Genomic DNA, 57,671 nt, shown 5'->3' on the forward strand with positions numbered 1-57,671 from the left:
CGGGCGGTCGGGGTCTCGCCGGCGCGGGGGGCCCCCCCCCCCCCCCCCCGCCCCCCCCCCCCCCCCGCCCCCCCCCCCCCCCGCTCCCACATTGCTCGATTCTGTTCACAAATCATCTGCCAGCTCGCAGCTTGTGGCTTGCACCAGCCCCGCCCGCTATACTTCCCGGCTTTTCCTGAATAAATGCCAATAGGGTCCCGCCGCGCATGGATAAGACCTACCAGCCGCACGCCATTGAAACTTCCTGGTACAACACCTGGGAGTCCGAGAATTATTTCGCCCCGCAAGGCGCGGGCGATTCCTACACCATCATGATCCCGCCGCCGAACGTCACCGGCAGCCTGCACATGGGCCACGGCTTCAACAATGCGATCATGGACGCCCTGATCCGTTTCCGCCGCATGCAGGGTCGCAACACCTTGTGGCAGCCGGGCACCGACCACGCCGGTATCGCCACGCAGATGCTGGTGGAGCGCCGCCTTGAAGCCCAGGGCCAGAATCGCCATGACCTGGGTCGCGAGAAGTTCCTCGAGAAAGTCTGGGAATGGAAAGACGAATCCGGTGGCAACATCAGCCGCCAGATCCGTCGCCTCGGTTCGTCCGTGGACTGGAGCCGCGAGCGCTTCACCATGGATGACGGCCTCTCGGAAGCGGTGAAGGAAGCCTTCGTGCGCCTGCACGAGGACGGGCTGATCTATCGCGGCAAGCGCCTGGTCAACTGGGACACCAAGTTGCACACGGCCATTTCCGACCTCGAAGTGGAGAACCACGACGAGAAAGGTTTCCTGTGGAACCTGAAGTACCCGCTGGCCGACGGCGCCAAGACCGCTGACGGCAAGGATTACCTGATCGTCGCCACCACGCGTCCGGAAACCATGCTGGGCGACTCCGCCGTGGCGGTGAACCCGAACGACGAGCGCTACCAGGCCCTGATCGGCAAGTTTGTCGAGCTGCCGTTGGTTGGCCGTCGGATCCCGATCATCGGCGACGATTATTGCGACCCCGAATTCGGCACCGGCTGCGTGAAAATCACCCCGGCCCACGATTTCAACGACTACGAAGTCGGCAAGCGCCACAACCTGCCGCTGCTGAATATCTTCGACAAGAACGCCCATGTGTTGCCGGCCGCCCAGGCCTTCAACCTCGACGGCACCCTGAACGAAAACGTCGACGGCCAGATCCCGGCCGAATACGCCGGCCTGGACCGCTTCGAGGCGCGCAAGCAGATCGTCGCGGCGTTCGAGGCCGCCGGCCTGCTGGTCAGCGTCGACGATCACGCCCTGAAAGTCCCGAAAGGCGACCGCTCCGGCACCATCATCGAGCCGTGGCTGACCGACCAGTGGTACGTGTCCACCAAGCCGTTGGCTGAGCCTGCGATTGCCGCCGTGGAAGATGGCCGCATCCAGTTCGTGCCCAAGCAATACGAGAACATGTACTTCTCGTGGATGCGCGACATCCAGGATTGGTGCATCAGCCGTCAGCTGTGGTGGGGCCACCGCATTCCGGCCTGGTACGACGAATCGGGCAAGGTCTATGTCGGCCGCGATGAAGGCGAAGTCCGCGCCAAGCACAACCTCGGTCCGGACATTGCCCTGGCGCAGGACAATGACGTCCTCGACACCTGGTTCAGCTCGGGCCTGTGGACCTTCTCGACACTGGGCTGGCCGCAGCAGACCGAATTCCTGAAGAAATTCCACTCCACCGACGTGCTGGTCACCGGCTTCGACATCATTTTCTTCTGGGTCGCCCGGATGATCATGATGACCATGCACTTGATGAAAAACGAAGACGGTACCCCGCAAGTACCGTTCAAGACCGTCTACGTCCACGGCCTGGTGCGCGACGGCCAGGGCCAGAAGATGTCCAAGTCCAAGGGCAACGTCCTGGACCCGCTGGACATCATCGACGGTATCGACCTGGAAACCCTGGTCCAGAAACGCACCTCCGGCCTGATGCAGCCAAAACTGGCGAAGAAGATCGAGAAAGCCACCCGCGAAGAATTCGCCGAAGGCATCGCCAGCTACGGCACCGACGCCCTGCGCTTCACCTTCTGTTCGTTGGCGTCCACCGGTCGCGACATCAAGTTCGACATGGGCCGCGTCGAAGGCTATCGCAACTTCTGCAACAAAATCTGGAACGCGGCGCGCTACGTGCTGGACAAGGGCGAAGACTGCGGTCAGAACGGCGAAGCCTATGAGCTGAGCCTGGCCGATCGCTGGATCATTTCCCAGTTGCAACGCACCGAAGCCGAAGTGACCCGCCAACTGGACCAGTTCCGTTTCGACCTGGCCGCACAAGCCCTGTATGAGTTCATCTGGAACCAGTATTGCGACTGGTACCTGGAACTGTCCAAGCCGGTGCTGTGGGACGAAAACGCACCGGTCGAACGCCAGCGCGGCACCCGCCGCACCCTGGTGCGCGTATTGGAAGTGGCCTTGCGCCTGGCGCATCCGTTCATGCCATTCATCACCGAGGAAATCTGGCAGCGCATCGCACCGCTGGCGGGCATCCAAGGCAAGACGATCATGCTGCAACCGTGGCCGGTGGCCAACGAGAGCCGCATCGATCCGGCGGCCGAGGACGACATCGAGTGGCTGAAGACCTTCATGCTCGGCCTGCGTAACATCCGCGCCGAAATGAACATCGGCCCGGGCAAGCCGCTGACCCTGTTCCTTAAGAACGCCAGCGCCGAAGACCTGCGCCGCCTCAATGAGAACGAAGCATTGCTCAAGAAACTGGCGAAGCTTGAATCGGTGACCGTGCTGGCGGCTGGCGAGGAAGCGCCTCTATCGGCCACCGCATTGGTCGGCGAAATGGAAGTGTTGGTGCCGATGGCCGGGCTGATCGACAAGGCCGCCGAACTGGCGCGCCTGGACAAGGAAATCCTGCGCCTCAAAGGCGAAGTGCAGCGGGTCGGCGGCAAGCTGTCCAACGCTGGCTTCGTCGACAAGGCGCCAGCCGAGGTCATCGAGAAGGAACGGGCCAAGCTGGCCGAGGCCGAACAGGCCCTGGGCAAGCTGGCTGAGCAGCACGGACGGATCTCCAGCCTGTAACGGTGGTTCGCAATGAAAAAGGAGGTCCAGCTGGACCTCCTTTTTTATGCCCGCCCCTTTCTACCAGACAATGAAAAACCCTTGTGGGAGCGAGCTTGCTCGCGATGACGGCAGTACATTCAACATGAGGGCAAGCTGACCCACCGCTATCGCGAGCAAGCTCGCTCCCACATAAGCTCGCTCCCACATTTGAATAGTGGGACAATGTCCGCCAATTTCTGAACCCTCCCCGAATCGACCCGCCCATGACTGTCCCTCGCGCTCCAAAACCTGCCCGTCAGAAGACCAAGCCCGCCACCGAGGCCAAACCCGTGGCGCCGCGTGAGAAGGCCAGCCTGCACCCGCGCAACCGCCATCAGGGTCGTTACGACTTCCCGGCGCTGATCAAGAGCACACCCGAACTGGCCAAGTTTGTGATCACCAACCCGTACGGCAAGGAAAGCATCGACTTCGCCAGCCCCGACGCGGTGCGGGTGTTCAACCGGGCGCTGCTCAAGGCGTTCTATGGCATCCAGCATTGGGACATCCCGGCGGATTACCTCTGCCCTCCGGTTCCAGGCCGCGCCGATTACGTGCACTTCCTCGCTGACCTGCTGGCGAGCATGAACGACGGCAAGGTGCCGCGTGGCGCAATCGTCAATGTGCTGGATATCGGTATGGGCGCCAATTGCGTTTATCCGCTGATCGGCAACAGCGAATACCGCTGGCACTTCCTCGGCTCGGAGATCGACCCGACAGCCGTGGCGGCCGCCCGGGCCATCGTTCAGTCCAACGATCTGAACAAGGTCATCCAGCTGCGCCAGCAGCAAAACCGCAAGCACATCCTCATCGGCTTGCTGGAACCGGGCGAGCGTTTCGACCTGACCATGTGCAACCCGCCGTTCCACGCCTCGATGGAAGAAGCGACCAAGGGCAGCGAGCGCAAGTGGCGGGCCCTGGGCAAGGCTGATCCGAAGCGCAAGCTGCCGGTGCTGAACTTCGGCGGGCAATCGGCGGAGTTATGGTGTGAAGGCGGTGAAGCGCGCTTTGTGACGCAGTTGATCGCCGAAAGTGCGAACTTCCAACACAAGGTTTTGTGGTTCAGTACGTTAGTGTCGAAAGCCTCGAACCTGCCGGCGATCGAAACCGCGTTGAAGAAGGCTGGCGCACTGGAGAGCCAGGTGGTGGAGATGTCGCAGGGGCAGAAGCAGAGTCGCTTTGTGGCGTGGACTTTCCAGACCAAGTCCGAGCAGCAGATCTGGCGGCGTGAGCGCTGGGTTCGCTAATACGACGCTGATCCAAGGTGGGAGCGAGCGCCTACCATGATGACGGTGTCCGCCGCCGACACAAAAAACACAGACACAAAAAAACCGTGCCCGGATCGCTCCGAGGCACGGTTTTTTTTACAGCGGTCTTACTTGTTGACCGCGTCGGTCAGGCCTTTGGCCACAACCAGCTTGATCACTTTCTTGGCAGCGATTTCGATGGCAGCGCCAGTCGAAGGGTTACGGCCGGTACGGGCAGGACGCTCGGTGACTTTCAGCTTGCCAACGCCTGGCAGAGTGATTTCGCCGCCATTTTCCAGCTGATCGGCAACGACTTGGCCCAGTTGGTCCAGCAGAGCACGCACGGTAGCTTTTGGTGCGTCTACAGATTCAGCCAAATCAGCGATCAGTTGGTCTTTAGTAAGAGCCATGTAGTGTTCCTTCCCTATCAAATTCATATGGATTGCAGAGTGCAGTGTCAGCCATCGAGCCCGATCTCTGTGGATCAGGCACCCTCGGCAATCACCACGACGGATCGGGGTAATAGATGCCGAAAACCGGGTTTGGTTCGACCTGACAGATGCTGAATGCACGCTTAACGCAGTGACATCGCGTAAGACCGGGCAAAACTAGCACAATGCCTCTGAAATATCCGCCTCTAGCTACCCATTTGGTCAGCTTTCTTGCGCTAAAACGTTAAAAAATTGCATATAGGCTGTCGGACGGCTCTGAAAGGGCCTTTGCCGGGTTCCAAAACCAGTGATTGCGGTACACTGGGCCCTTTTTCGGGGAGCGTGCCCTCCTCTCTTTCATCAGCCGAGAAATCCATGCCGATCCGTCATTGCATCGTCCACCTGATCGACAAAAAACCCGACGGCACCCCTGCTGTGCTCCATGCCCGCGACTCCGAACTGGCAGAGTCCACGGCCATCGAGAACATGCTCGCCGACCTCAACGAAAGCTATAACGCCAAGCAAGGCAAGGCCTGGGGCTTTTTCCACGCCGAGTCCGGGGCGCATCCGTTCAGCGGCTGGTTGAAGGAATACCTGGAGGGCGGCAAGGATTTCACCGCGTTCAGTCGCGTGGCGGTGGAACACCTGCAAAAACTGATGGAAGAGTCCAACCTGTCGGTGGGTGGCCACGTGTTGTTCGCGCATTACCAGCAGGGCATGACGGATTACCTGGCCATCGCCCTGCTACACCACAGCGAAGGCGTGGCGGTGACCGATGAGCTGGACGTGACCCCGTCCCGTCACTTGGACCTGGGCCAGTTGCACCTGGCGGCGCGGATCAATGTGTCGGAATGGCAGAACAACAAGCAATCCAAACAGTACATCTCGTTCATCAAGGGCAAGAACGGCAAGAAGGTTTCGGAGTACTTCCGTGACTTCATCGGCTGCCAGGAAGGCGTCGACGGCCCCGGCGAGACCCGCACCCTGCTCAAGGCCTTCAGCGACTTCGTCGAAAGCGAAGACCTGCCGGAAGACGATGCCCGGGAAAAGACCAAGACCCTGGTGGACTACGCCAGCAGCCAGGCCAAGCTCGGCGAGCCGATGGGCCTGGAAGAGCTCTCTGAGCTGATCGACGAAGAGCGCCCGAAAGCCTTCTACGATCACATCCGCAACAAGGACTACGGCCTATCGCCGGAAATTCCCGCCGACAAACGCACCCTCAACCAGTTCCGCCGCTTCACTGGCCGCGCCGAAGGCTTGTCCATCAGCTTCGAAGCGCACCTGCTGGGTTCCAAGATCGAATATGACGAAGAGGCTGGGACGTTGATCATCAAGGGGTTGCCGACTTCGTTGACCGATCAGCTCAAGCGCCGCAACTGATGCAGGCAGGGTGCTGAAGAAGTGCCCGCGATATAGGCTTGAGAGCCTCATCGCGAGCAAGCTCGCCCCTACACAGTGAGTAGCGGCAAACGCAGATCCTGTGAACAACACATCCCCTGTGGGAGCGAGCTTGCTCGCGATAGCGGACTGACATTCAGCATCAATATTGACTGCTCTGGCGCCATCGCGAGCAAGCTCGCTCCCACAAGATCATTCGTTGTTCATCGGGCCTCGACCCGAAACCCAAACCGCGGAAAGTGCACATGCACCACCCCGCCACGCTCATCTTCCCGGCGCAAGATCAATTCCTCGCTACCGGCAAACAGCAACTCCCCAGCCACCGGATCGACACCATAGTCCGTCGCGGCGATGCTCACCTGCTGCCCTGCCGTGAACCCGTTAGGCTCTTCGAACGACTCATCTGGCAGCGCAGCCGGTGTTGCGTTTCGGGCAACTTCCAAGGCTTCTTCGGAACTCATCTGGCTCGACGCGCCATGGCCGAAACCCAGCACCCGCGCGAGCCACGCCGATACCGCCGGGTATTCGTCCACCAACGGCGAAGTGACGGGCGTGCCCTTGAGGAACCACAGCGGATGAGCCATGGCGAAGTCGGCAATCGACGGATCGCCCAGCAGGAAATCGCCCTCTTCGCGCTGCAACTGTTGTTCGAGGCGCGCCATGATCGTCGGCCACTGGTGCTTGGCCTGGTCGGCGGGCAAGCGCGTGGTCGTGCCACCGCTGAACAACCCGGAGCGGTCGCTGATGAATGCCTTGATGGCTTCAGGCGATAGCTTGGCGAACCGCACCGCCACCGATTCAGGCTGGAACACCAGGCTCACGGCATGCTGGAACACCACCGAATCGGCCCATGCCGCGAAGGACGCCGCGATCATCTCGCGGCCCTCAGGGAACAGCGCCGGCGAGGCTTTCTCCTGCTCCAGTCGACGAGCAATCAGCGACGTATCGCAATAGATATCCGCGCCGACCTGCAACACCGGCGTCTTGCGATAGCCACCCGTCAGCGCCGTCAGGTCAGGCTTGGGCATCATTGGCGGGATGCTCACCGAACGCCAGGACAAGCCCTTGAAACCCAGCAACAGCCGGGCTTTTTCCGCGAAAGGAGACGTCGGGTAATGATGAAGAATCAACTCTGACATGAGATTCGCCACTGCAGGAATGAAGTCTTTCAGCTTAGCGCGCCTGACCGGGCCAGCCTACCGGCCTGATAAAGACCTATCAGCCAGGCTGATGAAGGGGCAGCGCACTGGCCACCAGACATTCCTTGGCACTTTTCCTGAGCTTTTTGATCAGCCGCTCCTGGCGCAAGGCCTCGCCCTTGTCGCGGCAGGCCTCGGTGTACACCAGGGCCACTGCCGGGCTGGACAGGAAGAAACGCGCGCCCTTGCCACTTTGATGCTTGGCGAAGCGCCGCACCGGGTCATCACTGATGCCGCAGTACAGCGAGCCGTTGGCGGCCCGCACCAGGTAGACGAACCAGGGTTTGTCCGGTTCGGCGGCGCCTTGTGCAGGCAGATCGGAGGATAAGTCGACGGTCGTCACAAAATGTTCAACAGGTGAGTCAGGACAAACCGCGATCTTATCAGCGACTGGCCTGGAACGCCCGCAGCCCCTTGAGCGCCTGGGCCCTGACGGCGTTGCGCACCAGCGGCGTCCAGCCCAGCAACAGGCCCTTGGTGCCCAGCGCCTGGCGAGACCAGCGCCACAGATCGAAGCTGTCGTGGTGCTCGCAGATCTTGTCATCGCGAAACACGAAGCGTGCCTGGATGTCGTTGATCACGATGTTGCCGGTCTGGCTGAACAGGTACGTCGCCACCCAGTGCGCACCGCCGGTACGTTCGTCGCTGCGCACGTTATCGAAGGTCAGGGAGAAGTCCTTGGCGCGGGTCGTCAACATGCGCCACATGTCACCGGCATCACGCCCACGCAGTTCGCCGAATGCTGGATCGCTGAACACCACATCATCGGTGTAGCAGGCGCTCATGGCGTCGGCGTCCAGGCGCTGGAAGGCCTGGTAAAAACGGGTGATCAAGGCGTTGTGGGCATCACTCATGGACAGGCTCCGGAAAACGGTTCAGTAGGCCTGCACGATAATCTGCCGCCGTGGGGAAGACCATCGTCATTCGCCATGAAAATGATATCAACGAAGGTCAGTGACCCTTTCGCTGCTGACGCCGACGTACAATGCCCGGCCTGCGCCGATGCCCGCAATGATCGCCCCCAGGCCAATCAGGCCGAAGATCCAGCCCAGGGCATTCCAGCCGCCGGTCAAGTCGTGGACCACGCCCACCGCGAAGGGCCCCAGCGACGCCAGCGTATAACCAAAGCCCTGGGCCATGCCGGACAGGTTGGCGGCCACGTGGGCGTCCCGCGAACGCAACACGATCAACGTGAGCGCCAGGCTGAACGTCGCGCCCTGCCCCAAGCCCAGCAGGATCGCCCAGCCCCACAAGCCATCGATGGGTGCGTAAAGGCAACCGAACAACCCGCCCAGGGTCATCACCATGACGACCACGATGGCCAGGCGCTGGTCCTTGCCGCGCGTGGCCAGCCAAGGCGCCGCCAGCGAACTGATCAGTTGCACGATGACCGAACCGGACAGCACGAGCCCGGCCTGGGTCGGGGTCAGGCCACGCCCAATCAGGATCGAGGGCAGCCAACCAAAGACGATGTAGGCCAGGGACGACTGCAGCCCCATGTACAAGGTCACTTGCCAGGCCAGGGGATCGCGCAGCAAGCCGCGAACCCGGTACGCCACCTGATGGGCACCGTGTTTCTCGCCCACTTGCGGCAACCAGAACACCGCAGCCAGCAGCGCCGGGACCACCCAGAACCCCAGGCCCAAGGCCCAGTCGTGGCCAAGGTGCTCGCTCAACGGCACCGTCGCACCGGCCGCCATCGCCGCGCCCAGGCACAGCGCCATGGTGTAGACGCCGGTCATGGTGCCGGCCTGCTTGGCGAAGTCGCGCTTGACGATGCCGGGCAGCAGCACCCCGATGACGCCGATGCTGGCGCCCGCCAGGATGCTGCCAGCGAACAAGCCGAACTGGCCGAACGAACTGCGCAAGACGATGCCGCAGGCTAAGGCCAGCAAAATGCCCAGCACGACGCGCTCAGCGCCAAAGCGTCGCGCCAGCACAGGCGCCAGCGGTGCGAACAACCCCAGGCAAAGCACGGGCAGGGTCGTCAGCAAACCTGCTTGCGCAGCCGACAGGCCAAGGCTCTTGGAAACCTCGCTGAGCAACGGCGCCATGCTCGACAGCGCCGGACGCAAGTTCAGCGCCACCAGAATCAACCCAAGCAGCAACAGCCAGGGACGTCGTACCAACGGGTGGCTCTGCTGGGCCTGCTCATCGTCGGCTTCGGCGTCGATCAACAGTTCTTCGAGTTCGGCGGCGCGTTTTTGCGGCGTCAAAGGGGTGCGGTCAAGCGGATCGCGGGACATGGAAAGCTCTGGTTCAGGGTTCATTGATCAACTGCCGGCACAGGGCCTTGGCCCGCTCCGGCTCCTGGCGTTCGACGGCTTCGAGAATCTCGATATGCAAATCGAACACATGCTGATGACGGGGAATGATGTTGAGGCTCTGGCGCAATTGCGCGCCGATCACGTTGGAGAAGTAGCGATACAACTCGCTGAGGGCCGGGTTATGCGCGGCGTCCACCAGCAGGCGATGGAACACCAGGTCGCACTTGATGTAGTGCTCCAGGTCACCGTGGTAATGCTCGCCGCTGGTTTTCAGCGCCTGGCGCAAGGCAAGCAAATCCTCATCGGTACGCCGCAGCGCCGCCAGGCCAATGGCCTCTACTTCCAGGATGTGCCGGGTTTCCCGGGCCTGTTCCAGCGAACAGCGCGACAACACCTTGAGGGTATCCAGCGGATCGACCGCCGCCCGCACGTAGCTGCCGTCGCCCTGGCGGATCTCGATCAAACCGGAAAACGCCAGCACGCGCATGGCTTCGCGCACCGTGTTGCGGCTGATACCCAGCTCCGCCACCAACTCCGGCTCGGTGGGCAAGCGCTGGCCGACAGCCCAAACGCCCTCGCTGATTCGTCGACGCAATTGTTCCAGGGCCTGATCGACCAGGGAGCGTTTCATTAATGGAGAAATATCTGACATAGAGTCCGCCCTTTCATCCAATCATGGGATGAATTTTCTGACATGTTAGTCAGCTTCGTGTAGGACGGCAACTGCCTAGGGTCAATGGGACGGAAAAGGAGCGAAATTTTCGATTAGTCAAAATTACCCTTTAAGGGTAATTTTAAGGACGAGGAACACCGTTCCATGGAGAAGAACACACCCCATTACGCCTTGGTGGCGATACAGGCGGATGTCAGGCGGCTTAAAGGGAAAGCTTTCACCAGCACTGCGAAGAACACTGCTCGGACGCTCGGTTTAAACGTCTCGGATATGCAGCAGGTCATCCATGGGCTTGAACGAAAACAGTTCTATAAATCGATGACCACCTATGACGATCATCGAGTCTGGCATGACGTCTACCACGCCAATTCACACGGTCTGCAGATTTACCTGAAAGTGACGTACCGCCCCAGCGGAGGCCCACCGGTAATTTCCTTCAAGGAGAACAACTCATGAAACACCAGCAATGCTTCAGCTGCGGTGCCCCGGAGGGCATGTTGCATTTCGAAGGTCGCGGCGAAACCATCAGCGTCAAGGGACTGGAACGCCGGGTCGATGACTTGTCTGGCTGGGAATGTCAGATGTGCGGCGAAGTCGAGCTCGACTCAAGCTGCTCGGATCGCTATGACCACGCCGGTGATGAGCTGGTCAATGCGGCCAGGCGAATGATTGGCGAAGAGATCAAACGTGTCCGGCGCAAACTGAATCTCTCTCAAAAAGAAGCGGTAGCGCTGTTGTCAGGTGGCGGGCACAACGCGTTTTCCCGCTATGAGCGCGGTGAGGTATTGCCACCAAAAGCGTTGATGCTGCTGATGCGCCTGCTTGATCGCTACCCGCATTTGCTCGTAGATGCACGAACCCTGGCTGAAGGTGCAGACTTGAGAGGATTCAAGACTACGGCGCATAAAGAGCACGAAACCCTCACGACTCATTGAGCCTGCAAAAAAATAAACCCGGACAAATCCGGGTTTATTTTCATTACCTAAGGCTAGATCAATGCAGGATCTGGCTCAGGAACAGCTTGGTGCGGTCGTTCTGCGGGTTGTCGAAGAAGTCGTTCGGCGCAGCCTGTTCGACGATTTCACCCTTGTCCATGAAGATCACGCGGTTGGCCACGGTGCGGGCGAAGCCCATCTCGTGGGTCACACAGAGCATGGTCATGCCGTCTTCGGCCAGGCCGATCATGGTGTCCAGCACCTCTTTCACCATCTCTGGGTCGAGTGCCGAGGTCGGTTCGTCGAACAGCATGATTTTCGGCTTCATGCACAGGGCACGGGCAATGGCCACACGCTGTTGCTGACCGCCCGAGAGCTGGCCCGGATACTTGTGCGCCTGCTCTGGAATGCGTACGCGCTCCAGGTAATGCATGGCGATTTCCTCGGCCTTGCGCTTGGGCATTTTGCGCACCCACATCGGCGCCAGGGTGCAGTTCTGCAGGATGGTCAGGTGCGGGAACAGGTTGAAATGCTGGAACACCATGCCGACTTCACGGCGGATCGCTTCGATCTGCTTGAGGTCGTTGGTCAGTTCCACGCCATCGACCACGATGCGACCCTGCTGGTGCTCTTCCAGGCGGTTGAGGCAGCGGATAGTCGTGGACTTGCCGGAACCCGACGGGCCGCACAGCACGATACGCTCGCCCTGCTTGACGTTCAGGTTGATGTCTTTCAACACGTGGAACTGGCCGTACCACTTGTTCACGCCCTGCATCTGAATAATGCCTTCAGGGCTCACAGGCTGTTTGATCGCTTCACTCATGAGTCAACTCCTAACGCTTGTGGCCAGTGTCCAGCTTGCGTTCCAAATGCATGGAATAGCGGGACATACCAAAACAGAAAATCCAGAACACCAGGGCGGCAAACACATAGCCTTCAGTGGCCATGCCCAGCCATTTCGGGTCGGCGGCAGCTTGTTTCACGCTGTTGAGCAGGTCGAACAGGCCGATGATGATCACCAGGCTCGTGTCCTTGAACAGTGCAATGAAGGTGTTGACGATCCCCGGGATCACCATCTTCAGTGCCTGTGGAAGGATCACCAGGCCCATGCTGCGCCAGTAACCCAGGCCCATCGCCGCGGCCGCTTCGTATTGCCCCTTCGGAATGGCTTGCAGGCCGCCGCGCACCACTTCGGCCACATAGGCCGACTGGAACAGGATCACCCCGATCAATGCCCGCAGCAGCTTGTCGAAGTTCATGCCTTCGGGCAGGAACAGCGGCAGCATCACCGACGACATGAACAGCACCGTGATCAACGGCACACCGCGCCAGAACTCGATGAAGGTCACGCAGACCACGCGGATCGCCGGCATGTTCGAGCGCCGGCCCAGGGCCAGGACGATGCCCAGCGGCAGAGCACCGACGATACCGACGGTGGCGATCACCAACGTCAGCATCAGGCCGCCCCACTGGCTGGTCGCCACGGTATCCAGACCGAAAACGCCACCGTGCAGCAGGCACCAGGCAATGATCGGATACAGCACCAGGAAGCTGAGGCCGTAGATCGCCTTGCGCGGGAAGCGCGAGATGAACAGCGGCGCCACACCCAGCACTGCCGCCCACACGGTCAGGTCTACGCGCCAGCGCAGGCCCGTCGGGTAATAGCCGTACATGAACTGGCCGAAACGCTGTTGGATGAACACCCAGCAGGCGCCCTCCTTGGTGCAATCGGCCTGGGTGGTGCCGACCCAGTTGGCATCGAGGATAGCCCAACCGAGGATCGGTGGAACTATCAGGTAGATCAGGTAGAACGCGAACAACGTCAGCAGCGTGTTGAGCCAGCTGGAGAACATGTTCGCGCGCATCCATGCCACCGGCCCGAACACTTTGCTCGGTGGCGGCATATCAGGTTTGAAAGTATGGGATGTCATGCGCTTTTCCTCACCGCTCGATCAGCGCAATGCGCTTGTTGTACCAGTTCATCAGCAAGGAAATGCTGATACTGATCGCCAGGTACACACTCATGGTGATCGCGATCACCTCGATGGCCTGACCGGTCTGGTTCAACACCGTGCCAGCAAACAGCGAAACCATTTCCGGGTAACCGATACCGGCAGCCAGGGAAGAGTTTTTCGCCAGGTTCAGGTATTGGCTGGTCAGCGGCGGGATGATCACGCGCAGGGCTTGCGGGATGATCACCTTGCGCAGGGTCGGACCGTTGCGCAGGCCCAGCGAGTGGGCCGCCTCGGTCTGGCCATGGCTCACGGACTTGATGCCCGAGCGCACGATCTCGGCGATGAACGCCGCGGTGTACACGGTCAAGGCCAGGGTCAAGGCCAGCAGCTCAGGGATCAATACCCAGCCACCGACGAAGTTGAAGCCCTTGAGTTCCGGCATTTCCCAATGCACGGGCGCACCGAAGATCACGGCGCACAGTGCCGGGATCACCAGGAACAGCGCCAGGCCCACCCAGAATTTATGGAACGGTTCGCCGGTCGCTTCGAAACGCTTGTTGGCCCAGCGGGTCATCAGCACGATGGCGACGATCGCCAGCACGACACTGGCCACGAACGGCCAGAACCCTTCCGCCATCAGCGCCGCCGGCATGTTGAGGCCGCGGCTGCTGACGAAGAAGGTGTCACCGAAATTGTGGGCAGCCCGTGGTCCCGGCATCGTCAGGAATACGGCGAAGTACCAGAACAGGATTTGCAACAGCGGTGGAATGTTACGGAAAACCTCCACATAGACGGTCGCCAGCTTGGAGATGATCCAGTTCTTCGACAAGCGTGCGACGCCGATGATGAACCCCAGGATGGTCGCCAGAATCACGCCAATGAAGGTCACCAGGAGGGTGTTGAGCAAACCGATGACAAAGACGCGGGCATAGCTGTCCGCTTCGGTGTAGTCGATCAGGTGTTGGGCGATGCCGAACCCGGCACTGCGCTCCAGAAAGCCGAAACCGGACGTGATGCCCCGGTGTTCCAGGTTGGTCTGCGTGTTATCGAACAGAAACCAGCCCAGCGAAATGACCGCCACGATGGTGACGATCTGAAATACCCACGCACGCACTCGTGGATCGCTGAGGCTGAGCCTCTGCTTAGGTGCGCCGATTGAATTTTGCATGAAGTGCCCCGCAAAGAATGGAACAGAACATCACCCGGTGGTTGGCCCACCGGGTGATAGAACCATCAGCGCACTGGTGGTGCGTATTGGATGCCGCCTGCGTTCCACAGAGCGTTCAGACCGCGATCGATCTGCAGCGGGGTGTCCTTGCCGAGGTTGCGCTCGAACATTTCACCGTAGTTGCCGACTTGCTTGACGATCTGCACGACCCAGTCCTTCGGCAGCTTCAGGTCTTTACCGTATTCACCGTCAGCGCCCAGCATACGAGCGACGTCCGGGTTCTTGGTGGACTTGGCTTCAGCTTCGACGTTCTTCGAAGTCACGCCTGCTTCTTCGGCATTGAGCATGGCGAAGCCAGTCCAACGCACGATGGCCAGCCACTCGTCGTCGCCGTTACGCACGACCGGGCCCAGTGGCTCCTTGGAGATGGTTTCCGGCAGGACCACGTAGTCCTTCGGCGAAGCCAGCTTGCTGCGCTGGGCGAACAGTTGGGACTTGTCGGAGGTCAGCACGTCGCAACGACCGGATTCCAGCGACTTGGCGCTTTCATCGGAGGTGTCGAAAGTGATCGGGGTGTACTTCAGGCCGTTGGCGCGGAAGTAGTCGGACACGTTCAGCTCGGTGGTGGTACCGGCCTGGATGCAGATGGTCGCACCGTCCAGTTCCTTGGCGCTCTTGACGCCCAGTTTGCTGTTGGCCAGGAAACCGATGCCGTCATAGTAGGTAATGAAGCCAGGAAACTTCAGGCCCATGCCCGCATCACGGGAGCTGGTCATGGTGGAGTTGCGCGACAGCATGTCGATTTCCCCGGATTGCAGCGCGGTGAAGCGCTCCTTGGCGTTCAACTGGCTGAACTTGACCTTGGTCGCGTCGCCAAACACCGCAGCGGCCACGGCACGGCAGAAGTCAGCGTCGATACCAACGATCTTGCCGGTGGAATCAGGTACCGAGAAACCCGGCAAGCCGTCACTTACACCACATTGCACAAAACCTTTCTTCTGCACGGCATCCAGGGTTGCACCCGCCTGAGCGAACCCGCTGACGCCGAGGACTGCTGCTGCAGTCACGACTGCCAGGGTGGATTTCAGTAACTTCATTCAAACCTCCAGTTTTGCTCTTGTTGTGTCGGAGCTCGAGCCCTGTCGCACCCTTTTGGGGCATTGCCGACCCTTGTTGGCTTTTTTTAGGGTCAACCGACGTCTGGACTTTCGCTATGGGTCTACTAATGAGGATGTCCGTAAACAGTGGTCATGCCCATCTCTCACCAATCGGCCGAACGGGCTGTAGCCCTTCACGTTCGCGAAGCCCGTAGCGGCTATTGGCGAACATTCATCACCGGATTTCTGATATCCCATGCGGCGCGTCTAACTGATAGTGTTACCGCGCAGCGTAAGAATCATCACTCAGCTACCCCATAGCAAAGCCCGTACCAGACCGCTGCGCTTAGGCCATGCAAAACACGTCAAGACAAAAACTTTCAACTTTGCGACATCTAATTAACTGAGACACCGGAAGCGCACTGTAATCACGCACTGATTGAGCGCACCCGCACAGATTTGGAGCACAACCATGACCGACCCCTTGATTCTCGAGCCCAGCGGCACTGTTGACGCGTGCGTTATCTGGCTCCACGGCCTGGGCGCCGATCGTTTTGATTTCCTGCCGGTCGCCGAAATGTTGCAGCAAAGCCTGCTCACCACACGTTTCGTTCTACCCCAGGCCCCGACCCAAGCAGTAACGATCAACGGCGGCTATGCCATGCCCAGTTGGTACGACATCCGTGCCTTGAGCCCGGCGCGGGCCATCGACGAACAGCAACTCGAAGCCTCGGCGCAACGGGTCATTGACCTGATCGAAACCCAGCGAGCCAGCGGAATAGACGCCTCGCGGATTTTCCTCGCCGGCTTTTCCCAAGGTGGCGCGGTGGTCTATCACACCGCCTTCGTGAAATGGCAGGGCCCGCTGGGCGGCGTGGTCGCGCTGTCTACTTATGCACCGACCTTCAGCGAAGAACTGCAATTATCGGCCAGCCAGCAGCGCATTCCGGTCCTGGCGCTGCATGGTCAGTACGACGAAGTGGTACTCAACCCCATGGGACGGACCGCTAAAGAGTATTTAAAGCAGCATGGTGTCACCGTGACATGGCAGGAATACCCAATGGGCCACGAAGTGTTACCCGAGGAGATTCGCGACATCGGCACCTGGCTGGCCGAGCGGTTGCGCTAAGCGGCCAATCGCCACGCCGGTCCTTTGACGATCCCACTACGCCGCGCCCGTTTCTTGCATTACACTGGCCGGCGTACATTCCTTAACCAATCGATGAGATGACCGTGCTCAAAGCACTCAAGAAGATGTTCGGTAAAAGCGAGGCCGAGCAACTCGCGCCTGGCCCCACAGCGCCGACCCACGGCCCGAGCCATACCGATGCGCAACAACCGCGCCGGGCGGCACCTGTTGCACAGGCAACAAAAGAACCCGTCGTCCAGCCTGTCACGGCCCCCGAGCCCGAGAAACCTCGCAACGAAGCCCCCAGGCCGCGCCGCGAACGCGCACCGAAACCACCGGTCGTCGCCTGGAAACTCGAGGACTTCGCCGTAGAACCCCAGGAAGGCAAGACCCGCTTCCACGACTTCAAGCTCGCCCCTGAATTGATGCATGCCATCCAGGACCTGGGTTTCCCCTATTGCACGCCGATCCAGGCGCAAGTGCTCGGTTACACCCTCGCCGGCAAAGACGCGATCGGTCGCGCCCAGACCGGCACCGGCAAGACCGCCGCGTTCCTGATCTCCATCATCACCCAATTGCTCCAGACCCCGCCGCCCAAGGAACGCTACATGGGCGAACCGCGGGCACTGATCATCGCGCCGACCCGTGAGCTGGTGGTGCAGATCGCCAAGGACGCCGCCGACCTGACCAAGTACACCGGCCTGAACGTGATGACGTTCGTGGGCGGCATGGATTTCGACAAGCAACTCAAGCACCTCGAAGCCCGCCACTGCGACATCCTGGTGGCCACCCCGGGCCGCCTGCTGGACTTCAACCAGCGCGGCGACGTGCACCTGGACATGGTCGAAGTGATGGTGCTGGACGAAGCCGACCGCATGCTCGACATGGGTTTCATCCCACAAGTGCGCCAGATCATTCGCCAGACCCCACCGAAAAGCGAACGCCAGACCCTGCTGTTCTCCGCCACCTTCACCGAAGACGTGATGAACCTGGCCAAGCAGTGGACGACCGACCCGGCCATCGTCGAGATCGAAGCCGAGAACGTCGCCAGCGAAAACGTCGAGCAACATATCTACGCCGTCGCCGGTGCCGACAAATACAAGCTGCTCTACAACCTGGTCAACGACAACGGTTGGGAACGGGTGATGGTGTTCGCCAACCGCAAGGACGAAGTGCGGCGTATCGAAGAACGCCTGGTGCGTGATGGCGTCAACGCCGCCCAACTCTCCGGCGACGTGCCCCAGCACAAGCGTATCAAGACCCTCGAAGGCTTCCGCGAAGGCAAGATCCGCGTACTGGTTGCCACCGACGTGGCCGGTCGTGGTATCCACATCGACGGTATCAGTCATGTGATCAATTTCACCCTGCCGGAAGTACCGGACGATTACGTGCACCGTATCGGCCGCACCGGTCGTGCCGGGGCCGCTGGGGTTTCGATCAGCTTCGCCGGTGAAGATGATTCTTACCAATTGCCGTCGATCGAGGCGTTGCTGGGGCGCAAGATCAGTTGTGAGATGCCACCGACGCATTTGTTGCGGCCGGTTGAGCGCAAGCGTCCTTAACCGTCCTACAGAACAAAAAGCGCAGCCACGACAGGCTGCGCTTTTTTTTGCCCGGGATATTGCTCGAATAAACTAAAAGTCCATAATGGACAAATTAGTTTCCAAGCCCATCCCGGAGTCCCTATGTCCAGCACGCCTTATGTCATGACCCAAGCGACAGCCCGAGAACTGCTCGGACAGGTCGATGTGCCACACATCTTGCGCAAGCTGTTTCGTGATCTCGCGGCCGGGCAAGCGGTGCAGCCCCCCCAGCAATTGGTGGTGTTTCCCCAGGGTGCCGGGGACTTCATCAATTACCTGGGCGTGCTGGCTGAAGAGCAGGTCTACGGGATCAAGACCTCGCCCTACATCGTGCGCGAGCAAGGCCCGTTGGTTACCGCCTGGACCTTGCTGATGTCGATGCAGACCGGCCAACCGCTGCTGCTGTGCGACGCCGCCGAACTGACCACCGCCCGCACCGCCGCGACCACTGCCGTCGCCGTCGATGCCCTCGCCCCGCATACCGCCCGGCGCTTGGTGGTCATTGGCAGCGGCGCGGTGGCGCGGGCGCATGTGCACTACGTCAAGGACCTGCGGGACTGGCAAGGCATCAGCCTGTTTTCGCCCGGCCTGAAAACCAAGTCGGCGCAGGAACTTGCCTCGCTCACCGGCCTGGACCCGCGCCTGCAAATCGCCGACACCCTCGAAGCGGCGCTGCACGATGCCGATGTGGTGATGCTCTGCACCTCCTCCGCCAACGCCGTGTTCGACCCACGGACCTTGGGCAGACCAGCGCTGATTACCTCCATCAGCACCAATGCCCCACGCGCCCACGAAGTACCGCCCCACTGCCTCAATGACATGGATGTGTACTGCGACTACCGTCAGACCACCCCGGGCTCGGCCGGCGAAATGCTGATCGCAGGCGAACAGCACGGCTGGCAAGCGTCGAGCATCATCGGCGACTTGCCTGAATTGCTCAGCGAACACGTGGCGCGTCCCGACTACCACCGCCACGTATTCTTCCGCTCCATCGGCCTGGGGCTGGAGGATGTTGCGCTGGCGAATGCGCTGTACCGGCTTCACAACTGACACGCCCATTTTCCCTTGTGGGAGCGAGCTTGCTCGCGATGGCGGCCTGACAGTCGACATCCAGATTGAATGTACTGGCCTCATCGCGAGCAAGTTCGCTCCCACAGGATTTTCTCCAGACTCCCGGCACCGCGTTCGACAGGAGCGTTTCATGATACAAGCAGACTTCATCATCATCGGCGGCGGCATTGCCGGTGCTTCCACCGGTTACTGGCTGGCACCCCACGGCCGGGTCGTTGTACTCGAACGCGAATCGCACCCGGCCTACCATTCCACCGGACGCTCCGCGGCGCTGTATACCGCGGCCTACGGCACCCCTCAGGTGCGGGCGCTGACCCAGGCCAGCCGGGATTTTTTCGACGTGCCACCGGCCGGTTTCTGTGAGCACCCGTTGCTGAGCCCACGGGGCGAAATGACCGTGGACTTCACTGGCGACCCCGCCGAGCTGAACAACCAATACCTGAGCGCCAAGGCCACGGTGCCGCAGATGCAACTGCTCAGCGCCGACGAAGCTTGCGTGAGGCTGCCGATCCTGCGGCGGGAAAAGGTCCACGGGGCGATCTATGACCCCACGGCCTGCGACATCGATACGGATGCCCTGCACCAAGGCTACCTGCGTGGCATCCGTCGCAGCGGCGGCAGTGTGCACACCGACAGCGAAGTGTTGGGCCTGGGCCGCGATGACCAAGGGCTTTGGCAGGTGAAAACCGCCAGCCAGACCTTCACCGCCCCCATCGTGATCAATGCCGCCGGCGCCTGGGCCGATCAACTGGCCGAAATGGCCGGCGCCCGCAAACTGGGCCTGCAGCCCAAGCGCCGTGCGGCGTTCATCTTCGCCGGCCCCGAGGGCGTGGACATCCACGACTGGCCGATGCTGGTGAGCCTCGACGAATCCTTCTATATGAAGCCCGACGCCGGCATGTTCCTCGGCTCGCCGGCCAACGCCGACCCGGTGGAACCCCACGACGTGCAGCCGGAAGAGCTGGACATCGCCATGGGCATCTACCAGATCGAAGAGGCCACCACCCTGACCATTCGCCGTCCAACCCGCACCTGGGCCGGGTTGCGCAGTTTCGTCCACGACGGTGATCTGCTGTCCGGTTTCGATCCGCAGGTGCCCGGGCTGTTCTGGGTCGCGGCACAGGGCGGCTACGGCATCCAGACCTCCCCGGCCATGGGCCAGGCCAGTGCGGCGCTGGTGCGTGGCGAACCGCTGCCCGAAGCCCTGGCGCGTTTCGGCCTGAGCAGCGCCATGTTCTCTCCCGAGCGCTTGGGATGAACCCACTCAGGTGACGCATCGCCACGATTGCGGCACACTCCCCCCGCGCCCCTGTTCCACGGGGCGCTGACGCTGCCTGGAGCCCTGTCATGACCGCTTCGCCCTCCGATACGGCGCTGGAAAACTTCCGCACCATCGCCGACGCCATCGCCACGCTGTTCTACCCCCACGCCGAAGTGGTGCTGCACGACCTGCGCACCCAGAAAGTCGACTACATCGCCAATAACCTGTCCAAGCGCGAAATCGGCGATGACTCGTCCCTGGAAGACATGCTCAGCGAGGACGTCAGCGAACGTAACATCGGGCCGTACGAAAAACTGAACTGGGACGGACAGAAGATTCGCAGCCTCAGCAGCGTCCTGCGCGATGCCCAGGGTCGTCCGTTGGCGGTGTTGTGCATCAACCTGAATATTTCGCTGTTCGAGAATGCCAAGGCCGCGTTGGATCTGTTCCTGTCGCCGGGCAAGCTGATCCCCCAGCCAGATTCATTGTTTCGCGATGACTGGCAGGAGCGGATCAACACTTTCCTGCACGCCTGGATGCGCGAGCGTCAACTGAGCCTGAACCTGTTGACCCGCGACCACAAACGCGAGCTGGTATTGGCGCTGCATGCCGAAGGCGCGTTCAAAGGCAAGAGCGCGTCCAACTATGTGGCCAATGTGCTGAACATGGGGCGGGCGACGGTGTACAAGCATTTGAAGGAGTTGAAGGGCTAAGGTTTGTGTTGCCTGGCCTGACGCCATCGCGAGCAAGCTCGCTCCCACATTGGATCTCTGTACCCAGGTCCCTGTGGGAGCGAACTTGCTCGCGATGACGGTCAATCAGTCACCATAGATATCCGACTTGAAATACTTGGCCTGGATCTTCTGATACTCCCCATTCGCCCGAATCCCATCAATGGCCTTGTTCAAGTCCGCCACCAACTGGGTATTGCCTTTGCGCACCGCAATACCAGCGCCCTCACCCACGTATTTCGGGTCCTTGAGCTCCGGCCCGACGAACGCGTAGCCCTTGCCACGAGGCATCGACAGGAAGTCTTCCAGGGGGATGGTGTCGGCGAAAATCGCGTCCAGGCGACCGGACGCCAGGTCCATGTAGATTTCTTCGTTGTTGCTGTAGCGCTTGACGACCACGCCCTTGGGTTCGAGTACTTCAGTGGCGTAGCGATCCGTGGTGGTCGCCCGTTGCACGCCCACGGTCTTGCCCTTTAGGCTGGCGTACTGGTCATCGACCACCGCCCCTTCCTTCATGACCAGGCGAGATGAGGTGAAGTAGTACTTGTGGGTGAAATCCACCGACTTCTTGCGTTCTTCGGTGATGGTCATGGACGACAGCGCCAGGTCGATTTTTTTCACCTTGAGCGACGGGATCAGCCCGTCGAACTCACCCTCGATCCACTCGCATTTGACCTGCATCTGGGTGCACAAGGCGTTGCCAATGTCGTAGTCGAACCCCTCGATTTTCCCTTCCGAAGTCTTGGAAGCAAACGGCGGATAAGCTGCCTCGATGCCGATGCGCAGGGTTTTCTCAGCGGCGAACAGGCCGCTGGAGGCCATCAGGCTCAAGGCCAGGCCGGTGATAAGGGGGAGTTTGCTCATGATGTTCTCTCGCGGTTGTTGTTGGTTTGGCAGAGAAAGGTGGGCGCGACTGTTTTGTACTTATAAATCCATAGTGGACTTTAATGTACATATCGTCAATTGGGGGAAACAGGGAATGTGATGGGAGGCTGATGGCCCCTTCGCGTGCAAGCTCGCTCCCACAGGGATCTGTGTAGGACACAAACATCATGTACAACGAAGATCCACTGTGGGAGCGAGCTTGCTCGCGATGACGGACTAACAATCAATGAGAGCCTGTAGGGGAGTTACTGCTTCCAGCGATCCGCCGCCGCATGATCACTGTCCCGCCCTTCCACCCAGCGCGGCCCGTCGACGGTGTTTTCCTTCTTCCAGAACGGCGCGCGGGTCTTGAGGTAGTCCATGACAAAGGCGCAGGCGTCGAACGCCGCCTGGCGATGGGCACTGGCGGCCCCGACGAAGACAATCGGCTCGCCCGGCTCCAGCGCCCCGATACGGTGCAACACCTCCAGCTTGAGCAACGGCCAGCGCTGTTCGGCCTCGGCGGCGATCTTGCCCAGGGCTTTTTCGGTCATGCCCGGGTAATGCTCCAGGAACATCCCCGACACATCGAGGCCGTCATTGAAGTCGCGCACGTAGCCGACAAAGCTCACCACCGCCCCCACGCCGACATTGGCCGCATGCATCGCGTTGACTTCGACACCCGGGTCGAACGGTTCGACCTGCACACGAATCGCCATGGCTCAGCCTCCGGTCACGGTGGGGAAGAACGCGACTTCGTCACCGTCCGCCAGCGGCTCGTCGAGCTGGCACAGCTCTTCATTGCGCGCGCACATCAGGTTTTGCTCTCTCAGCACCTCGGCACCGTCACGCTGGGCAAGCAATGCGCGCACGTCGTCGACCGTGGCGAAATCGCCTTCCACCTTTACCGAGTCCACGCCTAGCGCTTCGCGGTAGCGAGCAAAGAACTTCACGGTGATGTTCATGATGCATCTGCCTGGAAATGGCCGCTCTTGCCGCCGAGCTTTTCCAGCACCCGCACGCCTTCGATGGTCATGCCCCGGTCGACGGCCTTGCACATGTCATAGATCGTCAGCGCAGCGACGCTGGCGGCGGTGAGCGCTTCCATTTCCACGCCGGTCTGTCCCGACAGTTTGCAGCGGGCGACGATGCGCACCCGGTCCTCGCCTTCGGCATTGAGCTCGACCTTGACGCTGGTGAGCATCAACGGGTGGCAGAGCGGAATCAGGTCACTGGTTTTCTTGGCGGCCTGGATGCCGGCAATGCGCGCAACGGCGAATACATCGCCCTTGGGATGACCGCCGCTGACGATCATCTGCAGCGTGTCGGGCAGCATGCGCACAAAAGCTTCGGCCGTGGCCTCACGGAAGGTCACGGCCTTGTCGGTCACATCAACCATATTGGCGCGACCTTGGGAATCGAGATGAGTCAGCACAGGGTTACTCCTGATCAGGAACATCGATTGTAAACCCGTGGGTCAGATTCCGGCAGGGCTGATTGTCGCACCTGCTTTTATCCTGAATTCGGAAGTCACTGCAAAACCCTTGTGGGAGCGAGCTTGCTCGCGATGACAGGGGGTCAGGTACCTATTTTTATCTGATCCACCGCTATCGCGAGCAAGCTCGCTCCCACAGGAGGTTTCGTATCGCCATAAAAAAACCGGGCGACCTGGTGGTCGCCCGGCTTGGCTGGGGTTACAGATGGGATTCGGCGTATTCGGCCAGGATCGAGCGCGGTACGCCCTGCAGGGTGATGTGGACCCCGTTGGGGAAATCCTTGAAGCGTTCGGTCAGGTAGGTCAGCCCGGAGCTGGTCGCGGACAGGTAAGGGGTGTCGATCTGCGCCAGGTTACCCAGGCACACCACTTTGGAACCGGCACCGGCACGGGTGATGATGGTTTTCATCTGGTGCGGCGTCAGGTTCTGGCATTCGTCGATCAGGATCAGGCTCTGCTGGAAGCTGCGCCCGCGAATGTAGTTGAGGGATTTGAACTGCAACGGCACTTTGCTGAGGATGTAGTCGACGCTGCCATGGGTGCTTTCGTCATCCATGTGCAAGGCTTCGAGGTTATCGGTGATCGCCCCCAGCCACGGCTCCATTTTCTCCGCTTCGGTACCGGGCAGGAAACCGATCTCCTGGTCCAGGCCCTGCACGCTGCGGGTGGCGATGATGCGCCGGTAGCGTTTGCTGACCATGGTCTGCTCGATAGCGGCGGCCAGGGCCAGGATGGTCTTGCCGGAACCGGCGGCGCCGGACAGGTTGACCAGGTGGATATCCGGATCGAGCAAGGCGAACAGCGCCAGGCTCTGGTAGATGTCACGAGGCTTGAGGCCCCACGCCTCTTGATGCAACAGCGGTTCCTGGTGCAAATCGAGGATCAGCAATTTGTCGACCTGGATTTCCTTGATCCAGCCGACGAAGCCTTGTTCATCGATAATGAATTCGTTGATGTGCACCGCCGGCAGGTTGTCGATCAGTTGCACCTGGTGCCAGGTGCGGCCATGGTCCTGGCGGGTCTCGACCTTGCTCACACGGTCCCAGAAGGAACCGGTCATGGTGTGGTAGCCATTGGGCAAGAGCGAAACGTCGTCGACCAGTTGGTCGGTGCTGTAGTCCTCCGCCGCGATCCCGCAGGCGCGGGCCTTGAGGCGCATGTTGATGTCTTTGGTCACCAACACCACGGCCTGGTCCTTGTTGCGCGCGTGCAGGTCGATCAACTGGTTGATGATGATGTTGTCGTTCAGGTGTTCAGGCAGCACCAGGTTGGGTTCGGTGCGCTTGCTCATCAGGATCGAGAGCAGGCCCTTGGGGCCACTTTTGCCGCGCTGGATCGGCACGCCGAGTTCCACATCTTCCGGGGAGGCATCGCCCAGGGTCTTGTCGATCAGGCGGATCGCCTGCCGGCATTCGGCCGCAACGCTGTGGTGCCCGCTCTTGAGCTTGTCCAGCTCTTCAAGCACGGTCATCGGGAGGGCAACGTGGTGTTCTTCGAAGTTCAGGAGCGCGTTTGGATCGTGGATCAATACGTTGGTATCGAGTACATAGAGGATTGGCTGGTTGGAGGAAGGGCTACGTCCGTGGTCATCCATACTCGGTCACCTATGTGGGGGCCATTCGACGCAATACCGTGACAGTGCTGCGCCTCGAGGTAGCCACCGAATTCACCCGCGAGGATTCAGGTGAACTGCACACAATTGGGTCTTGGAAGACGCCACCTGTGTTGCAGGTTTCGGCGGTCTGACTTCTTGATACTCCAAAAACCATGACAGGAAAAAGCACTTTGACGTTTTTTTGAAGTTTATTTTTCAGAGTGACGAATAACCCTTGGCGTACCGCCGTCGCGCCGTTAAAGTCGGAAGTCCGGTTGTCACGAATGTGTCCCGGGTTTTCCTCCCTCCCCAATGTTTCCGGGCTTTTTCCGGTTTCAGCGAAACGCTTCCTGGCAGTCCGCCCAACCGATCCCGCTCTGCGCCGTCTGCGCCATGAGCCAGGGCATTGCCGTTTTCACCCCATCCTGCTTGGCGTTGAAATTGATCACCCCGTGACGCCACAGCAGCATCAGGGTCAGCACACGCTGGGCGCTTTGCTCAGGCTTGAGCCGATTGCCGCTGTCCTGGGGATCGATGTCCCACAGCGCCACTTGCAGGCCCTGCTGCCGGAAAAACCCTTCGGCATCGCCTCGACGCTGGCCTTGGGGCGGGCGAAACAGCGGTACGTAATTCTCGGGCAACTTGCCTTTGACCAGCTCGACACTGCGCCGGACCGAGTCTTGCCAGTCCTGCCAATGGCTGTGGGAACGAAACTCCCAGCCCTGCACACCCACGCACTGCCCCGCATACAACATTTGGAGGCTGTTGGCCGAGCGTTCCTCCAGCCGCGCCTGGATGTCCTTGCCCAGCACGAAGAAAGTGCCGTTCATGTTCGCCTTGCGCAGGTAATCGGTCAGCCACGGGGTGTTGTCCGGCACCACGTTGGCGGCGCTGTCGAAGGTCAGCAGGAACAGCCGATCGTTCATGTTCTCGCCATTGCGTTCGTAATCGCCGAAACGCGCGACTTCACTGCTGGTTTGCGGAAAAAGCGCGGCTTTACGCAGCAGTTCATCGCGATATTGGGTATGGAAAATCTGGCTCGGCGCCGCCCATTTGATGTAGTAGGAGTTGTCATCCAGATGGAACCTGCGAGCCTCTTCGCGCAGGGTGGCCATGTCCTCGACCAAATAACAGAAAGAAGCATCCTGATCGCAACTGCGCTGGGCAAAGTTGTAATTGGCCAGCAGCCGCTGCCACAGCCGTGCGCGAAGCGCGTCGACCGCGGCCATGTTGACCGTGCGCAACCCCAAGTACTGTTTGAGCGCGATTTCATCCATGGCATCGATATCCAGCAGGCCCCGGGCGAACATCAGGATCTCGGCCCGCGAGGCCACGTCGAACAGCGTCGGGCTGGTCAGTTGTTCCGGCCAGGTGCTGCGGTCCAGGGTGGCGACGTCGTTGGGCGCGGCACTGGCACCCAGGCTCAACAACCAGGCCGATAACAGAAGGGCGATGCGCAAAAGGGATGTCTCCATAACGAAACCCGCGCGGCATGATAGCTGATCCTGACGCGTCCCCCTTGCGCAAACTTGGCGGACAAGCCCTTGTGGCGAGGGAGCTTGCTCCCGCTGGGCTGCGAAGCGGCCCCAGAATTTTTGCGGTCGCTGCGCAACCGAGCGGGAGCAAGCTCCCTCGCCACAAAAGCGCCTGCCCAGGAGAGCAACCATCCAAACACGCCCATCCATCACCTATCACCCCAATAGCTGGAGTCCACCCGGACAACCCCCTAGAATCGCCGCACCTTCAAGGAGACGAACGCATGCTGATGGTGATTTCCCCCGCCAAGACCCTCGATTACGAAACACCGCCGGCCACCGCGCGTTTCACTCAGCCGCAGTACCTGGATCACTCCCAGGAACTGATCCAACAGCTGCGCGAATTCTCGCCGGCACAGATCAGCGAGCTGATGCACGTCTCCGACAAGATCGGCGGCCTCAATGCCGCGCGATTCGGCAGCTGGACACCGGCGTTCACCCCGGCCAACGCCAAGCAGGCGCTGCTGGCTTTCAAGGGGGACGTGTACACCGGCCTCGATGCGCAAAGCCTTGGCGAAGCCGATTTCGACTATGCCCAGCAACACTTGCGCATGCTCTCAGGCCTCTATGGCCTGTTGCGACCACTGGACCTGATGCAGCCCTATCGCCTGGAAATGGGCACGAAGCTGGCCAACTCCCGGGGCAAGGACCTGTATGCCTTCTGGGGCACGCGCATCAGCGAATGGCTGAACGAAGCCCTGGCCGACCAGGGCGACGACATACTGCTGAACCTGGCGTCCAACGAATATTTCTCAGCGGTCAAGCGCAGCGCACTGAAAGCGCGCGTCATCGATACCGAATTCCGCGACCTGAAAAACGGCCAGTACAAAATCATCAGCTTCTACGCCAAGAAAGCCCGGGGCCTGATGAGTCGTTTCGTGATCGAGGAACGGATCAACGACCCTGCGGCACTCAGCCAATTCGACGTGCAAGGCTATCGTTTCAACTCCGAGCAATCGAGCCAGAACAAATTGGTGTTCCTGCGCGATCACGCCCCCGAATAAGGCATCACCTTATATCGCTCTCTGATCGGGGGCTTCGATCAAGCCCCGATCTGTCATCCTAGTTCCCCACCTGTTTCGCCAGTTTCATGACGTCAATAAATCGCCCCACTCCCCCGCTAACTTTTCTTTCACTCGACACTCGTCAGTTTTTTGCGTAGTGGCACCGATTTTTTTCATCGGTAGTGGCACAAAAATATCTCAGCTCATTAACTCCCCATTTATAAAGGCCAAAATGGCGAGTGCCATCATCTTGAGAGCAGTGCCATCTTCGATAATATTTCGAAAAATTTCGAAAATCGCGATGAGCGGATCGGAACTATGTGAAATTGCACGGCTCATACCACCCGTAACGATTCTTCGCAGATCTGTAGGAGATAACTTACACAGGACGTCGAACGGATTAACCAAGTTGTCACGACAACTTAGCGAAACGGTCGTCTAATTGGATCCACCCTTAAAGGATGGGAGATAACGCACCATTACTATCCCCTACAAGGCCAAGGCTGCGCCCCTATAACGTGCTCACCCGAGCACACAAGCTTCTGATTTTGTGGGCTTTTCGCCAGGGATTGGAAGTGAAGGACCTTTGCACGAGCGTTCCCGACAACGAGGACTGGCTGCATAACAGGGCAGGTCATAACAACTAGGCCGCTTTGCGCACAACTTGAGTGCAATTATTTAGACACTCGGAACTTAGTATGCCTGCACACGGCACTGTGGCGCCTGCATTCCACACTTCCGAGTGCACGATGACCGCTGAACACTATTAACTCCGGCCATTTAATGGCGTGAAAAACAGAGGTAAATGCGATGCGCATTAGCATATTTGGTTTGGGTTACGTCGGTGCAGTATGTGCCGGTTGCCTGTCTGCACGGGGCCATGATGTAGTTGGCGTAGATGTCGCCAAAGACAAAATCGACATGATCAACGCGGGCAAATCGCCGATCGTTGAACCTGGTCTTGGCGAGCTATTGGCGCAAGGCATTCAAACAGGCCGACTGCGCGGTACAACCAACTTCGCCGAAGCCATTCGTGATACTGACTTGTCGATGATTTGCGTCGGTACACCCAGCAAAAAGAACGGTGACCTGGAACTGAACTACATCGAGGCCGTGTGCCGCGAGATCGGTTTTGTCCTGCGTGACAAGACCACCCGCCACACCATCGTAGTGCGCAGCACCGTATTGCCGGGCACCGTGGCAAACGTTGTCATCCCGATCCTGGAAGACTGCTCCGGCAAGAAAGCCGGCGTCGATTTCGGTGTCGCGGTCAACCCAGAGTTCCTGCGCGAAAGCACCGCGATCAAGGACTACGACCAGCCGCCAATGACCGTGATCGGTGAGTTCGACACCGCTTCCGGTGACGTTCTGCAGTCGCTGTACGAAGAACTCGACGCGCCGATCATCCGCAAGGACATCGCCGTTGCCGAGATGATCAAGTACACCTGCAACGTGTGGCACGCCACCAAGGTGACCTTCGCCAACGAGATCGGCAACATCGCCAAGGCCGTCGGCGTCGATGGTCGTGAAGTGATGGACGTGGTCTGCCAGGACAAGACCCTGAACCTGTCCCAGTACTACATGCGCCCAGGCTTCGCCTTCGGCGGCTCCTGCCTGCCCAAGGACGTTCGTGCCCTGACCTACCGCGCCGGCGCCCTGGACGTGGAAGCACCGCTGCTCAACTCGTTGATGCGCAGTAACGAATCCCAAGTGCAGAACGCCTTCGACATCGTCTCCAGCCACGACAAGCGCAAAGTCGCGCTGCTGGGCCTGAGCTTCAAGGCCGGCACCGACGACCTGCGTGAAAGCCCGTTGGTAGAACTGGCGGAAATGCTGATCGGCAAGGGCTTCGACCTGAAGATCTACGACAGCAACGTCGAATACGCCCGCGTCCACGGTGCGAACAAGGATTACATCGAGTCGAAGATTCCTCACGTCTCGTCCTTGCTCAACGCCGACTTCGACTCGGTGATCGACAGCTCCGACATCATCATCCTGGGCAACCGCGACGAGAAGTTCCGCGCGCTGACCGAAAACGTACCGGAAGGCAAGCAGGTCATCGACCTGGTCGGCTTCATGTCCAAGGCCACCAACCCGAGTGGCCGGACCGAAGGCATCTGCTGGTAAGTCTGTTTGCCGGCCGGGGCATGCCCTGGCCGGCCTTTCGCCTGCCTTAACCCATCGGGCCGCCCACAAGGCCCGCCCGAGATAGAGACGGATGCAGATTATGCACAGGCTAAAGCACGGCCTGCTTCAGGCCGCCGGTTGGCTGTTTTACATGAGTTTATTGATGGGCATCGCCATGGCGCTGCCCACGTCCACGTTCGACTCCGAATCCAAGGATTTCATCTTCCTGATCGGCGCCGTGGGCATCTGGCGTTACTCCATGGGAGCGACGCATTTCGTGCGCGGCATGATCTTCCTGTACATCGTCTACCCGCACCTGCGCCGCAAGGTCCGCAAGCTGGGCAAGGCGGCGGATCCGTCCCATGTGTACCTGATGGTCACCAGTTTCCGGATCGACGCGCTGACCACGGCCCAGGTCTATAGCTCGGTCATCCGCGAGGCCATCGACTGCGGGCTGCCCACCACCGTGGTCTGCTCCATCGTGGAAATGTCCGACGAACTGCTGGTCAAGAGCCTCTGGGCCCGCATGAACCCGCCAGCGCGGGTCAAGCTGGACTTCGTGCGCATTCCCGGCACCGGCAAGCGCGACGGCCTGGCCTTCGGCTTCCGCGCCATCTCCCGTCACTTGCCGGACGACCGCGCCGTGGTGGCGGTGATCGACGGCGACACCGTGCTCGCCGAAGGCGTCGTGCGCAAGACCGTGCCGTGGTTCCAGCTGTTCGGCAATGTCGGCGGCTTGACCACCAACGAGTTCTGCGAAGTGCGCGGCGGCTACATCATGAGCGAGTGGCACAAGCTGCGCTTCGCCCAGCGACACATCAACATGTGCTCCATGGCGTTGTCCAAGCGCGTGCTGACCATGACCGGGCGTATGTCGGTATTCCGCGCCACCGTGGTCACCAACCCGGACTTCATCGCCGATGTGGAAAGCGACTCGCTGCAACACTGGCGCCTGGGCCGCTTCAAGTTCCTGACCGGCGATGACAAGTCGAGCTGGTTCAGCCTGATGCGCCTGGGCTACGACACCTTCTACGTGCCCGATGCGGCGATCAACACCGTCGAGCATCCGCCGGAGAAGAGCTTCATCAAGGCCAGCCGCAAGCTGATGTTTCGCTGGTACGGCAACAACCTGCGGCAGAACTCCCGGGCTTTGGGCCTGGGCATGCGGCGTCTGGGCCTGTTCACCTCGGTGGTGCTTTTCGACCAACGGGTGTCGATGTGGACCTCGCTGCTTGGCCTGACCGTGGCCTTGATCGCCAGCTTCAAGTACGGCACCGCGTTCATCCTGGTGTACCTGCTGTGGATCGGCATCACCCGGTTCCTGCTGACCCTGCTGCTGTCGTGCTCCGGCCACAAGATCGGCCCTGCCTACCCGGCGATTCTCTATTACAACCAGATCGTCGGTGCCCTGGTGAAGATCTACGTGTTCTTCCGCCTCGACCAGCAGTCCTGGACTCGCCAGCCCACCCACCTGACCCGTGATCTCGCCAGCTTTCAACGTTGGTTCAACACTTGGTCGTCTCGGACCATGACCTTCTCCGCCGGCAGCATTTTTGTCGCCGTGCTGCTGACGATGGTCTGACCGGACTTGAATGAATTAACTAGGAAATCGCCCCTATGAACACCGCCGTGAATGTCAACGTAGTGCATGAATCCGAAGCCCAGCGCCAACACGCCCGGGTCAAAATCCCGGCCAAGCTGCGCTTCTTCGGTCCCGACCGCACGCCCATGGAAGTCAAGGTCCTGGACCTGTCCGCCGGTGGGCTGTGCTTCAACGCCGGCCAGCTGCCGCTCAAGGTTGGCGAGACCTACAAGGCCCGCCTGCAATTCGTCATCGACAACCTCGGCCTGGCCATGGACGTGGAATTGCAGATCCGCTCCTACGACCGCGAGACCGGCCGTACCGGTTGCCAGTTCCAGAACCTGGAGCCGCGGGACATCTCGACACTGCGTCACATCATCACCTCGCACCTGGCCGGCGACATCGTCGGCGTCGGCGACGTGCTGGCGACCCTGCAGCGCGACAACTTCACCAAGGCTCGCAAGCAGAAAGACGACAACGGCGGCATGAGCGCCTTCGGTCGCCTGCGCGCCGTGACCTTCAGCCTCGGGATCTTCATCGTTGGCCTGGCGGCGTTCGGGTTCATCTTCAAGTCGGTGTATGGCATGTACTTCGTCAGCCACGCCCAGGCAGGCCTGGTGAATGTACCGGGCATGGCGATCACCATGCCGCGCGACGGCACCGTGCAGAGCCTGGTCAAGGCCGACGGCGCAGCCGCCAAGGGCGCCCCACTGGCAACCTTCAGCACCAGCATGCTCGATGTGCTCAAGGGTCACCTGGACGACAACCAGTTGCAGCCGTCCAAAGTCGAAGAGCTGTTTGGCAAGCAGATGACCGGCACCCTGACGTCGCCGTGCGATTGCATCGTGGCCCAACAACTGGTCGCCAACGGTCAGTACGCCAGCAAGGGCGACGTGATCTTCCAACTGGTCCCACGGGGCACTGAAGCCAACGTCGAAGCGCGTTTCTCCTATCGCCAGTTCGGCGACGTGCGCCCAGGCACGCCGGTCAGCTTCCAGGTCGCCGGCGAAGACACCACCCGTACCGGCAAGATCGTCAGCAGCACCAGCCTGAAAAGTGCCGACCTGTCCTCCGATATCCGTGTGCTGATCCAGCCTGACGAACCCCTGGACAGCGCCCTGGCCGGCCGTCCGGTAGAAGTCACCAGCGACCGTGGCCCGAACCTGAACTGGCTGATCGACAAAGCCATGGCCGTCGGTATTTAAGTCGAGGATATGCCCGTGATCACTCCACAAAACAACAATGCACCGCGTTCCCTGTGGGAGCGAGCTTGCTCGCGATGGGATCGACGCGGACTGTCTGGTACTCCGAGCGGCCTGCATCGCGAGCAAGCTCGCTCCCACACAGGCTATGCGTTGTGTGCCTTGGCACTGGCCGTCAGCCTGGCCGGTTGCGCCGGCCTGCCCGATCAACGCCTGGCCAACGAAGCCCTCAAGCGCGGCGACACGGCGTTGGCGCAGCAGAACTACCAGCAACTGGCCGACCTGGGCTACAGCGAAGCCCAAGTAGGCCTGGCCGATATCCAGGTGGACAGCCGCGATCCCGAGCAGATGAAAAAAGCCGAGGCGACTTACCGCGCCGCGGCCGACATCTCGCCGCGGGCCCAGGCGCGCCTGGGTCGCCTGCTGGTGGCCAAGCCCGGTTCCACCGAAGCGGAAAAACACGAAGCCGAAGGCCTGTTGAAGAAAGCCTTCGCCAACGGCGAAGGCAACACCCTGATACCGCTGGCGATGCTGTACTTGCAATATCCCCACAGTTTCCCGAACGTCAACGCCCAGCAGCAGATCAGCCAATGGCGCAGCGCCGGTTATCCGGAAGCGGGCCTGGCGCAGATCCTGCTCTACCGCACCCAAGGCACCTACGACCAACACTTGGATGAAGTCGAGAAGGTCTGCAAGGCCGCGCTGGCGACCACGGACATCTGCTACGTCGAACTGGCCACGGTCTATCAGAAACGCGGCCAGCCGGAACAGCAGGCCGCGCTGCTCAAGCAGATGCAGGATGGCCACGCCCGTGGCGTCGTTTCCGCCCAGCGCGTGGACAGCGTCGCCCGCGTCCTGGCCGATGCCAGCCTGGGCAAGACCGATGAAAAGACCGCCCAATCGCTGCTCGAAGGCATCGCCCCTGGCTACCCCGCTGCCTGGGTCAGCCTGGCGCAACTGCTTTACGACTTCCCGGAACTGGGTGACGTCGACAAGATGATGCAGTACCTGGAAAACGGCCGCGCCGCCGACCAGTCCCGTGCCGAGCTGTTGCTGGGCAAGCTGTACTACGAAGGCAAGTGGGTCCCGGCCGATGCCAAGGTCGCCGAGGCGCATTTCCAGAAAGCCGTGGGCCGTGAAGTGGCCGCCGACTATTACCTCGGCCAGATTTATCGCCGTGGTTACCTGGGCCAGGTGTACTCGCAAAAAGCCTTGGACCACCTGCTCAAGGCCGCCCGCAACGGCCAGAACAGCGCCGACTACGCCATTGCCCAGCTGTTCTCCCAGGGCAAGGGCACCAAGCCCAACCCGGTCAACGCGTATGTGTTCAGCCAGTTGGCCAAGGCGCAGAACACCCCGCAAGCCACCGAGCTTGCCCAAACCCTCGAAGCACAATTACCGCCGGAACAACTTGCACAAGCGCAACGCCTGCTACAACAAGAGCAGGCCATTCGCGGCGCAATGAGCCCCGATACGCTTGAACTGCAAGCCCTAAAAGAAGATGACGGCGAGGAACCTCTATGAAGCTTTTGAAGCTCAATCCTTTTGTACAGGCTGGTATTGGCCTGTCGTTTGCCCTGTTGTGGTCCAGCCCGACCCTGGCGGCCCTGACTGACACCAAGAACTTCGGCCTGGAAGTGAAGATCACCGGCCAGTCCGAAGACGACCGTGACCTCGGCACCCAGAGCGGTGGCGACGTCAACGGTGTCGGCCTGGACTTGCGTCCGTGGGTCTACGGCGAAAGCGAAAGCGGCGCCTGGAGCGCCTACGCCATGGCCCAGGCCGTGACGTCCAGCGACATCATCGAGACCGACACCCTGCAGCAGTCCGATGGCAGCACCCAGCAAACCGACAGCGGTGATCGCGAAGCCAAGAAAAGCTACCTGGCCATGCGCGAGTTCTGGATCGGCTACCGTGGCCTGACCCCTTACCCGGGCGAGCAGTTGAAGTTCGGTCGCCAGCGCCTGCGCAACGACGACGGCCAATGGCGCGACACCAACATCGAAGCCCTGAACTGGACCTTCGACACCACCTTGCTGCGAGCTAACCTCGGCGTGGCCGAACGGTTCAGCGAATACCGCACCGACCTCAAGGAACTGTCCCCCAAGGACAAGGACCGCATGCACGTCTATGGCGACGTGGGCTACCAGTGGATGCCAGGCCAGTGGGCCGGGATCCGTGCCCACCACTCCCATGACAGCGGCAGCCTCGATTACCCGACCCCGGGCGAAGCCACCGACACCCTGGACAAGACCGAGAACGGTGACTTGACCTGGCTGGGCCTGGAAGCCAACAGCGACGCCTACAACTGGCGCAACACCAACACCGTCAACTACTGGGCGAGCCTCACCGGCATGACCGGCGACCGCGACACCGTCAACCCGCTCAATGCCGACGGCACACGCCCAACAGAAGCCAAGCACAGCGATGACGTCGACGGCTGGGCCACCGACCTGGGTATCCGTCTGCGTCTGGACCCGCAATGGCAAGTCGGTGCGGCCTATGCCCGCGCCAGCGAGGACTACGAGCAGAACGGCCTGCAAAGCAACCGCTCGAACTTCACCGGCACCCGCTCGCGCGTGCACCGTTTCGGCGAAGCGTTCCGCGGCGAAATGGCCAACACCCAGAGCGCCAGCCTGTTCGGTTCCTGGCAACTGCGTGACGAATACGACGCAAGCCTGGTGTACCACAAGTTCTGGCGCGTGGACGGCAACAAGCCGGTGGGCAGCAACGGCATCAACGCCGTGGAAAACAACACCGACGACGTGACCGGCGCGATCCTGTCCACCTCGACCCTGCCGCTGCGTGATGGCGACAAGGACCTGGGCCAGGAAGTCGACCTCGTCGTCACCAAGTACTTCAAGCAAGGCCTGCTGCCGGCCGCGCTGAGTCAGTCCATCGATGAGCCGTCGGCGCTGGTGCGCTTTCGTGGCGGCGTGTTCAAGCCAGGCGACGCCTACGGCAAAGAGGTCGATTCGTACATGCATCGCGCCTTTGTCGACGTGATCTGGCGCTTCTGATGCGAATGGCCATGGGAGTGCCCGATATGAACCGCTACCTCAGGAACAGCCAGGCGATGAAAGGTTCGATCAGCCTGTTGGTCGCAGCGATGCTGCTGGCCGGCTCGCCGGCGTTCGCCAACGTTGAACCGGTGGTCAAGCCGGGCAACGTGGCCAAGGAACTGCAACAAGCCAAGACCTACACCGTCAGCAGCGCGCCGACCGCACCGCTGGAGCTGGCCGCGCCGACCCTGCCCGACCTCAAAGGCTATACGCCCGAAGCGGTCGCGGCCAAGATCGTGCGCAGCAAGCCCGGCAAGATCAGCGTGCGCCGGATGATGCAGGAAAACGCCTTGAAGGACTTCATCGGCGGCGACAACAAGATGGCCGAGTGGGTGGTGCGCCAGCGCGGCATCCCACAGGCCATCTTCATCGACGATGGCTACATGAACCTCAAGGACCTGGTCAAGAAGGTGCCCAAGCAGTACCTCAGCGAAACCTCGCCAGGCGTGTTCCTGGCCAGGATTCCGATTGTGGTCGGCCAGAAAGGCATCCTTGAGATCGACAAGCAGACCCAGGAGTTGCGCCTGTCCCAGGAGGGCGGCGCGTTCCTGGTCAACGATGGCCGGATGTTCATCCGCGACACCAAGGTCACCGGCTGGCGCGAAAAGGAAAACGGCCCTGCCACGTTCCGCTCGCCCAATGAATTCCGTCCGTTCCTGCTGTCCTGGGGCGGCACCGAGACCTACATCGTCAACAGCAAGATGGCCAGTTTCGGCTACGCCAACAGTAAGTCGTACGGGGTGAGTATTTCCCAGTACACGCCGAACATGGCCAAGGTCCTCAAGCGCCCGGAACCGACCGGCTGGATCATCGGTTCCGAGTTCTCGGACATGTGGTACGGCTTCTACTGCTACGAAACCAACGACTTCGTGGTCAAGAGCAATACCTACAAGGACAACATCGTCTACGGCATCGACCCCCACGACCGTTCCCATCGGCTGATCATTGCCGACAACACCGTCTACGGGACCAAGAAGAAGCACGGGATCATCATTTCCCGTGAGGTCAACGACAGCTTCATTTTCAACAACCGCAGCTACGACAACAAACTCTCGGGCCTGGTGATCGACCGTAACAGCGTGAACAACCTGATCGCCTACAACGAGATCTACAAGAACCACACCGACGGCATCACGCTGTACGAGAGTGGTGACAACCTGCTGTGGGGCAACAAAGTGATCAGCAACCGCCGCCACGGCATCCGGATTCGTAACAGCGTGAACATCCGCCTCTACGAAAACGTGTCCATGGCCAACGGCCTGACCGGTCTCTACGGCCACATCAAAGACCTGTCGGACACCGACCGGGACATCAAGCTCGACCCGTTCGACGCCCAGGTCTCGCTGATCGTGGTGGGTGGCGAATTGGCCGCCAACGGCAGCGGCCCGTTGTCCATCGACTCGCCCCTGAGCGTCGAGCTGTACCGCGTGTCCATGCTCGCGCCGACCAAATCCAGCGGCATCAGCTTCTCGGGAATCCTCGGCGAACGCCAGGACGAAATTCTTGACCTGCTGGTGCGCCAGCAGAAAGCCGTGCTGATCGACCCTGTCGAACGCCAGACCGAAATGCGGGACTGAGGATGACCTTTATGAACCCACAGATGATCAAACTTTTGGGCCTGTCCGCCCTGACTGCCGGCATTCTCGCCGCCGCAAGTGGCGCGCGCGCCGATGAAGTCAAGGCACCGAGCTTCACCGCCGAACCGTGCTGCAACCTGTGCCCGGCGGCCCATGACGCGAAGAACTACACCACGCGCTACCAGCAGAACTTCACCACGCTGGTACAAGCCCAGGGCGATTGGCTGTTCCGGACCCAGGAAGACCTGCGGACCGAATTCAACACCACCCCGGCCGGCTACAAGCGCCTGCAGCAGTTGCACGATGCGTTCAAGGCCAAAGGCGTCGAGCTGGTGCTCGTCTACCAGCCGACCCGGGGCCTGGTGAACCGCAACAAGCTCAACCCGCAGGAAAAAGCCGCTTTCGACTACGAGAAAGCCCTGGCCAACTACAAATCGATGCTCGGCCGTTTCGCCCAGATGGGTTATGTGGTGCCGGACCTGTCGCCGCTGACCAACGAAAACCTGCCCGAAACCCTGCCGGCCCACGATTTCTATTTCCGTGGCGACCAGCACTGGACCCCATACGGCGCCCAGCGCACCGCCAAGGTCGTGGCCGAGAAGGTCAAGCAGATCCCGGCCTTCGCCGACATCCCCAAGCGTGAGTTCGAGACCAAGAAGTCCGGCCGCATGGGCAAGACCGGCACCCTGCACAACATGGCCGGGCAGCTGTGCGGCACCAGCTACGCGATCCAATACATGGACCAGTTCACCACCGAACCCAAGGGCGAGGCCGGCGACGGCGACCTGTTCGGCGATTCCGGCAACCCGCAGATCACCCTCGTGGGCACCAGTCACAGCGGCAAGAACTACAACTTTGCCGGTTTCCTGGAAGAAGCCATCGGCGCCGACATCCTCAACGTCGCCTTCCCCGGCGGTGGTTTCGAGGGCGCGATGATCCAGTACCTGGGCAGCGAAGAGTTCCAGAAGAACCCGCCGAAGATTCTCATCTGGGAATTCTCGCCGCTGTATCGCCTGGACCAGGAAACCATCTACCGCCAGATGATGGCGCTGCTGGACAACAACGGTTGCGAAGGCAAGCCGGCCCTGATGAGCAGCAAGGCCAAGCTCAAGCCGGGCAAGAACGAATTGATGGTCAACAGCCAGAACATGGATCTGCGTAACGGCAGCCACCAGGTCGACATCCGCTTCGCCGACACCTCGGTGAAAACTTTGCAAGCCACCCTCTGGTACATGAATGGGCGCCACGAGGACATCAAGATCGAAAAACCGAATACCTCCGACACCGACGGACGTTTCGCCTTCCAATTGCGTACCGACGAGGACTGGGCCTCCCAGAACCTCTTGGCTCTAGAGGTCCAGGGGCCTGAAGCCGGCAAGGAGCCACTGCAAGTGGAAGCGAAAGTCTGCAAACGCAACGCATCTCCGCAAGCCGGGCAACAAACGGCTCAAATCGGACAATGAGGTCTCGTCTCATGACCAGTACCACGCGCACCCGAACGTTGAAAACGCTGCTGGCGCCCTCCCTGCTGACCCTGGCGATGTTCGCCGGGGCCACGCAGGCGGCGGCCCCGCTGCGCCCGCCACAGGGTTACTTCGCACCGATCGAGAAGGTCAAGGCCGGCGAAGCGGCCAAAGGTTGCGACGCCACGCCGACGCCCTACACCGGTTCCCTGCAATTTCGCAGCAAGTACGAGGGCTCCGACAAGGCCCGCGCGACGCTGAACGTGCAATCGGAAAAAGCCTTCCGCGATAGCACCGCCGACATCACCAAGATCGAGCGTGGCGTCAGCAAGCAAGTGATGCAGTTCATGCGTGACGGCCGCCCCGAGCAACTGGAATGCACGCTGAACTGGCTGACCGCCTGGGCCCAGGCCGATGCGTTGATGTCCAAGGACTTCAACCACACTGGCAAGTCCATGCGCAAATGGGCGTTGGGCAGCATGGCTTCGGCCTATGTGCGCCTGAAGTTCTCCGAGTCCCGTCCGCTGGCCAATCACCCGGAGCAGGCGCAACTGATCGAAGGCTGGTTCAGCCGGATGGCCGACCAGGTGGTCAGCGACTGGGACAACCTGCCGCTGGACAAGATCAACAACCATTCCTACTGGGCTGCCTGGTCGGTGATGGCCACCTCCGTGGCAACCAACCGCCGCGACCTGTTCGATTGGGCCGTCAAGGAATACAAGGTCGGCGTCAATCAAGTCGACGCCGAGGGCTATTTGCCCAACGAACTCAAGCGCAAGCAACGAGCCCTGTCCTACCACAACTATGCCCTGCCGCCATTGGCGATGATCGCCAGTTTCGCCCAGGTCAACGGTGTCGACCTGCGCCAGGAAAACAACGGTGCGCTCAAGCGCCTGGGTGACCGGGTGCTGGCCGGGGTGAAAGACCCGGACATCTTCGAAGAGAAGAACGGCGAAGAGCAGGACATGAAGGACCTGAAGGTCGATTCGAAATTCGCCTGGCTCGAACCGTTCTGCAGTCTCTACACCTGCTCGGAGGACGTGCTGGAACGCAAGCACGAAATGCAACCGTTCAAGACCTTCCGCCTCGGCGGGGACTTGACCCGGGTGTATGACCCTTCGCGGGAGAAAGGCGAAAAAGGTAGTTAACGCCCAACACATCCTGTGGCGAGGGAGCGTGCTCCCGCTGGGGCGCGCAGCTCCCCCAAGCCTGACGATGCGGCTGCTTCGCAGCCGAGCGGGAGCAAGCTCCCTCGCCACAGGTAGGCAGGTGTTCGAAATGCAATAACCCCCCGGTTTTGATGGGGGGGTTTGGGGGGGCTCTGGCCCTTGACTGTTGATTCAACATGGAGAGATCGGGATGGTATTTTCATCCAACGTGTTCCTGTTCCTGTTCCTGCCGATCTTTCTCGGCTTGTACTACTTGAGCGGGCAACGCTATCGCAACCTGCTGCTGCTGATCGCCAGCTACGTGTTCTATGCCTGGTGGCGCGTGGACTTCCTCGCGCTGTTCGCCGGCGTGACCCTGTGGAACTACTGGATCGGCCTGAAAGTCGGCGCCGCCGGCGTGCGCACCAAACCGGCCCAGCGCTGGCTGTTGCTCGGCGTGGGCGTGGACTTGGCCATCCTGGGCTATTTCAAATACGCCAACTTCGGCGTGGACAGCCTCAATGCGATCATCACCGGCTTTGGTCTGAACCCGTTCATCCTGACCCACGTGCTGTTGCCGATCGGGATCTCGTTCTACATCTTCGAGTCCATCAGCTACATCATCGACGTCTATCGCGGTGACACACCGGCGACTCGCAACCTGATCGACTTCGCGGCATTCGTGGCGATCTTCCCGCACCTGATCGCCGGCCCCGTGTTGCGCTTCCGCGACCTGGCCGACCAGTTCAACAACCGCACCCACACACTGGACAAGTTCTCCGAAGGCTGCACCCGCTTCATGCAGGGCTTCATCAAGAAAGTGTTCATCGCCGACACCCTGGCGGTGGTGGCCGACCATTGCTTCGCCTTGCAGAACCCGACCACGGGCGATGCCTGGCTCGGCGCCCTGGCCTACACCGCGCAGCTGTACTTCGACTTCTCCGGCTACAGCGACATGGCCATCGGCCTGGGCCTGATGATGGGTTTCCGTTTCATGGAAAACTTCAAGCAGCCCTACATCAGCCAGTCGATCACCGAGTTCTGGCGCCGCTGGCACATCAGCCTGTCGACCTGGTTGCGCGACTACCTCTACATCACCCTGGGCGGTAACCGCAAAGGCACGCTGATGACCTATCGCAACCTGTTCCTGACCATGCTGCTCGGTGGCCTGTGGCATGGCGCGAACATCACCTACGTGATCTGGGGTGCCTGGCACGGCATGTGGCTGGCCATCGAAAAAGCGGTGGGCATCGACACCAACCCACGCAGCATCAACCCGATTCGTTGGGCGCTGACCTTCCTGCTGGTGGTGATGGGCTGGGTGATCTTCCGTGCCGAAAACCTGCACGTGGCCGGTCGCATGTACAGCGCGATGTTCAGCTTCGGCGACTGGTCGCTGTCGGAACTGACCCGCGCCAACCTCACCGGCCTGCAGATCGCCACGCTGGTGGTGGCCTACGCCACCCTCGCCTTCTTCGGCCTGCGGGACTTCTACACCAACCGTCCACCGGTCAAGACCAAGCCTGAGGTCAATACCGAAGCCAACGGCCCGGCCACCGCGCAACCGGGAATGATCAAGGCCGTGCCGGGTGACAACCCAGCGGCGATCCACGAGCCAGGCTACACCGTCGGCGTCGAGGCCCAAGTGCAACCGGCCTACTGGACCGCGGACTGGTCACGCTACGTGATGCGCGCCCTGGTGCTGATGCTGTTCATTGCCTCGATTCTCAAACTCTCGGCGCAAAGCTTCTCGCCGTTCCTTTACTTCCAGTTCTGAGGGATCTGAACATGACCCGCTCATTACGCATCTTTTACATCGCACTGTTCATGCTGATTTTGACAGCGCTGGGCCTGTGGTCGATGCGCAGCTTCTTGGGCTTCAGCACCAACCCCGACGCGACCGTGCTCAACGGGCGCTGGGCCAAGGCCGTGGAAACGCACTACGACGAAGAGTTTCCGATCAAGCGCCTGGGCACCAACATCTGGGCCGCGCTGGACTACAAGCTGTTCAATGAGGGCCGCAAAGGCGTGGTCCTGGGCCGCGACCAGTGGCTGTACAGCGACGAAGAGTTCAACCCGATCGTCAACGAAGACCAGAACCTGCAAGGCAACTACGCGCTGATCGAAGGCGTGCGCCAGAAGCTCAAGGAGCAAGGCATCACCCTGGTCATGGCGATCGTGCCGGCCAAGGCGCGGCTGTACCCCGAGCACCTGGGTGAAGTGAAGCCTTCAAGCATTCACGCCAACCTGTACCAGGACTTCCATGCCCGCGTGGCCGCGGACAAGATCGTCGCCCCTGACCTGCTCGCCCCGCTGCAGCAGGCCAAGCAAAGCGGCCAGCAAGTGTTCCTGCGCACCGACACCCACTGGACACCGGAAGGCGCGCAAATTGCTGCGGAACATCTGGCCAAAGCCATTGCCGAACGCACACCACTCAATGGCGAGCCACAGCGTTTCGTCACCGAGCCTGCGGAGAAAGTCATTCATAAAGGCGACCTGCGTCAGTTCCTGCCGCTGGACCCGCTGTTCGAAAACCTGATGCCGGCCCAGGAGCCGCTCGTCAAGCGCAACACCCGCGAAGCCGACGACCAGCCGGCCAGCGATGACGCACTGTTCGCCGATGCCCAGGTGCCCGTGGCCCTGATCGGCACCAGCTACAGCGCCAACCCGAACTGGAACTTCGTCGGTGCACTCAAGCAAGCCCTGCACAGCGACGTCGTCAACTACGCCGAAGACGGCCATGGCCCGATTCTGCCGATGCTCAGCTACCTCAAGAGCGACGCCTTCAAGAACAGCCCGCCACAGGTGCTGATCTGGGAGTTCCCTGAACGTTATCTGCCCGTGAACAACGAGATCGGCGACGCCGATCCGCAGTGGGTCGCCGAACTCAAGCAGGCCGGCGCCCGCCAACAGAACGTAGCTGCTAACACACAATCCGAGACGCCCGACCGGGCGCAAAACTGAAAGAGAGGTCCACCATGACTTTCAACACTACTCCTCGCCGTCTCGCTGCTCGCTCCTTCAAGGCTGTTGCCCTGGTCGCCAGCATGAGCGCCCTTTCCTTCTCGGCCTTCGCCGGTGACTCGGCCCTCTACGGTCCGGTCGCGCCAAAAGGCTCGAGCTTCGTGCGGGTGTACAACGCCAGCAACGCCGAAGTCAGCGCCACCGTCGGCAGCACCAACATCAGCGACGTAGCCCCACTGGCCAGCAGCGACTTCAGCTTCATGCCCGGTGGCGACTACAGCGCCAAGGTCGGCAGCCAGTCCGTGCCGGTGAAACTGGCCTCCGATCACTATTACACCCTGGTCAACAACGCCACCGGCCAGCCGCAACTGATCGAAGAGCCACCGTTCAAGAACAAGCAGAAGTCCCTGGTCCGCGTACAGAACCTCAGCGACAAGGCACTGACCCTCAAGACCGCCGACGGCAAGACCGAAGTGGTGCCGAACGTGGCCGCCAAGGGCCGTGGCGAACGTGAAATCAACCCAGTGAAAGTATCCCTGGCCCTGTACGAAGGCGACAAGAAAGTCGGCGACGTCAAGCCCGTGGCCCTGGAGCGCGGCGAAGCGGCCGTGCTGTACGTGACCGGCTCGGGCAGCAGCCTGTCGCCAGTGTGGGTGAAACGCCCAGTGTCGACCCGCTGATGAACTCACCTGATTGACGCTGTACCCCTGTGGGAGCGGGCTTGCTCGCGAATACGGTCTCACATTCAACATTGATGTTGGCTGAACCACCGCTTTCGCGAGCAAGCCCGCTCCCACCCTGAATCGGGGTGTCAATCGGGTACGGAACAAGAACAAGAGAGTGAAACGACAGAACGCAGTAGCTCTAACAACCATTTCGCTTCAAGGAGTAACAAACATGATTCCGGTGATCTTGTCAGGTGGTAGTGGCTCACGTCTTTGGCCGCTTTCGCGCAAGCAATTCCCTAAACAGTTCCTGGCCCTGACCGGTGAACACACCCTGTTCCAGCAGACCCTCGAGCGCCTGGTGTTCGAAGGCATGGACACGCCGATCGTGGTCTGCAACAAAGACCACCGTTTCATCGTCAACGAACAGCTGAGCACCCGTAAGCTCGAAGCCCAGCGCATCCTGATGGAACCGTTCGGGCGCAACACCGCACCGGCCGTCGCGCTGACCGCGATGATGCTGGTCAACGAAGGCCGCGACGAGCTGATGCTGGTGCTGCCGGCCGACCACGTGATCGACGACCAGAAAGCCCTGCAACGCGCCCTGGCACTGGCCACCGTGGCCGCCGAGCGTGGCGAAATGGTGCTGTTCGGCGTACCGGCCACCAAACCGGAAACCGGCTACGGCTACATCAAGTCGACCAACGATGCGCTGCTGCCCGAGGGCGTGAGCCGCGTCTCGCACTTCGTCGAAAAACCCGACGTCAAGCGTGCCACCGAGTTCGTCGAGGCCGGCGGTTATTTCTGGAACAGCGGCATGTTCCTGTTCCGCGCCAGCCGCTTCCTCGAAGAGCTGAAAAAGCACGATCCAGACATCTACGACACCTGCCTGCTGACCCTGGAGCGCAGTGAGCAGACGGCCGACACCATCACCTTCGACGAAGCCACCTTCGCCTGCTGCCCGGACAACTCCATCGACTACGCCGTGATGGAAAAGACCCAGCGTGCCTGCGTCGTTCCGCTGTCGGCCGGCTGGAGCGATGTCGGCTGCTGGGCGTCGCTGTGGGAAGTCAACGAGAAAGACGCCAATGGCAACGTCACCAAGGGCGACGTCGTCATCCAGGACAGCCGCAACTGCATGATCCACGGCAACGGCAAGCTGGTGTCGGTGATCGGCCTGGAAAACATAGTGGTGGTCGAAACCAAGGACGCCATGATGATCGCCCACAAGGACAAGGTCCAAGGCGTGAAACAGATGGTCAACACCCTCAACGCACAGGGTCGTACCGAGACCCAGAACCACTGCGAGGTCTATCGTCCGTGGGGTTCCTATGACTCGGTGGACATGGGCGGGCGCTTCCAGGTCAAGCACATCTCGGTCAAGCCGGGTGCGTGCCTGTCGCTGCAGATGCACCACCACCGCGCCGAACACTGGATCGTCGTCAGCGGCACCGCTGAGGTGACCTGCGACGAGAACGTGTTCCTGCTCTGCGAAAACCAGTCGACCTACATCCCGATCGCGTCGGTGCACCGCCTGCGCAACCCGGGCAAGATCCCGCTGGAAATCATCGAAGTGCAGTCCGGCAGCTACCTGGGCGAAGACGACATCGAGCGTTTCGAAGACATCTATGGTCGCTCCACCCCAATCGAACGTGGCGTGTCGGTGAAGACCATCGCACAGTAACCCGCAGCAACGATCAGCCGTACAAGAAGCCCCCATCCAGCCCACTGCGTCCCCTATCCGCAGTGGGTTGGGTGGGGGCTTTTTTTGCAAGTAAGTCATGGCCGGGCATCATTGCTTCAACATTGCCCGCGCCCTTCGGTAGGATGTGCCTACGGTAACGGAGGCTTCCACCATGCTTATCGGCGTCTTGCTGGTCATCACCTGGCTCATCCTGCTGTTGCGCTACCCGGCCAAGGCCTTGCCGGTCTCCCTCGCGGCGTTCATCGGGCTGGGACTGGTCGCTGTGTGGGTGCTCTGGCAGGAGAGTCGCGAGACCCGGCAACTGGAGCGCCTGGAACTGCGCCTCAGCTATGCCCCCGGACAGTGCCCCGCCGACCGGCCGCTGTCCCTGACCCTGAAGAACAACAACGACGTGCCACTGCTGGAACTGCGCTGGCGGGTCGCGGCCTATGCACCTGGCGACACCATCAACCTGGCCGACAGCCCCTACGACGCACCACGCTACCGTGGCCCTGGCGAATTGCAGGCCGGCGCCGACTGGCAGGACTGCCTGCCCCTGCCGCCCCTGCGTCCGGGTTATCGCCCGCAAACCCTGGAGTTTCGCGCCGAGCGCTTGCACGGCAGCTTCTCCAACTGATTGCCTCCCCCCTTTTTTGCACAAGGAACGCGCCATGCCTGTTGCGTTGATCACCGGATGTTCCAGCGGCATTGGCCGCGCCCTCGCAGAGGCCTTCAAGGCCGCGGGTTATCAGGTCTGGGCCACGGCGCGCAAGGCTGAGGACGTGGCGACACTCGCCACGGCCGGGTTCACCGCCGTGCAACTGGACGTCAACGACGGCCAGGCGCTGGAGCGGTTGAGCGAACGGATCAACCAACAGCAGGGTGGCCTGGATGTGCTGGTCAACAATGCCGGCTACGGCGCCATGGGCCCGCTGCTGGATGGTGGCGTGCCGGCCATGCAACGTCAGTTCGAAACCAACGTGTTCGCCATCGTCGGGGTCACCCGGGCGCTGTTTCCGGTATTGCGTCGGGCCCGGGGGCTGGTGGTGAACATCGGCAGCGTGTCCGGGGTGCTGGTCACGCCGTTTGCCGGCGCCTACTGCGCCTCGAAGGCGGCGGTGCATGCCCTGAGCGATGCCTTGCGCATGGAACTGGCGCCGTTCGGCATCCGCGTGATGGAGGTCCAGCCTGGCGCGATCGCCTCCAGCTTCGCCAAGAATGCCGGCCACGAAGCCGAACAATTGATCAGCGAGCAATCGCCCTGGTGGCCCCTGCGCGAGGGCATCCGCGCCCGGGCCAAGGCGTCCCAGGACAACCCGACCCCGGCCCACGAATTCGCCGCCGCGCTGCTCAAGGCCGTACAACAACCCAAGCCGCCCCGCCTGCTGCGACTGGGCAATGGCAGCCGGGCGTTGCCGTTGATGGCTGGTTTGTTGCCAAAAGGGTTGCTGGAGAAGGGGTTGATGAAGCGGTTTGGGTTGGGCAAATCGCTGTAATCATCGCGAACTTGGCTTCTTGGCTTCTTGGCTGTTGTGGCGAGGGAGCTTGCTCCCGCTCGGCTGCGCAGCAGTCGTAACCCGGCTGGCACGGTTAATCCGTCGCACCGCAATGCCTGTTTTGGGGTGGCTTCGCCACCCAGCGGGAGCAAGCTCCCTCGCCACGGGTGAACGAGAGTTCCGGGGGCAACCGGAAAAAAGTGGGAGCGAGCTTGCTCGCGATGACGGTGGCATAGCCAACATCAGTTCAAGCTGGACCACGGCTATCGCGAGCAAGCTCCCACAGGTTTTTTTGGCTCACCATCACCCACAAGCAAGCCACTGGTCTCAACGCTTGTCGCGTGGTTCTACCACCACCGTGCAGGTCATCCCCGCCGCCAGCAGCACGCCGTCCGGCACCTCATCCAGATGAATGCGCACCGGCACCCGCTGGGCCAGGCGCACCCAGTTGAAGGTCGGGTTGACATCGGCGATCAGCTCGCGGCTTTCGGGGTTGTCGCGGTCGTAGATACCACGGGAGATGCTGTCCACATGCCCCTTGAGCACCTCTCCGCTCATCAACTGTAACTGCGCCGAATCGCCGACCCGCACCTTGGGCAACTTGGTCTCTTCGAAGAAGCCATAGACCCAGAACGAATGCATGTCCACCACGGCCATCTTCGCCTCACCGATGCGCGCATAGTCGCCACGGTGGACGTTGAGGTTAGTGACGTAGCCGTCCACCGCTGCGCGAACCTCGGTACGGGACAGGTTCAATTCGGCGGCTTCCAATTGCGCCTGGGCCTGCTGGTAATCGGCCAGGGCCGAGTCGGCGATGTTGCTGGCGTCGTCGCGATTTTCGCGGGAGATCACCAGGCTGTCCAGGTCGGCACGCCGATGGGCGTTGACCTTGCGCATTTCCCAAGTGGCCTTGCGCGACGCCACCAGGGAGCGCGCCTGCTTCACCGCGATGCGGTAATGCTCGGGGTCGATGCGCATCAGCAGGTCGCCCTTTTTCACCAACTGGTTGTCGCCCACCGGCACCTCGACCACCTCGCCGCTGACATCGGCGGCCACGTTGATGATGTCGGCCCGCACCCGGCCATCGCGGGTCCAGGGCGTGTTCATGTAATGGACCCACAGCGTACGGCCAATCCACAAGGCCAGACCCAGCACCAGCAGCGTCGCCAGCAGGCTGAAGAACTTTTTCATCGCATCGATCTCAACGGTAGACCGTCAGCGCCAGCGCGCCGAACAGACAAGTGAACAGACTCAGGCGCAACAACGCCGGGTGCCAGAAGAAGCGGTACAAATCCACCCCCGACAGGAAACGGTCCAAGGCCCAGGCCAGGCCGGCGGCGATGAAAAACATCAGGGTCATGGTGGGCATGTACACGCCATGGAAGGCGATCTCACGGGGCATGTTCAGGTTCCTGGGGAAGCGTGGCAGGCGGTATGACATAGCCGGCCAACGGCGATTGCGGGTCCAGCAGCGAGGTGCGGATGAAATGCAGGTAGCTTTTCACCCGACGCAGGGCCGAAGTGTCGAAATGCGGGGCGAAGGGTTCGTCGGTGGCCTGCACACGGCCAATGGCGTGGTCCACCGCCACCAGGGCACGCTCCAGATTGCTCGGGTTCGGTTGGCGGAACAGCCGCACCAGCGCCCGCCCCATCACCCGGATCGCCTGGCGCCACGGCTGGCTTTGTGCATAGGCCGGGTGCACTGGCAGGATCGCCTGTTCCTTGCGCAGTTCGATGATCGCGTGGCCGACTTCCAGCACCACGAACATCCAGCGCAGCAAGTCCCGTTGCACCCGAGGTTGCCCCGCTGCCAGCCCGTAGGCCTGATGCAACAAGTCGCGGGTACGACTCTCGAAACCCGAGGCCAGGCCCTTGAGCTTGCCACTGATGGCAAACACCACTTGCTCGCGCAGGTCCTGTTCCAGTCGGCGCCATAGCCAGCGACTGTTAGGCGGCAGAATAATCGCACCGGCCGCGGCGCACACCAGCATGCCGAGGATCATCGCGATGTAATCGTTGATGAAGGCGTAGGGGTTGTAGACCGTCAGGTTGTCCGGCACCGAGCCGGTGCAGAAAAAGATCAGTAGCCCCAGCCCGACCCCGGCGTATTGGGGGCGCGAACTGAGGAACGAGCCCAGCATGATCACCGGTGCCAGCATCATGCAGAGCAGCGGGAAACCATCGATCAACGGGAAGACGAAGAACATCTCGACGAAGCCGATCAACGCCCCGGCCAACGTGCCGCAGGCCATCTGGAAGGCCATGCGCTTGGGGTTCGGCGTCGCGGCCGACAAGCCCACCGTGGCGGCAGCGATCATCGTCATGGTTGCGCCGCTCGGCCAGGCGGTGGCGACCCAGTAGCCGCCCAGCAACAACAGGATGAAAGCAGCGCGAACCCCCGACGCCGTGGCGGCCAGCCAGTTGGTCTGCGGCACGAACGGCTCGTCCCAGCGTTCACGGTCATGGCGATGCTCGGCCAGGGACGCGTGGGTCTGAGCGTAGCCATGCAGGTCGTCGACGAAGCGATACAGCAGTTCATAGGCGGTATGGAAATCCAGCCGTTGCCCGTCGCTCGGCGCGGTGTCCTGGAAAACCGCCCGCAGCCGCCGCACCTGGGCCGGCAAATCGGCCTTGTACTCAGCCAGCGCCGCAGATAGACGGGCCGCATCGCCGTCGGTCAGGGCCCGGCCACTGAAGCCGTCCAACCGTTCGGCCAGGGTTTGCAAACCAGGCTTGATGGCATTGACGACATGACCCGCCGCGCTGCTGCGCAAGCGCTCAAGCAACTGGTGCAAGGCGTTGAAGCGAGTGGTGATGCCCATGAACTCGCTGTTCAAGCGACTGAGCCGACCGTTGCGCCGGCGCATGTGCGGGTCTTCGAACACGGTCACGCTACGCAGGCTTTCCAGGCCCACGGCCTCGGCAATGAAGCTCACGTTGCGCGCCTCGAACGCCTCTCGCTGGCTGCGTCCACGCAGGCCGTCGGTGACAAACAGGGCAAACACCCCGAAGCGCTGGTACAAGGCATTGCGCATGGCGGCACTGGCGGTTTGCGGCAGGATCGCGGCACTGACCAGGGTGGCGCAAAGAATCCCCAGGGAAATCTCCAGCACCCGCCAGACCGCCGCCATGAATGCACCTTCCGGATGGGCCAGGGCCGGCAGGCCGATCATCGCCGCGGTATAACCGGCCAGCACGAAACCATAGGCGCGGAAATTGCGATAACGCGCCGCCCCCGCCGAACAAAGGCCGACCCAGATCGCCAGGCAAACGAGGAATGGCCCAGTGTTCTGGGCAAACAAGGCGATCAGCGCCACCATCACCGCCGAGCCGGCCAGGGTGCCGAGGAAACGATAGAAACTCTTGGCGAACACCTGCCCACTCTGGGGTTGCATGACAATGAACACGGTAATCATGGCCGTGCGTGGTTGTGGCAATTCCAGGCGCATCGCCAGCCATAAGGTCAGGAACGCGGCCAACAGGACCTTGAAGATATAGACCCAGGTCACCCCGTCGCTACGGGCCCAGTCGAAAAAACCACGGCGCCATTCGAGACGGTACAGCCAGCGGGCAGGGGCGAATAAAGACATCACAATAGAACGACTCAGCATTGTGGCGAGGGAGCTTGCTCCCGCTTGGGTGCGCAGCACCCACTTTGCGGCGCGATTGGTGGGGCTGCTGCGCCGCCCCGCGGGGGCCAGCGCCCACGCCACAGGGGATGGGCCGAGGCAGGACTGTCGTTGCCGGCCTCAAGCCCGCCACCCAGCGCCGTCACCAGATCGGCATGGGCACTCAACCGGGCCGCCTGCACCTGCTGTTGCACCTGTTGCTGTTTGAACAACAGGCCTTGGGCGTTGAGCACGTTGAGGTAGTCGGTGAGCCCGCGCTGGAACGCCACCCTTGCGATCTCGTAGGTGCGCTGGGCGGCAGCCACCGATTCAGCCGCGAAGACCTGTTGCTTGTCCAGGGACTGGCGGCGGATCAACTGATCGGAAATGCCCTTGAGGGCATTCACCAGTGTCTGGTTGTAGTGCGCCACGGCGATGTCATAACCGGCGGCCGCCTCGCCCAATTGCGAACGCAGGCGCCCGCCGTCGAAAATCGGCAAAGTGATCGCCGGCCCGACGTTGTAGGTGAGTTTCTTGCCGGTCAGGAACTCCAGCGCCCCACCCCCGGTGGCCATGTAGCCGAGGCTCCCCACCAGATCGACGTTGGGATAAAAACCGGCCCGGGCCACATCGATGCCCCGGGCCTGGGCCGCCACTTGCCAACGCCCGGCCACCACATCCGGCCGCTGGCCAAGCAGTTCGGCGGGCAAGGCCGACGGCAGCTTCAAGGGCGCGCCGAGGACCAGGGTCGGGCGCTGCAACGGCGCGCCTGCGCCCGGCCCTTTGCCTGCCAGCGCCGCCAACTGATTGCGGCTCAAGGCGATGGCTTCGTCGAGGGCGTCGAGTTGGCGATGGGTCTCGGGCAGGGGCGCCTGGGCCTGGCTGACTTCAAACTGGGTGCCGATGCCGCCGTCCAGACGCTTTTGCGCCAGAGCGAGAATCTGCTCTTGTTGATGAAGCGTCGCGGCGACGATATCGCGCTGGGCATAGTGCAGTGAAAACTGGATGTAGGCGCGCACGATGTTGCTCTGCAACTCCAGTTGCGCCTGTCGTGCTTCAGCGACGCTCACGTGGGCCAAATCAACCGCCCGTTCGCTGGCATTACGCTCACGGCCCCACAGGTCCAGGGCGTAGCTCAAGCCCAGGGAAGCCTGGTTGTCCCAGGTCGTGGTGTCAGCCAACTCGCCCGGGCCGTAGAACTGATCGGTAGGCCAGTCATGGCGCTTGAGGGTCGCCTGGCCATTGATCTGCAGCGACTCGGCGGCTTCGGCAACACCGGCCATGGCCTTGGCCTGGCGCACCCGGGCGGCGGCCATGGCCAGGCTCGGGCTGCCCTGCACCGCCAGGTCGATCCAGCGATCCAATTGCCGATCACCGTAGGCTTGCCACCATTGGCCGGCGGGCCAGTGGGCATCGCGGGCGGCCTCGCGGATGGCGGCATCGGTTACCAGTTGGTTGGCCGGCACTACCTGGCCGTGTGGCGCAATGCCGCCTGTGCCGATGCAACCGCTGATGGTTAATGTCAGAACCCAAACACTGAGAGTCTTCAGCTCTCTGCTGATGCAACGCGGCACTGGCGCAAAATTCCTGAGAGGGGCACAACGACGAGGGTGGCTGTAACGCAAAATCTGTGGGAGCGAGCTTGCTCGCGATGGCGTCCGGACATTCACCTCAAAGGTTGAAGGTAATGGCCTCATCGCGAGCAAGCTCGCTCCCACAGGTGTTCGCCAAGGCCGGCTCCTGCTTTGGCGGCAATTCTATGCATCGCCCTCCCCGGCGATAAGCCGACCTTTCTGCGAATCTTTGTTACCGTTAACGCGATAATCCATTAGTCGGGTCCCGCATCTCTGTAACTTCATGTCACAATTTGCCACCTCCCAAGAGAGCCCTCCATGGACACCTTGCAAAACATGCGCGCGTTCAGCTGTGTGGCCGAAGCCGGCAGTTTCACCGCCGCCGCCGCGCAATTGGATACCACCACAGCCAACGTCTCGCGTGCGGTTTCCAACCTGGAAGCCCACCTGCAAACCCGTCTGCTCAACCGCACCACCCGACGCATTGCGTTGACCGAGGCGGGTAAACGCTACTTGCTGCGTTGCGAGCAGATCCTGGCGTATGTCGAAGAAGCGGAAGCCGAGGCCAGCGACGCCCATGCGCGACCGGCCGGGCAGTTGAAGGTCCACACCATGACCGGCATCGGCCAGCATTTCGTGATCGACGCCATCGCCCGCTACCGCAAGACTCATCCGGACGTGACCTTCGACCTGACCCTGGCCAACCGCGTGCCGGACATCCTCGACGAGGGCTACGACGTCTCCATCGTGCTCGCCAGCGAACTGCCGGATTCGGGCTTCGTTTCCCAACGCCTGGGAATCACCTACAGCATCGTCTGCGCGTCGCCCGCCTACGTGAAAGCCAGCGGCTGCCCGCAAAAACCCAGCGATCTGCTCAACCACGCCTGCCTGCGCCTGGTCAGCCCGGTCATTCCGCTGGAAAAATGGGTGTTCGACGGCCCGGAAGGCCAAGAGATGGTCACCATCAACAGCTCACCGTTCCTGGTGAATTCCGCCGATGCGATGAAAACCGCGATCACCAGTGGCATGGGCGTGGGGGTGCTGCCGGTGTACGCCGCCATCGAAGGCTTGCGCAACGGCACGCTGGTGCGGGTCATGCCCAACTACCGCTCCCAGGAACTGAACCTCTACGCCATCTACCCGTCGCGCCAATACCTGGACGCGAAGATCAAGACCTGGGTCGAATACCTGCGCGGCTCGTTGCCGGAAATCCTCGCGGCGCACCAGGCTGAACTGACGGCTTACGAATTGAGTGGCAGCCTGGCGGGCACACGGGTCGCGAACTGAAGTCGTGCCCCGTGCTCGAAGGATGACTTCAGCGCTTGCCCATTGAACGGCGCGTTCCAGGAGGCGCGGCGCCCGGAGTCTTGGTGTGGCCATTCTTTGCGCCATTCTTGTACCACGGCTGCTGGCCGGCGCCCTTGGCCGCAGCCAGTTCACCGGGTTTGAACGGGAATTTGAAGGCGGGGATCGCCGCTTTCACGTCCTCGCTGTTGGAAACATCGCTGTCCGTCTGGCCGGACGGTTCGCCTTGCGAGCGTTCGTCCGCGGGCGATGGTATTGAGGAAGTCATTTGAATTATTCACTTGAGTAGGACAACAAACCCGTGGCGAGGGAGCGTGCTCCCGCGTGAGTGCGAAGCGCTCACAGGGATGGGGGCGCGGCGCCGCCCACCCGGGGCCCGCACCCACGCCCCCACTCAATATGCCGGGCTCGGTAGGCGAGCCGCGAAAGGCGGCAGTATACCTGCCCGATATCCCGGCGCGCAGGCCAGTTTCATCCAACACGAACCACCGCCATCACGAGCAGGCTCGCTCCCACATTCAATCTTCAGTGGGCACAAAACTGATATCCAACACAGAGCCACTGTGGGAGCCGAGCTTGCTCGCGATGGGGCCAGCAAGCCCAACATCCATTCGTCCGACAGCAATCCAGGACAAAACTGACACGCCTGTCAGTTAGCCGTCACCTTCCTGACCGGCTCGCAACGCTATATAAGAAAGCTCAAACTCCTGCGTCCCGAACCGGCCCTTCATATCCATGCGCACCCAGAAGAAAACTATCCTGCTTGTCATGCTGTTGGTCGCCCTGGCGGCCCTGGCCCTCTGGTATGTGCTCAAGCCCGTGGCCGCCAAGCCCGGCGCCCCCGCCGCCGTTCCGGTACGGGCCGTCAGCGTGGTGCAAAAGGATGTGCCGCGCTTTGCCAGCGGCATCGGTACGGTCCTGTCGCTGCACAGCGTGGTGATCCGGCCGCAGATCGACGGCATCCTCACCCGGCTTCTGGTCAAGGAAGGGCAACTGGTCAAGAAGGGTGACCTGCTGGCGACCATCGATGACCGCTCGATCCGCACCAGCCTCGACCAGGCCCGTGCCCAGCTCGGCGAGAGCCAGGCGCAGTTGGCGGTGGCCCAGGTCAACCTCAAGCGCTACAAGTTGCTGAGCGTCGATGACGGCGTCTCGAAGCAGACCTATGACCAGCAACAGGCCCTGGTCAACCAGCTCAAGGCGACCGCCCAGGGCAACCAGGCGGCCATCGACTCGGCACAGGTGCAACTGTCCTACACCCAGATCCGCTCCCCGGTGAGCGGGCGCGTCGGCATTCGCAACGTAGACGAAGGCAACTTCCTGCGCACCAGCGATGCCGAAGGCCTGTTCACGGTGACCCAGATCGACCCGATCGCGGTGGAGTTCTCCCTGCCCCAACAAATGCTGCCGACCTTGCAACGGTTGATCGCCGCCCCTGAGCAAGCCTTGGTCAAGGCCTACATCGGTGCCGATGGCGCCACCGGGGAGCTGCTCGGCGAGGGGCGCCTGAGCCTCATCGATAACCAGATCAACGCCAACACCGGAACCCTGCGGGCCAAGGCCGAATTCAACAACGCCGCGCAACGACTGTGGCCTGGGCAACTGGTGACGCTGAAAATCCAGACGGCCATCGACAAGGACGCCCTGGTGGTGCCGCCCACCGTGGTCCAGCGCGGCCTGGAGCAACACTTCGTGTACCGGATCAAGGGCGACATGGTCGAGAGCGTGCCGGTGACGATGGTTTACCAGGACAGCGACCTGCACATCATCAAGGGGGTCAACGCCGGCGACCAACTGGTGAGCGACGGCCAGTCACGGCTCAAGCCGGGCAGCCACATCCAGGTGCTCAGTGATCCGCCCGCCCTGGCCAAGACTGCGGAGCCGCAACCATGAAGGGCCGCGGCTCGGTTTCGGCGTGGTGCATCGACCACCCCATCGCCACGGTGCTGCTGACATTTGCCCTGGTGCTGCTGGGGGTGATCGCCTTTCCTCGCCTGCCCGTCGCGCCGTTGCCGGAGGCGGAGTTCCCGACCATCCAGGTCAACGCCCAGTTGCCCGGGGCCAGTCCCGAAACCATGGCGTCGTCGGTGGCGACGCCGCTGGAAGTGCAATTCAGCGCCATTCCCGGCATCACCCAAATGACGTCCAGCAGTGCCCTGGGCTCGACCAACCTGATCCTGCAATTCAGCCTCGATAAAAGCATCGACACCGCCGCCCAGGAAGTGCAGGCCGCCATCAACACCGCCGCCGGCAAACTGCCCAACGACATGCCGAACCTGCCGACCTGGCGCAAGGTCAACCCCGCGGACAGCCCGGTGCTGATCCTCAGCATCAGCTCCAGCCTGATGCCCGGCACCGAACTGAGCGACTACGTCGAAACCCTGCTCTCCCGCCAGATCAGCCAGATCGACGGCGTCGGACAAATCTACATCACCGGCCAGCAACGCCCGGCGATCCGCGTCCAGGCCTCGGCCGACCGGCTCGCGGCCATCGGCCTGACCCTCGCGGACATTCGCCTGGCGCTGCAACAGGCCAGCCTCAACCTGGCCAAGGGCGCGCTGTACGGCGAGTCGAGCATTTCCACCCTGTCCACCAACGACCAGTTGTTCCAACCTGCCGAGTATGGCGAGCTGATCGTGTCCTACCGGGACGGGGCACCGATACACCTCAAGGACATCGCCAAGGTGGTCAACGGCTCGGAGAACGCCTACGTCCAGGCCTGGTCCGACAACGAGCCGGGGGTCAACCTGGTGATCTTCCGGCAACCGGGGGCGAACATCGTCGAGACCGTCGACCGCATCCAGGCGGCCCTGCCCACCTTGCAAGCGATGTTGCCCGCCGCGGTGCAGGTCAAAGTGTTGATCGACCGCACCCAGACCATCCGCGCCTCGTTGCATGAAGTGGAGATCACCTTGCTGATCGCGGTGCTGCTGGTGGTGGCGGTAATGGCGTTGTTCCTACGCCAGCTCTCGGCGACGTTGATCGTCTCGGCGGTGCTGGGGGTGTCGCTGATCGCCAGTTTCGCCTTGATGTACGTGATGGGGTTCAGCTTGAACAACCTGACCCTGGTGGCGATTGTCATCTCGGTGGGGTTCGTGGTGGACGATGCAATCGTGGTGGTGGAGAACATCCACCGGCACCTGGAGGCCGGCGATGGCATGCGCGAGGCGGCGATCAAGGGGGCCGGCGAGATTGGCTTCACCGTGGTCTCCATCAGTTTCTCGCTGATCGCCGCGTTCATTCCGCTGCTGTTCATGGGCGGCGTGGTCGGGCGTCTGTTCAAGGAGTTTGCCCTGACCGCCACCTCGACCATCCTGATTTCGGTGGTGGTGTCCCTCACATTGGCGCCGACCCTGGCCGCGCTGTTCATGCGTGCCCCGGTGCACCACGCCCACGGCTCGCCAGGGTTCGGCGAACGCTTGCTGGGCTGGTATGAACGCGGCCTGCGTCGGGCCCTCGCCCATCAAAAACTGATGATCGGCGTGTTCGGCCTGACCCTGGCACTGGCGGTGGTGGGCTATGTGTTCATTCCCAAGGGTTTTTTCCCGGTACAGGACACCGGCCTGGTGCTGGGCACCAGCGAAGCCGCCGCCGATGTGTCGTTCCCTGACATGGTGGCCAAGCACAAGGCCCTGGCCGAGATCGTCGCCGCCGACCCGGCGGTGCAGACCTTCTCCCACTCCGTCGGTGTCTCGGGCAACAACCAGACCATCGCCAACGGCCGCTTCTGGATCGCCCTCAAGCCCCGGGGCGAGCGTGACGTGTCGGCCAGTGGCTTCATCGACCGGATCCGCCCGCAATTGTTGAAAATCCCTGGCGTGGTGCTGTACCTCAGGGCCGGGCAGGACATCAACCTCAGCTCCGGCCCCAGTCGCGCCCAGTACCAATACGTGCTCAAGAGCAACGACGGGCCGAGCCTCAACGCCTGGACGCAAAAACTCACCGACAAGCTGCGCGGCAACCCGGCGTTCCGCGACATCTCCAACGACCTGCAACTGGGCGGCAGCATCACCCACATCAACATCGACCGCAGCGCGGCGGCGCGTTTCGGCCTCACCGCCACCGATGTCGACCAAGCCCTGTACGACGCCTTCGGCCAGCGGCAGATCAATGAATTCCAGACCGAGACCAACCAGTACAACGTGATCCTAGAGCTCGACACCGCGCAGCGGGGCAAGGCCGAAAGCCTGGCATATTTCTACCTGCGTTCGCCCTTGAGCGGGGAAATGGTGCCGCTCTCGGCCCTGGCCCGCTTCGATGCGCCGAGCAACGGCCCGCTGTCCATTGCCCACGACGGCATGTTCCCGGCCGCCAACCTGTCGTTCAACCTGGCGCCCGGCGTGGCCTTGGGAGACGCGGTGCGCCTGCTCGACCAGGCGAAGAACGAAATCGGCATGCCCGCCGCCATCACCGGTAATTTCCAGGGCGCGGCCCAGGCTTTCCAAAGTTCGCTGGCAAGCCAGCCATGGCTGATCCTCGCCGCGCTGGTGGCCGTCTACATCATCC

At 61.5% G+C, this 57,671-nt stretch carries 49 protein-coding genes (1 of these 49 running past the window's edge); 28 read left to right on the forward strand and 21 right to left on the reverse strand.

Annotation, left to right across the window (positions count from 1 at the left end; genetic code table 11):
* Window positions 1-206: 206 nt before the first annotated feature.
* Together ACIPQ1_RS15255 and rlmF are read left to right on the forward strand one after the other, a co-directional pair.
* On the forward strand, window positions 207-3,053 hold the full coding sequence (locus ACIPQ1_RS15255) for a valine--tRNA ligase (protein WP_411385544.1): 2,847 nt from the start codon (window positions 207-209) through the stop codon (window positions 3,051-3,053).
* 245 nt (window positions 3,054-3,298) lie between these two features.
* The gene (gene rlmF, locus ACIPQ1_RS15260) at window positions 3,299-4,318 is read left to right on the forward strand and encodes a 23S rRNA (adenine(1618)-N(6))-methyltransferase RlmF (protein WP_446534395.1); all 1,020 of its coding nucleotides are present in this window, start codon (window positions 3,299-3,301) and stop codon (window positions 4,316-4,318) included.
* Between the two features lie 128 nt (window positions 4,319-4,446).
* On the opposite strand, the gene ACIPQ1_RS15265 is transcribed toward rlmF, so the two are convergent.
* Complete coding sequence (locus tag ACIPQ1_RS15265) at window positions 4,447-4,728, reverse strand: HU family DNA-binding protein (protein ID WP_058544106.1); 282 nt, start codon at window positions 4,726-4,728, stop codon at window positions 4,447-4,449.
* A gap of 396 nt (window positions 4,729-5,124) precedes the next feature.
* Here ACIPQ1_RS15265 and yejK point away from each other — a divergent pair, with 396 nt between their 5' ends.
* Window positions 5,125-6,129, forward strand: a complete 1,005-nt coding sequence (gene yejK / locus ACIPQ1_RS15270; protein ID WP_411385546.1) for a nucleoid-associated protein YejK — start codon at window positions 5,125-5,127, stop codon at window positions 6,127-6,129.
* A 221-nt stretch (window positions 6,130-6,350) separates the two neighbouring features.
* Here yejK and ACIPQ1_RS15275 read toward each other — a convergent pair whose 3' ends face one another.
* From ACIPQ1_RS15275 to ACIPQ1_RS15295, 5 genes are all read right to left on the reverse strand, one after another.
* Window positions 6,351-7,286 (reverse strand): glutathione S-transferase family protein, encoded by a 936-nt coding sequence (locus ACIPQ1_RS15275; RefSeq protein ID WP_411385547.1) that lies wholly within the window; start codon window positions 7,284-7,286, stop codon window positions 6,351-6,353.
* A 79-nt stretch (window positions 7,287-7,365) separates the two neighbouring features.
* Window positions 7,366-7,689: a GIY-YIG nuclease family protein gene (locus ACIPQ1_RS15280; protein WP_186705165.1), complete on the reverse strand. Its 324-nt coding sequence runs from the start codon at window positions 7,687-7,689 to the stop codon at window positions 7,366-7,368.
* Window positions 7,690-7,729: 40 nt separating this feature from the next.
* Window positions 7,730-8,200 carry a nuclear transport factor 2 family protein gene (locus ACIPQ1_RS15285; RefSeq protein WP_411385548.1) on the reverse strand — a complete coding sequence of 157 codons (471 nt, stop codon included), beginning with the start codon at window positions 8,198-8,200 and terminating at the stop codon, window positions 7,730-7,732.
* An 87-nt stretch (window positions 8,201-8,287) separates the two neighbouring features.
* Window positions 8,288-9,616, reverse strand: a complete 1,329-nt coding sequence (locus tag ACIPQ1_RS15290; RefSeq protein WP_446534396.1) for a CynX/NimT family MFS transporter — start codon at window positions 9,614-9,616, stop codon at window positions 8,288-8,290.
* Window positions 9,606-10,265, reverse strand: coding sequence for a FadR/GntR family transcriptional regulator (locus tag ACIPQ1_RS15295; RefSeq protein ID WP_446534397.1), 660 nt, complete (start codon window positions 10,263-10,265; stop codon window positions 9,606-9,608). The genes ACIPQ1_RS15290 and ACIPQ1_RS15295 overlap by 11 nt, the downstream gene beginning before the upstream one ends.
* A 165-nt stretch (window positions 10,266-10,430) precedes the next feature.
* Here ACIPQ1_RS15295 and ACIPQ1_RS15300 point away from each other — a divergent pair, with 165 nt between their 5' ends.
* A complete protein-coding gene (locus ACIPQ1_RS15300; protein WP_250965961.1) occupies window positions 10,431-10,742 on the forward strand; it encodes a type II toxin-antitoxin system MqsR family toxin in 312 nt (103 codons plus the stop codon).
* Window positions 10,739-11,221, forward strand: coding sequence for a type II toxin-antitoxin system MqsA family antitoxin (locus ACIPQ1_RS15305; RefSeq protein WP_186705161.1), 483 nt, complete (start codon window positions 10,739-10,741; stop codon window positions 11,219-11,221). Before ACIPQ1_RS15300 ends, ACIPQ1_RS15305 begins: the two co-directional genes overlap by 4 nt.
* 58 nt (window positions 11,222-11,279) lie before the next feature.
* On the opposite strand, the gene ACIPQ1_RS15310 is transcribed toward ACIPQ1_RS15305, so the two are convergent.
* The 4 genes from ACIPQ1_RS15310 to ACIPQ1_RS15325 form a co-directional block, all read right to left on the reverse strand.
* Window positions 11,280-12,044 carry an amino acid ABC transporter ATP-binding protein gene (locus ACIPQ1_RS15310; protein ID WP_003178331.1) on the reverse strand — a complete coding sequence of 255 codons (765 nt, stop codon included), beginning with the start codon at window positions 12,042-12,044 and terminating at the stop codon, window positions 11,280-11,282.
* A 10-nt stretch (window positions 12,045-12,054) separates the two neighbouring features.
* On the reverse strand, window positions 12,055-13,152 hold the full coding sequence (locus ACIPQ1_RS15315) for an amino acid ABC transporter permease (protein ID WP_186705160.1): 1,098 nt from the start codon (window positions 13,150-13,152) through the stop codon (window positions 12,055-12,057).
* Window positions 13,153-13,162: 10 nt separating this feature from the next.
* On the reverse strand, window positions 13,163-14,344 hold the full coding sequence (locus ACIPQ1_RS15320) for an amino acid ABC transporter permease (RefSeq protein ID WP_053187026.1): 1,182 nt from the start codon (window positions 14,342-14,344) through the stop codon (window positions 13,163-13,165).
* Window positions 14,345-14,409: 65 nt separating this feature from the next.
* Window positions 14,410-15,441, reverse strand: a complete 1,032-nt coding sequence (locus ACIPQ1_RS15325; protein ID WP_053124867.1) for an amino acid ABC transporter substrate-binding protein — start codon at window positions 15,439-15,441, stop codon at window positions 14,410-14,412.
* A gap of 472 nt (window positions 15,442-15,913) precedes the next feature.
* On the opposite strand from ACIPQ1_RS15325, the gene ACIPQ1_RS15330 reads away from it, so the two are divergent.
* The 5 genes from ACIPQ1_RS15330 (at window position 15,914) to ACIPQ1_RS15350 (ending at window position 21,198) form a co-directional block, all read left to right on the forward strand.
* Window positions 15,914-16,570: an alpha/beta hydrolase gene (locus ACIPQ1_RS15330; protein ID WP_250962849.1), complete on the forward strand. Its 657-nt coding sequence runs from the start codon at window positions 15,914-15,916 to the stop codon at window positions 16,568-16,570.
* A gap of 98 nt (window positions 16,571-16,668) precedes the next feature.
* Complete coding sequence (gene rhlB, locus ACIPQ1_RS15335; RefSeq protein ID WP_186705156.1) at window positions 16,669-18,132, forward strand: ATP-dependent RNA helicase RhlB; 1,464 nt, start codon at window positions 16,669-16,671, stop codon at window positions 18,130-18,132.
* A 123-nt stretch (window positions 18,133-18,255) separates the two neighbouring features.
* Window positions 18,256-19,203 carry an ornithine cyclodeaminase family protein gene (locus ACIPQ1_RS15340; protein WP_411385550.1) on the forward strand — a complete coding sequence of 316 codons (948 nt, stop codon included), beginning with the start codon at window positions 18,256-18,258 and terminating at the stop codon, window positions 19,201-19,203.
* 151 nt (window positions 19,204-19,354) lie between these two features.
* Window positions 19,355-20,482, forward strand: a complete 1,128-nt coding sequence (locus tag ACIPQ1_RS15345) for an NAD(P)/FAD-dependent oxidoreductase (RefSeq protein WP_446534398.1) — start codon at window positions 19,355-19,357, stop codon at window positions 20,480-20,482.
* 89 nt (window positions 20,483-20,571) lie between these two features.
* Window positions 20,572-21,198 carry a helix-turn-helix transcriptional regulator gene (locus tag ACIPQ1_RS15350; RefSeq protein ID WP_186705153.1) on the forward strand — a complete coding sequence of 209 codons (627 nt, stop codon included), beginning with the start codon at window positions 20,572-20,574 and terminating at the stop codon, window positions 21,196-21,198.
* Window positions 21,199-21,303: 105 nt separating this feature from the next.
* Here ACIPQ1_RS15350 and ACIPQ1_RS15355 read toward each other — a convergent pair whose 3' ends face one another.
* From ACIPQ1_RS15355 to ACIPQ1_RS15380, 6 genes are all read right to left on the reverse strand, one after another.
* Window positions 21,304-22,080 (reverse strand): ABC transporter substrate-binding protein, encoded by a 777-nt coding sequence (locus tag ACIPQ1_RS15355; protein WP_250962853.1) that lies wholly within the window; start codon window positions 22,078-22,080, stop codon window positions 21,304-21,306.
* A 266-nt stretch (window positions 22,081-22,346) separates the two neighbouring features.
* Window positions 22,347-22,799 (reverse strand): molybdopterin synthase catalytic subunit MoaE, encoded by a 453-nt coding sequence (gene moaE, locus ACIPQ1_RS15360; protein WP_411385552.1) that lies wholly within the window; start codon window positions 22,797-22,799, stop codon window positions 22,347-22,349.
* Between the two features lie 3 nt (window positions 22,800-22,802).
* The gene (gene moaD, locus ACIPQ1_RS15365; protein ID WP_250962855.1) at window positions 22,803-23,045 is read right to left on the reverse strand and encodes a molybdopterin converting factor subunit 1; all 243 of its coding nucleotides are present in this window, start codon (window positions 23,043-23,045) and stop codon (window positions 22,803-22,805) included.
* Window positions 23,042-23,515, reverse strand: coding sequence for a cyclic pyranopterin monophosphate synthase MoaC (moaC, locus tag ACIPQ1_RS15370; protein ID WP_030139643.1), 474 nt, complete (start codon window positions 23,513-23,515; stop codon window positions 23,042-23,044). The genes moaD and moaC overlap by 4 nt, the downstream gene beginning before the upstream one ends.
* A gap of 259 nt (window positions 23,516-23,774) precedes the next feature.
* On the reverse strand, window positions 23,775-25,169 hold the full coding sequence (locus ACIPQ1_RS15375; RefSeq protein WP_030139644.1) for a PhoH family protein: 1,395 nt from the start codon (window positions 25,167-25,169) through the stop codon (window positions 23,775-23,777).
* Window positions 25,170-25,504: 335 nt separating this feature from the next.
* The gene (locus ACIPQ1_RS15380; protein WP_250962857.1) at window positions 25,505-26,629 is read right to left on the reverse strand and encodes a polysaccharide deacetylase family protein; all 1,125 of its coding nucleotides are present in this window, start codon (window positions 26,627-26,629) and stop codon (window positions 25,505-25,507) included.
* A gap of 299 nt (window positions 26,630-26,928) precedes the next feature.
* Between ACIPQ1_RS15380 and yaaA the strand changes: the two genes are divergently transcribed.
* The 15 genes from yaaA (at window position 26,929) to ACIPQ1_RS15455 (ending at window position 46,678) form a co-directional block, all read left to right on the forward strand.
* Complete coding sequence (yaaA, locus tag ACIPQ1_RS15385; RefSeq protein ID WP_411385553.1) at window positions 26,929-27,708, forward strand: peroxide stress protein YaaA; 780 nt, start codon at window positions 26,929-26,931, stop codon at window positions 27,706-27,708.
* A gap of 810 nt (window positions 27,709-28,518) precedes the next feature.
* A complete protein-coding gene (locus tag ACIPQ1_RS15390) occupies window positions 28,519-29,835 on the forward strand; it encodes a nucleotide sugar dehydrogenase (protein WP_053124910.1) in 1,317 nt (438 codons plus the stop codon).
* 100 nt (window positions 29,836-29,935) lie between these two features.
* A complete protein-coding gene (alg8, locus tag ACIPQ1_RS15395; RefSeq protein WP_411385554.1) occupies window positions 29,936-31,417 on the forward strand; it encodes a mannuronan synthase in 1,482 nt (493 codons plus the stop codon).
* 35 nt (window positions 31,418-31,452) lie between these two features.
* Window positions 31,453-32,622, forward strand: coding sequence for an alginate biosynthesis protein Alg44 (locus tag ACIPQ1_RS15400; protein ID WP_186705147.1), 1,170 nt, complete (start codon window positions 31,453-31,455; stop codon window positions 32,620-32,622).
* A 9-nt stretch (window positions 32,623-32,631) separates the two neighbouring features.
* Window positions 32,632-34,143, forward strand: coding sequence for an alginate biosynthesis TPR repeat lipoprotein AlgK (algK, locus tag ACIPQ1_RS15405; RefSeq protein ID WP_446534399.1), 1,512 nt, complete (start codon window positions 32,632-32,634; stop codon window positions 34,141-34,143).
* A 5-nt stretch (window positions 34,144-34,148) separates the two neighbouring features.
* Window positions 34,149-35,639 (forward strand): alginate export family protein, encoded by a 1,491-nt coding sequence (locus ACIPQ1_RS15410; RefSeq protein WP_186705201.1) that lies wholly within the window; start codon window positions 34,149-34,151, stop codon window positions 35,637-35,639.
* A gap of 26 nt (window positions 35,640-35,665) precedes the next feature.
* Window positions 35,666-37,258, forward strand: coding sequence for a mannuronan 5-epimerase AlgG (algG, locus tag ACIPQ1_RS15415; protein WP_446534400.1), 1,593 nt, complete (start codon window positions 35,666-35,668; stop codon window positions 37,256-37,258).
* Between the two features lie 11 nt (window positions 37,259-37,269).
* The gene (locus tag ACIPQ1_RS15420; protein ID WP_186705144.1) at window positions 37,270-38,721 is read left to right on the forward strand and encodes an alginate O-acetyltransferase; all 1,452 of its coding nucleotides are present in this window, start codon (window positions 37,270-37,272) and stop codon (window positions 38,719-38,721) included.
* A gap of 11 nt (window positions 38,722-38,732) precedes the next feature.
* Complete coding sequence (locus tag ACIPQ1_RS15425) at window positions 38,733-39,869, forward strand: mannuronate-specific alginate lyase (RefSeq protein ID WP_186705143.1); 1,137 nt, start codon at window positions 38,733-38,735, stop codon at window positions 39,867-39,869.
* Window positions 39,870-40,080: 211 nt separating this feature from the next.
* The gene (locus ACIPQ1_RS15430; RefSeq protein ID WP_411385558.1) at window positions 40,081-41,646 is read left to right on the forward strand and encodes an MBOAT family O-acyltransferase; all 1,566 of its coding nucleotides are present in this window, start codon (window positions 40,081-40,083) and stop codon (window positions 41,644-41,646) included.
* Window positions 41,647-41,657: 11 nt separating this feature from the next.
* Window positions 41,658-42,833: an alginate O-acetyltransferase gene (locus tag ACIPQ1_RS15435; RefSeq protein WP_446534401.1), complete on the forward strand. Its 1,176-nt coding sequence runs from the start codon at window positions 41,658-41,660 to the stop codon at window positions 42,831-42,833.
* A 14-nt stretch (window positions 42,834-42,847) separates the two neighbouring features.
* Window positions 42,848-43,513: an alginate O-acetyltransferase AlgF gene (locus ACIPQ1_RS15440; protein ID WP_411385559.1), complete on the forward strand. Its 666-nt coding sequence runs from the start codon at window positions 42,848-42,850 to the stop codon at window positions 43,511-43,513.
* Between the two features lie 217 nt (window positions 43,514-43,730).
* Window positions 43,731-45,182 (forward strand): mannose-1-phosphate guanylyltransferase/mannose-6-phosphate isomerase, encoded by a 1,452-nt coding sequence (locus ACIPQ1_RS15445; RefSeq protein WP_250962868.1) that lies wholly within the window; start codon window positions 43,731-43,733, stop codon window positions 45,180-45,182.
* A gap of 172 nt (window positions 45,183-45,354) precedes the next feature.
* Window positions 45,355-45,819, forward strand: a complete 465-nt coding sequence (locus ACIPQ1_RS15450; protein WP_446534402.1) for a multidrug transporter — start codon at window positions 45,355-45,357, stop codon at window positions 45,817-45,819.
* Window positions 45,820-45,853: 34 nt separating this feature from the next.
* Window positions 45,854-46,678, forward strand: coding sequence for an SDR family oxidoreductase (locus tag ACIPQ1_RS15455; RefSeq protein ID WP_411385561.1), 825 nt, complete (start codon window positions 45,854-45,856; stop codon window positions 46,676-46,678).
* A 327-nt stretch (window positions 46,679-47,005) separates the two neighbouring features.
* Here ACIPQ1_RS15455 and ACIPQ1_RS15460 read toward each other — a convergent pair whose 3' ends face one another.
* From ACIPQ1_RS15460 to ACIPQ1_RS15475, 4 genes are read right to left on the reverse strand one after another with little or no spacing between them, the layout of a single operon-like run.
* Complete coding sequence (locus ACIPQ1_RS15460; RefSeq protein ID WP_250962871.1) at window positions 47,006-47,869, reverse strand: efflux RND transporter periplasmic adaptor subunit; 864 nt, start codon at window positions 47,867-47,869, stop codon at window positions 47,006-47,008.
* Between the two features lie 10 nt (window positions 47,870-47,879).
* Window positions 47,880-48,080, reverse strand: a complete 201-nt coding sequence (locus ACIPQ1_RS15465) for a DUF1656 domain-containing protein (RefSeq protein WP_250962872.1) — start codon at window positions 48,078-48,080, stop codon at window positions 47,880-47,882.
* Window positions 48,070-50,271 (reverse strand): FUSC family protein, encoded by a 2,202-nt coding sequence (locus ACIPQ1_RS15470; protein WP_446534403.1) that lies wholly within the window; start codon window positions 50,269-50,271, stop codon window positions 48,070-48,072. Before ACIPQ1_RS15470 ends, ACIPQ1_RS15465 begins: the two co-directional genes overlap by 11 nt.
* Window positions 50,272-50,282: 11 nt before the next feature.
* A complete protein-coding gene (locus ACIPQ1_RS15475; RefSeq protein ID WP_446534404.1) occupies window positions 50,283-51,860 on the reverse strand; it encodes an efflux transporter outer membrane subunit in 1,578 nt (525 codons plus the stop codon).
* A gap of 318 nt (window positions 51,861-52,178) precedes the next feature.
* Here ACIPQ1_RS15475 and ACIPQ1_RS15480 point away from each other — a divergent pair, with 318 nt between their 5' ends.
* Window positions 52,179-53,147 (forward strand): LysR family transcriptional regulator, encoded by a 969-nt coding sequence (locus ACIPQ1_RS15480; protein WP_186705135.1) that lies wholly within the window; start codon window positions 52,179-52,181, stop codon window positions 53,145-53,147.
* 28 nt (window positions 53,148-53,175) lie between these two features.
* Here the strand turns inward: ACIPQ1_RS15480 and ACIPQ1_RS15485 are convergent, their stop codons facing one another.
* Window positions 53,176-53,433 carry a hypothetical protein gene (locus ACIPQ1_RS15485; protein WP_250962875.1) on the reverse strand — a complete coding sequence of 86 codons (258 nt, stop codon included), beginning with the start codon at window positions 53,431-53,433 and terminating at the stop codon, window positions 53,176-53,178.
* A 467-nt stretch (window positions 53,434-53,900) separates the two neighbouring features.
* Here ACIPQ1_RS15485 and ACIPQ1_RS15490 point away from each other — a divergent pair, with 467 nt between their 5' ends.
* Both ACIPQ1_RS15490 and ACIPQ1_RS15495 read left to right on the forward strand, forming a co-directional pair.
* The gene (locus tag ACIPQ1_RS15490; RefSeq protein WP_446534405.1) at window positions 53,901-55,058 is read left to right on the forward strand and encodes an efflux RND transporter periplasmic adaptor subunit; all 1,158 of its coding nucleotides are present in this window, start codon (window positions 53,901-53,903) and stop codon (window positions 55,056-55,058) included.
* A protein-coding gene (locus ACIPQ1_RS15495; protein WP_446534406.1) for a multidrug efflux RND transporter permease subunit crosses the window boundary here: on the forward strand, window positions 55,055-57,671 show its 5' portion. The gene runs 500 nt beyond the window's last position; the window shows 2,617 of its 3,117 coding nt (coding positions 1-2,617); it begins with the start codon at window positions 55,055-55,057; the stop codon falls past the right edge of the window. Before ACIPQ1_RS15490 ends, ACIPQ1_RS15495 begins: the two co-directional genes overlap by 4 nt.

It is taken from the genome of Pseudomonas sp. LARHCG127, assembly GCF_052871455.1.

Coding starts and splice junctions, on each gene's coding strand:
- ACIPQ1_RS15315 (WP_186705160.1), bottom strand. CDS start 13,152: ATGACATCCCATACTTTCAAACCTGATATGCCGCCACCGAGCAAAGTG.
- ACIPQ1_RS15305 (WP_186705161.1), top strand. CDS start 10,739: ATGAAACACCAGCAATGCTTCAGCTGCGGTGCCCCGGAGGGCATGTTG.
- ACIPQ1_RS15275 (WP_411385547.1), bottom strand. CDS start 7,286: ATGTCAGAGTTGATTCTTCATCATTACCCGACGTCTCCTTTCGCGGAA.
- algK (WP_446534399.1), top strand. CDS start 32,632: ATGCCCGTGATCACTCCACAAAACAACAATGCACCGCGTTCCCTGTGG.
- alg8 (WP_411385554.1), top strand. CDS start 29,936: ATGCACAGGCTAAAGCACGGCCTGCTTCAGGCCGCCGGTTGGCTGTTT.
- ACIPQ1_RS15390 (WP_053124910.1), top strand. CDS start 28,519: ATGCGCATTAGCATATTTGGTTTGGGTTACGTCGGTGCAGTATGTGCC.
- ACIPQ1_RS15265 (WP_058544106.1), bottom strand. CDS start 4,728: ATGGCTCTTACTAAAGACCAACTGATCGCTGATTTGGCTGAATCTGTA.
- ACIPQ1_RS15430 (WP_411385558.1), top strand. CDS start 40,081: ATGGTATTTTCATCCAACGTGTTCCTGTTCCTGTTCCTGCCGATCTTT.
- ACIPQ1_RS15445 (WP_250962868.1), top strand. CDS start 43,731: ATGATTCCGGTGATCTTGTCAGGTGGTAGTGGCTCACGTCTTTGGCCG.
- ACIPQ1_RS15465 (WP_250962872.1), bottom strand. CDS start 48,080: ATGCCCCGTGAGATCGCCTTCCATGGCGTGTACATGCCCACCATGACC.
- ACIPQ1_RS15375 (WP_030139644.1), bottom strand. CDS start 25,169: ATGGATGACCACGGACGTAGCCCTTCCTCCAACCAGCCAATCCTCTAT.
- ACIPQ1_RS15340 (WP_411385550.1), top strand. CDS start 18,256: ATGTCCAGCACGCCTTATGTCATGACCCAAGCGACAGCCCGAGAACTG.
- ACIPQ1_RS15300 (WP_250965961.1), top strand. CDS start 10,431: ATGGAGAAGAACACACCCCATTACGCCTTGGTGGCGATACAGGCGGAT.
- ACIPQ1_RS15480 (WP_186705135.1), top strand. CDS start 52,179: ATGGACACCTTGCAAAACATGCGCGCGTTCAGCTGTGTGGCCGAAGCC.
- ACIPQ1_RS15290 (WP_446534396.1), bottom strand. CDS start 9,616: ATGAACCCTGAACCAGAGCTTTCCATGTCCCGCGATCCGCTTGACCGC.
- algG (WP_446534400.1), top strand. CDS start 35,666: ATGAACCGCTACCTCAGGAACAGCCAGGCGATGAAAGGTTCGATCAGC.
- ACIPQ1_RS15425 (WP_186705143.1), top strand. CDS start 38,733: ATGACCAGTACCACGCGCACCCGAACGTTGAAAACGCTGCTGGCGCCC.
- ACIPQ1_RS15485 (WP_250962875.1), bottom strand. CDS start 53,433: ATGACTTCCTCAATACCATCGCCCGCGGACGAACGCTCGCAAGGCGAA.
- ACIPQ1_RS15350 (WP_186705153.1), top strand. CDS start 20,572: ATGACCGCTTCGCCCTCCGATACGGCGCTGGAAAACTTCCGCACCATC.
- ACIPQ1_RS15255 (WP_411385544.1), top strand. CDS start 207: ATGGATAAGACCTACCAGCCGCACGCCATTGAAACTTCCTGGTACAAC.
- ACIPQ1_RS15455 (WP_411385561.1), top strand. CDS start 45,854: ATGCCTGTTGCGTTGATCACCGGATGTTCCAGCGGCATTGGCCGCGCC.
- ACIPQ1_RS15345 (WP_446534398.1), top strand. CDS start 19,355: ATGATACAAGCAGACTTCATCATCATCGGCGGCGGCATTGCCGGTGCT.
- ACIPQ1_RS15320 (WP_053187026.1), bottom strand. CDS start 14,344: ATGCAAAATTCAATCGGCGCACCTAAGCAGAGGCTCAGCCTCAGCGAT.
- ACIPQ1_RS15295 (WP_446534397.1), bottom strand. CDS start 10,265: ATGTCAGATATTTCTCCATTAATGAAACGCTCCCTGGTCGATCAGGCC.
- ACIPQ1_RS15330 (WP_250962849.1), top strand. CDS start 15,914: ATGACCGACCCCTTGATTCTCGAGCCCAGCGGCACTGTTGACGCGTGC.
- ACIPQ1_RS15325 (WP_053124867.1), bottom strand. CDS start 15,441: ATGAAGTTACTGAAATCCACCCTGGCAGTCGTGACTGCAGCAGCAGTC.
- ACIPQ1_RS15310 (WP_003178331.1), bottom strand. CDS start 12,044: ATGAGTGAAGCGATCAAACAGCCTGTGAGCCCTGAAGGCATTATTCAG.
- ACIPQ1_RS15285 (WP_411385548.1), bottom strand. CDS start 8,200: ATGAGTGATGCCCACAACGCCTTGATCACCCGTTTTTACCAGGCCTTC.
- ACIPQ1_RS15435 (WP_446534401.1), top strand. CDS start 41,658: ATGACCCGCTCATTACGCATCTTTTACATCGCACTGTTCATGCTGATT.
- rhlB (WP_186705156.1), top strand. CDS start 16,669: ATGACCGTGCTCAAAGCACTCAAGAAGATGTTCGGTAAAAGCGAGGCC.
- moaD (WP_250962855.1), bottom strand. CDS start 23,045: ATGAACATCACCGTGAAGTTCTTTGCTCGCTACCGCGAAGCGCTAGGC.
- ACIPQ1_RS15400 (WP_186705147.1), top strand. CDS start 31,453: ATGAACACCGCCGTGAATGTCAACGTAGTGCATGAATCCGAAGCCCAG.
- ACIPQ1_RS15490 (WP_446534405.1), top strand. CDS start 53,901: ATGCGCACCCAGAAGAAAACTATCCTGCTTGTCATGCTGTTGGTCGCC.
- yaaA (WP_411385553.1), top strand. CDS start 26,929: ATGCTGATGGTGATTTCCCCCGCCAAGACCCTCGATTACGAAACACCG.
- ACIPQ1_RS15420 (WP_186705144.1), top strand. CDS start 37,270: ATGAACCCACAGATGATCAAACTTTTGGGCCTGTCCGCCCTGACTGCC.
- ACIPQ1_RS15355 (WP_250962853.1), bottom strand. CDS start 22,080: ATGAGCAAACTCCCCCTTATCACCGGCCTGGCCTTGAGCCTGATGGCC.
- ACIPQ1_RS15440 (WP_411385559.1), top strand. CDS start 42,848: ATGACTTTCAACACTACTCCTCGCCGTCTCGCTGCTCGCTCCTTCAAG.
- moaE (WP_411385552.1), bottom strand. CDS start 22,799: ATGGCGATTCGTGTGCAGGTCGAACCGTTCGACCCGGGTGTCGAAGTC.
- ACIPQ1_RS15460 (WP_250962871.1), bottom strand. CDS start 47,869: ATGAAAAAGTTCTTCAGCCTGCTGGCGACGCTGCTGGTGCTGGGTCTG.
- ACIPQ1_RS15450 (WP_446534402.1), top strand. CDS start 45,355: ATGCTTATCGGCGTCTTGCTGGTCATCACCTGGCTCATCCTGCTGTTG.
- rlmF (WP_446534395.1), top strand. CDS start 3,299: ATGACTGTCCCTCGCGCTCCAAAACCTGCCCGTCAGAAGACCAAGCCC.
- yejK (WP_411385546.1), top strand. CDS start 5,125: ATGCCGATCCGTCATTGCATCGTCCACCTGATCGACAAAAAACCCGAC.